The 56,094-nt window shown below is 71.7% G+C and carries 57 protein-coding genes and 1 riboswitch (2 of these 58 cut by a window edge); of the genes, 32 read left to right on the top strand and 25 right to left on the bottom strand.

Annotated features, from left to right (window positions below):
• Together JOD95_RS05480 and JOD95_RS05475 are read left to right on the top strand one after the other, a co-directional pair.
• On the top strand, positions 1-638 hold the 3' portion of the coding sequence (locus JOD95_RS05480; RefSeq protein WP_209683733.1) for an aminotransferase class V-fold PLP-dependent enzyme. Its footprint begins 472 nt before the window's first position; the window shows 638 of its 1,110 coding nt (coding positions 473-1,110); its start codon lies off the left edge, out of view; the stop codon is at positions 636-638.
• A gap of 378 nt (positions 639-1,016) precedes the next feature.
• Positions 1,017-2,378, top strand: a complete 1,362-nt coding sequence (locus JOD95_RS05475; RefSeq protein ID WP_209683731.1) for a PhoH family protein — start codon at positions 1,017-1,019, stop codon at positions 2,376-2,378.
• Between the two features lie 164 nt (positions 2,379-2,542).
• On the opposite strand, the gene JOD95_RS05470 is transcribed toward JOD95_RS05475, so the two are convergent.
• The 5 genes from JOD95_RS05470 to xseA form a co-directional block, all read right to left on the bottom strand.
• Entirely contained in the window at positions 2,543-3,916 is a 1,374-nt protein-coding gene (locus tag JOD95_RS05470) for an aspartate ammonia-lyase (RefSeq protein ID WP_209684433.1), read from the bottom strand.
• Positions 3,917-4,080: 164 nt separating this feature from the next.
• A complete protein-coding gene (locus tag JOD95_RS05465) occupies positions 4,081-4,695 on the bottom strand; it encodes a carbonic anhydrase (protein ID WP_066652668.1) in 615 nt (204 codons plus the stop codon).
• 35 nt (positions 4,696-4,730) lie between these two features.
• On the bottom strand, positions 4,731-5,366 hold the full coding sequence (locus JOD95_RS05460; protein WP_209683729.1) for a DUF4245 domain-containing protein: 636 nt from the start codon (positions 5,364-5,366) through the stop codon (positions 4,731-4,733).
• Complete coding sequence (locus tag JOD95_RS05455) at positions 5,363-5,635, bottom strand: exodeoxyribonuclease VII small subunit (protein ID WP_066652672.1); 273 nt, start codon at positions 5,633-5,635, stop codon at positions 5,363-5,365. Before JOD95_RS05455 ends, JOD95_RS05460 begins: the two co-directional genes overlap by 4 nt.
• A gap of 64 nt (positions 5,636-5,699) precedes the next feature.
• On the bottom strand, positions 5,700-6,941 hold the full coding sequence (gene xseA, locus JOD95_RS05450; protein WP_209683727.1) for an exodeoxyribonuclease VII large subunit: 1,242 nt from the start codon (positions 6,939-6,941) through the stop codon (positions 5,700-5,702).
• Positions 6,942-7,078: 137 nt separating this feature from the next.
• Between xseA and JOD95_RS05445 the strand changes: the two genes are divergently transcribed.
• Together JOD95_RS05445 and JOD95_RS05440 are read left to right on the top strand one after the other, a co-directional pair.
• The gene (locus tag JOD95_RS05445) at positions 7,079-8,143 is read left to right on the top strand and encodes a 4-hydroxy-3-methylbut-2-enyl diphosphate reductase (protein ID WP_081984691.1); all 1,065 of its coding nucleotides are present in this window, start codon (positions 7,079-7,081) and stop codon (positions 8,141-8,143) included.
• Entirely contained in the window at positions 8,140-8,898 is a 759-nt protein-coding gene (locus tag JOD95_RS05440; protein ID WP_209683724.1) for a DUF6264 family protein, read from the top strand. Before JOD95_RS05445 ends, JOD95_RS05440 begins: the two co-directional genes overlap by 4 nt.
• 39 nt (positions 8,899-8,937) lie before the next feature.
• Here JOD95_RS05440 and JOD95_RS05435 read toward each other — a convergent pair whose 3' ends face one another.
• Positions 8,938-9,507, bottom strand: a complete 570-nt coding sequence (locus JOD95_RS05435) for a TetR family transcriptional regulator (RefSeq protein ID WP_209683721.1) — start codon at positions 9,505-9,507, stop codon at positions 8,938-8,940.
• Between the two features lie 85 nt (positions 9,508-9,592).
• Between JOD95_RS05435 and JOD95_RS05430 the strand changes: the two genes are divergently transcribed.
• On the top strand, positions 9,593-10,714 hold the full coding sequence (locus tag JOD95_RS05430; protein WP_209683718.1) for a zinc-binding alcohol dehydrogenase family protein: 1,122 nt from the start codon (positions 9,593-9,595) through the stop codon (positions 10,712-10,714).
• A 46-nt stretch (positions 10,715-10,760) separates the two neighbouring features.
• On the opposite strand, the gene JOD95_RS05425 is transcribed toward JOD95_RS05430, so the two are convergent.
• Positions 10,761-12,020 carry a M18 family aminopeptidase gene (locus JOD95_RS05425; RefSeq protein WP_209683715.1) on the bottom strand — a complete coding sequence of 420 codons (1,260 nt, stop codon included), beginning with the start codon at positions 12,018-12,020 and terminating at the stop codon, positions 10,761-10,763.
• 94 nt (positions 12,021-12,114) lie between these two features.
• Positions 12,115-13,143, bottom strand: a complete 1,029-nt coding sequence (gene fbaA / locus JOD95_RS05420) for a class II fructose-bisphosphate aldolase (RefSeq protein WP_066652690.1) — start codon at positions 13,141-13,143, stop codon at positions 12,115-12,117.
• 120 nt (positions 13,144-13,263) lie between these two features.
• On the opposite strand from fbaA, the gene glpX reads away from it, so the two are divergent.
• The gene (glpX, locus tag JOD95_RS05415; protein ID WP_081984693.1) at positions 13,264-14,253 is read left to right on the top strand and encodes a class II fructose-bisphosphatase; all 990 of its coding nucleotides are present in this window, start codon (positions 13,264-13,266) and stop codon (positions 14,251-14,253) included.
• Between the two features lie 147 nt (positions 14,254-14,400).
• Here the strand turns inward: glpX and rmuC are convergent, their stop codons facing one another.
• Positions 14,401-15,663 (bottom strand): DNA recombination protein RmuC, encoded by a 1,263-nt coding sequence (gene rmuC / locus JOD95_RS05410; protein ID WP_209683712.1) that lies wholly within the window; start codon positions 15,661-15,663, stop codon positions 14,401-14,403.
• 148 nt (positions 15,664-15,811) lie between these two features.
• Between rmuC and iolC the strand changes: the two genes are divergently transcribed.
• From iolC to JOD95_RS05370, 8 genes are all read left to right on the top strand, one after another.
• Entirely contained in the window at positions 15,812-16,825 is a 1,014-nt protein-coding gene (iolC, locus tag JOD95_RS05405; RefSeq protein ID WP_209683709.1) for a 5-dehydro-2-deoxygluconokinase, read from the top strand.
• Positions 16,818-17,807 carry a deoxyribose-phosphate aldolase gene (locus JOD95_RS05400; RefSeq protein WP_307810381.1) on the top strand — a complete coding sequence of 330 codons (990 nt, stop codon included), beginning with the start codon at positions 16,818-16,820 and terminating at the stop codon, positions 17,805-17,807. The genes iolC and JOD95_RS05400 overlap by 8 nt, the downstream gene beginning before the upstream one ends.
• Positions 17,804-19,327: a CoA-acylating methylmalonate-semialdehyde dehydrogenase gene (locus tag JOD95_RS05395; RefSeq protein ID WP_066652707.1), complete on the top strand. Its 1,524-nt coding sequence runs from the start codon at positions 17,804-17,806 to the stop codon at positions 19,325-19,327. Before JOD95_RS05400 ends, JOD95_RS05395 begins: the two co-directional genes overlap by 4 nt.
• An 8-nt stretch (positions 19,328-19,335) precedes the next feature.
• A complete protein-coding gene (gene iolB / locus JOD95_RS05390) occupies positions 19,336-20,244 on the top strand; it encodes a 5-deoxy-glucuronate isomerase (protein ID WP_066652709.1) in 909 nt (302 codons plus the stop codon).
• The gene (gene iolD / locus JOD95_RS05385) at positions 20,241-22,178 is read left to right on the top strand and encodes a 3D-(3,5/4)-trihydroxycyclohexane-1,2-dione acylhydrolase (decyclizing) (RefSeq protein ID WP_245171578.1); all 1,938 of its coding nucleotides are present in this window, start codon (positions 20,241-20,243) and stop codon (positions 22,176-22,178) included. Before iolB ends, iolD begins: the two co-directional genes overlap by 4 nt.
• A gap of 31 nt (positions 22,179-22,209) precedes the next feature.
• Positions 22,210-23,160, top strand: coding sequence for a sugar phosphate isomerase/epimerase (locus tag JOD95_RS05380; protein ID WP_209683706.1), 951 nt, complete (start codon positions 22,210-22,212; stop codon positions 23,158-23,160).
• A gap of 17 nt (positions 23,161-23,177) precedes the next feature.
• The gene (locus JOD95_RS05375; protein ID WP_209683703.1) at positions 23,178-24,218 is read left to right on the top strand and encodes a Gfo/Idh/MocA family protein; all 1,041 of its coding nucleotides are present in this window, start codon (positions 23,178-23,180) and stop codon (positions 24,216-24,218) included.
• Between the two features lie 194 nt (positions 24,219-24,412).
• Positions 24,413-24,820: a tautomerase family protein gene (locus tag JOD95_RS05370; protein WP_066652713.1), complete on the top strand. Its 408-nt coding sequence runs from the start codon at positions 24,413-24,415 to the stop codon at positions 24,818-24,820.
• A gap of 18 nt (positions 24,821-24,838) precedes the next feature.
• Here the strand turns inward: JOD95_RS05370 and JOD95_RS05365 are convergent, their stop codons facing one another.
• On the bottom strand, positions 24,839-25,597 hold the full coding sequence (locus JOD95_RS05365) for a GntR family transcriptional regulator (RefSeq protein WP_209683699.1): 759 nt from the start codon (positions 25,595-25,597) through the stop codon (positions 24,839-24,841).
• A gap of 97 nt (positions 25,598-25,694) precedes the next feature.
• A complete protein-coding gene (locus tag JOD95_RS05360; RefSeq protein WP_209683696.1) occupies positions 25,695-26,330 on the bottom strand; it encodes an exonuclease domain-containing protein in 636 nt (211 codons plus the stop codon).
• Positions 26,331-26,410: 80 nt separating this feature from the next.
• Between JOD95_RS05360 and JOD95_RS05355 the strand changes: the two genes are divergently transcribed.
• The 3 genes from JOD95_RS05355 to ychF all read left to right on the top strand — a co-directional run bounded on the left by JOD95_RS05355 (position 26,411) and on the right by ychF (position 28,313).
• Positions 26,411-26,953: a hypothetical protein gene (locus JOD95_RS05355; protein WP_209683693.1), complete on the top strand. Its 543-nt coding sequence runs from the start codon at positions 26,411-26,413 to the stop codon at positions 26,951-26,953.
• Positions 26,954-26,977: 24 nt separating this feature from the next.
• Positions 26,978-27,178 carry a hypothetical protein gene (locus JOD95_RS05350; protein ID WP_066652723.1) on the top strand — a complete coding sequence of 67 codons (201 nt, stop codon included), beginning with the start codon at positions 26,978-26,980 and terminating at the stop codon, positions 27,176-27,178.
• Between the two features lie 61 nt (positions 27,179-27,239).
• Positions 27,240-28,313 (top strand): redox-regulated ATPase YchF, encoded by a 1,074-nt coding sequence (gene ychF / locus JOD95_RS05345; RefSeq protein ID WP_066652725.1) that lies wholly within the window; start codon positions 27,240-27,242, stop codon positions 28,311-28,313.
• Positions 28,314-28,362: 49 nt separating this feature from the next.
• Here the strand turns inward: ychF and JOD95_RS05340 are convergent, their stop codons facing one another.
• A complete protein-coding gene (locus tag JOD95_RS05340) occupies positions 28,363-28,989 on the bottom strand; it encodes a TetR family transcriptional regulator C-terminal domain-containing protein (RefSeq protein WP_066652727.1) in 627 nt (208 codons plus the stop codon).
• Between the two features lie 147 nt (positions 28,990-29,136).
• Between JOD95_RS05340 and JOD95_RS05335 the strand changes: the two genes are divergently transcribed.
• Entirely contained in the window at positions 29,137-29,502 is a 366-nt protein-coding gene (locus JOD95_RS05335; protein ID WP_144411241.1) for a hypothetical protein, read from the top strand.
• Between the two features lie 99 nt (positions 29,503-29,601).
• Positions 29,602-29,949, top strand: coding sequence for a hypothetical protein (locus tag JOD95_RS05330; RefSeq protein ID WP_066652733.1), 348 nt, complete (start codon positions 29,602-29,604; stop codon positions 29,947-29,949).
• 99 nt (positions 29,950-30,048) lie between these two features.
• On the opposite strand, the gene JOD95_RS05325 is transcribed toward JOD95_RS05330, so the two are convergent.
• Both JOD95_RS05325 and JOD95_RS05320 read right to left on the bottom strand, forming a co-directional pair.
• A complete protein-coding gene (locus JOD95_RS05325; RefSeq protein ID WP_066652736.1) occupies positions 30,049-30,336 on the bottom strand; it encodes a hypothetical protein in 288 nt (95 codons plus the stop codon).
• Positions 30,337-30,648: 312 nt separating this feature from the next.
• Positions 30,649-31,425: an isocitrate lyase/phosphoenolpyruvate mutase family protein gene (locus tag JOD95_RS05320; protein ID WP_066652738.1), complete on the bottom strand. Its 777-nt coding sequence runs from the start codon at positions 31,423-31,425 to the stop codon at positions 30,649-30,651.
• A 112-nt stretch (positions 31,426-31,537) separates the two neighbouring features.
• Between JOD95_RS05320 and JOD95_RS05315 the strand changes: the two genes are divergently transcribed.
• Positions 31,538-32,725 (top strand): MalY/PatB family protein, encoded by a 1,188-nt coding sequence (locus JOD95_RS05315; RefSeq protein WP_245171577.1) that lies wholly within the window; start codon positions 31,538-31,540, stop codon positions 32,723-32,725.
• Positions 32,726-32,850: 125 nt separating this feature from the next.
• On the opposite strand, the gene JOD95_RS05310 is transcribed toward JOD95_RS05315, so the two are convergent.
• Genes JOD95_RS05310 through JOD95_RS05300 form a run of 3 tightly spaced genes read right to left on the bottom strand, consistent with a single transcriptional unit; the run spans position 32,851 to position 33,839 of the window.
• Positions 32,851-33,048, bottom strand: coding sequence for a hypothetical protein (locus JOD95_RS05310; RefSeq protein ID WP_209683687.1), 198 nt, complete (start codon positions 33,046-33,048; stop codon positions 32,851-32,853).
• A 17-nt stretch (positions 33,049-33,065) separates the two neighbouring features.
• On the bottom strand, positions 33,066-33,329 hold the full coding sequence (locus JOD95_RS05305) for a hypothetical protein (protein WP_209683684.1): 264 nt from the start codon (positions 33,327-33,329) through the stop codon (positions 33,066-33,068).
• A 24-nt stretch (positions 33,330-33,353) separates the two neighbouring features.
• Positions 33,354-33,839 (bottom strand): GNAT family N-acetyltransferase, encoded by a 486-nt coding sequence (locus tag JOD95_RS05300; RefSeq protein ID WP_209683681.1) that lies wholly within the window; start codon positions 33,837-33,839, stop codon positions 33,354-33,356.
• A gap of 68 nt (positions 33,840-33,907) precedes the next feature.
• On the opposite strand from JOD95_RS05300, the gene JOD95_RS05295 reads away from it, so the two are divergent.
• Positions 33,908-34,786 carry a LysR substrate-binding domain-containing protein gene (locus JOD95_RS05295; RefSeq protein WP_209683678.1) on the top strand — a complete coding sequence of 293 codons (879 nt, stop codon included), beginning with the start codon at positions 33,908-33,910 and terminating at the stop codon, positions 34,784-34,786.
• A 149-nt stretch (positions 34,787-34,935) separates the two neighbouring features.
• Here JOD95_RS05295 and JOD95_RS05290 read toward each other — a convergent pair whose 3' ends face one another.
• From JOD95_RS05290 to JOD95_RS05275, 4 genes are read right to left on the bottom strand one after another with little or no spacing between them, the layout of a single operon-like run.
• The gene (locus JOD95_RS05290) at positions 34,936-35,190 is read right to left on the bottom strand and encodes a hypothetical protein (RefSeq protein WP_209683676.1); all 255 of its coding nucleotides are present in this window, start codon (positions 35,188-35,190) and stop codon (positions 34,936-34,938) included.
• Positions 35,187-35,669: an FBP domain-containing protein gene (locus JOD95_RS05285; protein WP_209683674.1), complete on the bottom strand. Its 483-nt coding sequence runs from the start codon at positions 35,667-35,669 to the stop codon at positions 35,187-35,189. The genes JOD95_RS05290 and JOD95_RS05285 overlap by 4 nt, the downstream gene beginning before the upstream one ends.
• Positions 35,670-35,717: 48 nt before the next feature.
• Positions 35,718-36,452: a M56 family metallopeptidase gene (locus tag JOD95_RS16235; RefSeq protein WP_209683672.1), complete on the bottom strand. Its 735-nt coding sequence runs from the start codon at positions 36,450-36,452 to the stop codon at positions 35,718-35,720.
• 13 nt (positions 36,453-36,465) lie between these two features.
• Positions 36,466-36,855, bottom strand: coding sequence for a BlaI/MecI/CopY family transcriptional regulator (locus tag JOD95_RS05275; RefSeq protein ID WP_066652757.1), 390 nt, complete (start codon positions 36,853-36,855; stop codon positions 36,466-36,468).
• A 95-nt stretch (positions 36,856-36,950) separates the two neighbouring features.
• Positions 36,951-37,041: riboswitch (glycine riboswitch) on the top strand.
• 170 nt (positions 37,042-37,211) lie between these two features.
• Between JOD95_RS05275 and gcvT the strand changes: the two genes are divergently transcribed.
• The 8 genes from gcvT (at position 37,212) to JOD95_RS05235 (ending at position 48,061) form a co-directional block, all read left to right on the top strand.
• A complete protein-coding gene (gcvT, locus tag JOD95_RS05270; RefSeq protein WP_209683670.1) occupies positions 37,212-38,315 on the top strand; it encodes a glycine cleavage system aminomethyltransferase GcvT in 1,104 nt (367 codons plus the stop codon).
• Between the two features lie 4 nt (positions 38,316-38,319).
• Positions 38,320-38,697: a glycine cleavage system protein GcvH gene (gene gcvH / locus JOD95_RS05265; protein ID WP_066652768.1), complete on the top strand. Its 378-nt coding sequence runs from the start codon at positions 38,320-38,322 to the stop codon at positions 38,695-38,697.
• Positions 38,694-41,609 carry an aminomethyl-transferring glycine dehydrogenase gene (gcvP, locus tag JOD95_RS05260; RefSeq protein WP_209683667.1) on the top strand — a complete coding sequence of 972 codons (2,916 nt, stop codon included), beginning with the start codon at positions 38,694-38,696 and terminating at the stop codon, positions 41,607-41,609. The genes gcvH and gcvP overlap by 4 nt, the downstream gene beginning before the upstream one ends.
• A 402-nt stretch (positions 41,610-42,011) precedes the next feature.
• Positions 42,012-43,640, top strand: coding sequence for an ABC transporter substrate-binding protein (locus JOD95_RS05255; protein ID WP_066652772.1), 1,629 nt, complete (start codon positions 42,012-42,014; stop codon positions 43,638-43,640).
• 246 nt (positions 43,641-43,886) lie between these two features.
• Positions 43,887-44,816 carry an ABC transporter permease gene (locus JOD95_RS05250; RefSeq protein ID WP_066652773.1) on the top strand — a complete coding sequence of 310 codons (930 nt, stop codon included), beginning with the start codon at positions 43,887-43,889 and terminating at the stop codon, positions 44,814-44,816.
• A complete protein-coding gene (locus tag JOD95_RS05245) occupies positions 44,806-45,756 on the top strand; it encodes an ABC transporter permease (RefSeq protein WP_066652788.1) in 951 nt (316 codons plus the stop codon). The genes JOD95_RS05250 and JOD95_RS05245 overlap by 11 nt, the downstream gene beginning before the upstream one ends.
• A complete protein-coding gene (locus JOD95_RS05240) occupies positions 45,753-47,495 on the top strand; it encodes an ABC transporter ATP-binding protein (RefSeq protein ID WP_066652791.1) in 1,743 nt (580 codons plus the stop codon). Before JOD95_RS05245 ends, JOD95_RS05240 begins: the two co-directional genes overlap by 4 nt.
• A gap of 62 nt (positions 47,496-47,557) precedes the next feature.
• A complete protein-coding gene (locus JOD95_RS05235; protein WP_066652794.1) occupies positions 47,558-48,061 on the top strand; it encodes a PH domain-containing protein in 504 nt (167 codons plus the stop codon).
• 174 nt (positions 48,062-48,235) lie between these two features.
• On the opposite strand, the gene JOD95_RS05230 is transcribed toward JOD95_RS05235, so the two are convergent.
• The 3 genes from JOD95_RS05230 to JOD95_RS05220 all read right to left on the bottom strand — a co-directional run bounded on the left by JOD95_RS05230 (position 48,236) and on the right by JOD95_RS05220 (position 51,222).
• A complete protein-coding gene (locus JOD95_RS05230) occupies positions 48,236-48,781 on the bottom strand; it encodes a PH domain-containing protein (RefSeq protein ID WP_158407732.1) in 546 nt (181 codons plus the stop codon).
• Positions 48,782-48,993: 212 nt separating this feature from the next.
• Complete coding sequence (locus tag JOD95_RS05225) at positions 48,994-49,470, bottom strand: peroxiredoxin (RefSeq protein ID WP_209683664.1); 477 nt, start codon at positions 49,468-49,470, stop codon at positions 48,994-48,996.
• Positions 49,471-49,539: 69 nt separating this feature from the next.
• The gene (locus tag JOD95_RS05220) at positions 49,540-51,222 is read right to left on the bottom strand and encodes an ABC transporter family substrate-binding protein (protein ID WP_209683661.1); all 1,683 of its coding nucleotides are present in this window, start codon (positions 51,220-51,222) and stop codon (positions 49,540-49,542) included.
• A gap of 144 nt (positions 51,223-51,366) precedes the next feature.
• Here JOD95_RS05220 and JOD95_RS05215 point away from each other — a divergent pair, with 144 nt between their 5' ends.
• Genes JOD95_RS05215 through JOD95_RS05205 form a run of 3 tightly spaced genes read left to right on the top strand, consistent with a single transcriptional unit; the run spans position 51,367 to position 55,515 of the window.
• Positions 51,367-52,350, top strand: a complete 984-nt coding sequence (locus JOD95_RS05215; RefSeq protein WP_066657847.1) for an ABC transporter permease — start codon at positions 51,367-51,369, stop codon at positions 52,348-52,350.
• A 1-nt stretch (position 52,351) separates the two neighbouring features.
• The gene (locus tag JOD95_RS05210) at positions 52,352-53,380 is read left to right on the top strand and encodes an ABC transporter permease (RefSeq protein ID WP_081984699.1); all 1,029 of its coding nucleotides are present in this window, start codon (positions 52,352-52,354) and stop codon (positions 53,378-53,380) included.
• Positions 53,377-55,515: an ABC transporter ATP-binding protein gene (locus tag JOD95_RS05205; protein WP_209683658.1), complete on the top strand. Its 2,139-nt coding sequence runs from the start codon at positions 53,377-53,379 to the stop codon at positions 55,513-55,515. The genes JOD95_RS05210 and JOD95_RS05205 overlap by 4 nt, the downstream gene beginning before the upstream one ends.
• A 52-nt stretch (positions 55,516-55,567) precedes the next feature.
• Here JOD95_RS05205 and JOD95_RS05200 read toward each other — a convergent pair whose 3' ends face one another.
• Positions 55,568-56,094: the 3' portion of a GNAT family N-acetyltransferase gene (locus tag JOD95_RS05200; protein WP_209683655.1), read on the bottom strand. Its footprint extends 13 nt past the window's final position; the window shows 527 of its 540 coding nt (coding positions 14-540); its start codon lies off the right edge, out of view; its stop codon occupies positions 55,568-55,570.

Below are 56,094 nucleotides of genomic sequence, written 5' to 3'. Positions count from 1 at the left end.
ACCTCGCCGACCTCGCTGCGATCCGGGAGGTCATCGGGGACCGCCTGCTCATCGTCGACGCGATCCAGGGCTTCGGCGTCGTCGACACCCCGTACGAGGTCGCCGACGTCGTCGCCACCGGCGGGCAGAAGTGGCTGCACGCCGGGTGGGGCACGGGCTTCCTCGCGTTCAGCGACCGCGCCCTGAACCGCCTGCGCCCGGCGCTGTCCGGGCCGCACGGCACGACCGGTTGGCCGACCGAGGTCCCCTCGGTGAAGCCGGGTGCCGCGGGGTACCAGATGACGCGCGTCGACCCGGTCGCCCAGGCCCGGATGGCGGTGTCCCTCGAGCGGCTGGTCTCCGTCGGGGTCGGAGCCGTGCAGGAGCGCGTGGCCGACCGGGTCGAGCGGGTGCTCGACATCGCCGACGAGTTCGGCCTGTCGGTCGAGTCCAGCCGTGACCCGCGCGAGCGTGCCGGCATCGTCGTGCTGCGTCCGCCGCAGGGTCGGCTCACGGCGCTGTCCGCGGCGCTGCACAACCACGGGGTCACGGCGACGACGCGGCTCGGGGTCGCGCGGGTGTCGGTGTTCGCGTCCACCACGGACGCGACGCTCGACATGTTCCGCGACGCGTGCCTGTCCTACGCCACGATGCAGTAGCGCGCCCGCCGGCCGGCCGCCGGCCGCCGGCCGGCCGCCGGCCTGGCCGCGGTCCGCGAGACTCGGCCGGGCGGACGTGTTCGCGCCTGCCAGCCCGCGAATCCGTCCGCGTCCGCGAGTCTCGCCGTTGCGCGCCTGCGCCCGAGGCGGCCGGGAGGCCCGTGGCGTGCCCGCCCCGTGCCTCCCGGCCGTCGTGGTGCGCGTTCACGTGACCGTAACCTCCGGGTCCGCGTGTCGCGGTCCGGCTGTCGGGGGCCGGTCGTAGCTTGGCCCCACCGGGCACGGTGCCCGGTCGGAGCGGCCAGGCAACGGTGCTTCGGGACCGCTCTCCGGCCGCGTCGAGGACAGTGACCGGGCCGAGCGCGGCCCGGGGATGGAGTGGTCGTGACCTCTCGCAACGTCGCTCGCGAACCCGCCCAGCGGTCCACCGCGGACTCGTCCACGTCGGTCGCCCAACGCACGTACGTGCTCGACACGTCGGTGCTCCTCAGCGATCCACGGGCGCTGTTCCGCTTCGCCGAGCACGCCGTGGTGCTGCCCGTGGTCGTCGTCAGCGAGCTCGAGTCCAAGCGTGACGACCCGGAGATCGGGTACTTCGCGCGCCAGGCCCTGCGGCTGCTCGACGAACTGCGGGTCGAGCACGAGCGACTCGACTTCCCGGTCGCACTCGACGACGGCGGTTCCTTCCGCGTCGAGCTGAACCACTCCGAGCAGTCCGTGCTCCCGTCCGGGCTCCGGCTCGGGGACAACGACTCGCGGATCCTCGCGGTCGCGTCGAACCTGGCGAACGACGGGCTGGACGTCGTCGTCGTGTCGAAGGACCTGCCGCTCCGCGTGAAGGCGTCGTCGATCGGCATGGCCGCCGAGGAGTACCGCGCCGAGCTCGCCGTCGACTCCGGCTACACGGGCATCACCGACCTGCAGGTCTCCGGCGAGCAGATGAGCGACCTGTACGAGCACGAGGAGATCCGGTCCTCGCGGCTCGACGGCGTCCCGGTGAACACCGGCGTCGTCATCCACTCGGAGCGCGGGTCGGCCCTCGGCCGCGTGCACGAGGCCGGCGCGGTGTCGCTCGTCCGCGGCGACCGCGAGGTCTTCGGGCTGCGCGGGCGCTCCGCCGAGCAGCGGCTCGCGATCGACGCCCTGCTCGACCCGGAGATCGGCATCGTCTCGCTCGGGGGATCGGCCGGCACCGGCAAGTCGGCGCTCGCGCTCTGCGCCGGGCTCGAGGCGGTGCTCGAACGACAGCAGCACAAGAAGATCATGGTGTTCCGGCCGCTCTACGCCGTGGGCGGGCAGGAGCTCGGGTACCTGCCCGGCGACGCCTCCGAGAAGATGAACCCCTGGGCGCAGGCCGTCTTCGACACCCTCGGCGCGCTGGTGTCCGACAACGTCCTCGACGAGGTCGTCGAGCGCGGGATGCTCGAGGTGCTGCCGCTCACGCACATCCGCGGGCGGTCCCTGCACGACGCGTTCGTCATCGTGGACGAGGCGCAGTCGCTCGAGCGGAACGTCCTGCTCACCATGCTGTCGCGCATCGGGCAGAACTCGCGTGTGGTGCTGACGCACGACGTCGCCCAGCGGGACAACCTGCGGGTCGGCCGGCACGACGGTGTCGCGAGCGTGATCGAGCGCCTGAAGGGGCACCCGCTGTTCGCGCACGTGACGCTGACCCGCTCGGAGCGGTCGGCGATCGCGGCGCTCGTGACGGAGCTGCTCGACTCGCCCGACCTCGGGTAGCGCGGCTGGTCGGCGGCCGGCGAGACTCGCCTGGGCGGACACGTTCGCGGTCGCAGGACTGCGAACGTGTCCGCAGGCGCGAGTCTCGGGGGTGACCCGACGACGGACGGGAGGCGCGGTGCCAGCCGGCACCGTGCCTCCCGTCCGTCAGTGGGTCCCGTGGGTCAGTTCGGGTGCGTCATCGACAGCACGTCCAGCGCGCTGTCGAGCTGCTCCTCGGTGACCTCGCCGCGCTCGACGTGCCCCAGGGCGACGACCGCCTCGCGCACGGTGATGCCCTCGGCGACGGCGTACTTGGCGACCTTGGCCGCGGCCTCGTACCCGATGACGCGGTTGAGCGGCGTGACGATCGACGGGGACGACTCGGCGAACGCGCGGGCGCGCTCGAGGTTCGCCTGCAGCCCGTCGATGGTCTTGTCGGCGAGCACCCGCGAGCTGTTCGCGAGCAGGCGGATCGACTCGAGCAGGGCCGTGCCCATCACCGGGATCGCGACGTTGAGCTCGAAGGCACCCGAGGCGCCGGCCCAGGCGACCGTCGCGTCGTTGCCGATGACGCGTGCAGCGACCATCAGGGTGGCCTCGGGGATGACCGGGTTCACCTTGCCGGGCATGATCGACGAGCCGGGCTGCAGGTCCGGGATGTGCAGCTCGCCGAGGCCCGTGTTCGGACCCGAGCCCATCCAGCGCAGGTCGTTGTTGATCTTCGTCAGGCTGACCGCGATGACCTTGAGCGCACCCGACGCCTCGACCAGTGCGTCCCGGGCACCCTGTGCCTCGAAGTGGTCGAGCGCCTCGGTGATCGGCAGGCCGGTGTCCGAGGCCAGACGGGCGATGACCTGCTGCGGGAAGCCCTTCGGCGTGTTGATGCCGGTGCCCACCGCGGTGCCGCCGAGCGGGACCTCGGCGACGCGGGGGAGCGTGGCCTGCACGCGCTCGATGCCGAGCCGGACCTGGCGGGCGTAGCCGCCGAACTCCTGCCCGAGAGTGACCGGGGTGGCGTCCATCAGGTGGGTGCGTCCGGACTTCACGGCGTCGGCCCAGAGCGTCGCCTTGGCCTCGAGCGACTCCGCCAGGTGCTCGAGCGCGGGGACGAGCGTGCGGATGAGGGCCTCGGTCACGGCGACGTGCACGGAGGTCGGGAAGACGTCGTTCGACGACTGGGACGCGTTGACGTGGTCGTTCGGGTGGACGTCCGTGCCGGCGATGCGGGTCGCCAGGGTCGCGAGGACCTCGTTCATGTTCATGTTCGACGAGGTGCCGCTGCCCGTCTGGTAGACGTCCACCGGGAACTGGTCGTGGTGCTCGCCGCCGATGATCGCGTCGGCCGCCCGTGCGATCGCGTCGGCCACGGTCGGGTCGACGATGCCGAGGGACCCGTTGACGACCGCTGCGGCGCGCTTGATCCGGGCGAGGGCGACGATCTGTGCCGGCTCGAGTCCGCTGCCCGAGATCGGGAAGTTCTCGACCGCGCGCTGCGTCTGGGCGCGGTAGAGGGCATCCACCGGGACCCGGACCTCGCCCATCGTGTCGTGCTCGATGCGGAAGCCGTCACCGCCCGTCGCGGTCCGGTCGGTCGCGGTCTGGTCGGGCTCGCTGGTGTGGGTCACGTCGTCGTGGTCCTTCCTGTGGTGCACGGCCGGAGCGGTCGCCCCGGTGTCTTCGGCGGCCCGGTGGTCTCCGGGCGTCGCGTCGTGGCGGCCGGTCAGGCCTGGCCCACGACGGTGTCGATGGTGACCTCGCCCGTGGAGAGGTCGTAGGTCGCCCCGACGACGGCCAACCTACCGTCGGCGACCGCGTCGGAGACGACACCGGACCGCTCGATCACCTGGCGGAGCGTGGCCTCGAGGTGCGCGGCACCGACGGCCTCCTGCGGGAGCTCGGCGTCGGTCGCGCGGACCCGCTCGACGCTCGGCGCGATCGCGTCGACGAGCGACTGCAGGTGCGGCGCGGGCACGGGCTCGCCCGAGCGCGCTGCGGCGACGGCTCCGCACGCGGTGTGGCGGAGGACGACGACGAGCGGGGTGCCGAGGGCGACGACCGCGAACTCGATGGAGCCGAGCACGACGTCGTCGACGATCTGACCGGCGTTGCGGATCGCGAACAGGTCACCGATGCCCGCGTCGAAGACGTGCTCGAAGGGCACGCGTGAGTCGGAGCAGCCGAGCACGGTCGCGAAGGGCGCCTGCGAGCCCGTGAGCTCGCCACGGCGGTCCGGGTCGATCCGGCCGGTGCGGCGCTTGTCGGCGGCGAAGCGGGCGTTGCCCTCGACGAGCAGGCGGAGGGCGTCGGACGGGGTGGAGGCGGCGCGGTCGGGCATGGTCTTCCTCGTGCTTCGGGTTCGGTCGGGCGGGGTCAGTTCGCGAGCTGCTCGGTGACGGCCTTCGCGACGGTCGTGAACGACGAGTCGTCGGCCGTGCCGGACAGGACGATGGTGTCGCGGCCGAAGGTGTGCACGAGCGAGTACGCGTGGTTCCCGGCGTCCTTGCCCTCGTCACGACGGTCGTACACCGTCCACTTCGTGCCGTCGATGGTGCGGTCACCGGTGGCGGGCTCCTGGTCGAGCTGGTTGGCCACCCACGACGCGTTCGCATCGATGCCCTGCTGGAGGCCGACGTACTGGCGGTCCGGGGTGACGAGGCCGACCGTCCAGACCCGCACGCCGTCCGACGTCTTGTCCTGGAAGTCGGCGCGGTTCGAGGTGAAACCGTCGGGCAGGTCCGGTGCCGCGAGCGTCACGCCGGGCACGTCGGCACCGGCGGCGACCTGCTGGTAGTCCACGGACCGGTCGACGGTCTGGTCCGGTCGCACGACCACGGCGACCAGGAAGAGCACGATGCCGAGCGATGCGATGAGCGCCAGCACGAGGTTGAAGGCGGTCTGGTGCTCGCGGCGGGAGCGTCGCGCGGCGTCCTTCCGGGCCCAGGTCTCCTCCGGGGTCTCCGGGCGGCCGAGCTCGGCGACGATCGGGCGTCCGTCGGGGTCGGTCACCGTGCTGCTCCGTCCGGGTCGCCTGCGGTGTCCGCGGTGCCGTCACCGGCAGACGCGGCACGGGCGGCGTCCAGCCGGGCGCGCGCGCCGACGAGCCACTCCTCGCACCGGGCCGCGAGGGCTTCGCCACGCTCCCAGAGCGCGAGCGAACGCTCGAGCGTCGCGGACCCCTGCTCCAGCTCACCGACGACGCGCACGAGTTCGTCGCGCGCCGCCTCGTAGCTCAGCGACTGCACGTCGGACGGCACGGGTTCCTGCTGGGATGACACACCCCGATCCTACCGAGCACCCTCCGTCGGCGGTGCACCGCCGACGGAGCCCGTGGAGACCGGGCTACGCCCCGGAACCGTCCGGCCCCGGTCCCTCCGGCTCGAGTGTCCCCGTCGCCGTGCCCGCGCCGAGGGTGACGTGGACCGGCGTCGCACCATCGAGGTCCTCGGTACCGCGCACGACCCCGCCGTCACTCCGCTGCACGATGGCGTAGCCGCGGCGCAGGGTGTCGCGCGGCGAGAGCGCGCGCAGCCGCCCGGTCAGGTGCCCGACGTCGCTGTGCGAGCGCTCGAGGCGTCGGTCGAGCAGCTCACGGGCACGGGACAGGTCGCGTGCGACCTCCTCGGCCCGGGTGTCGACGAGCCAGGCGGTCGACGCCAGCGCCGGGCGCGACCGGAGGGCGGCGATCCGGTCGGCCTCGACCGACAGGGTGTGCGAGAGCCGCAGCCCGAGCCGGGCCCGGGCCTGGCGGGCGTTCGCGAGTTCCTCGGCCACGTCGGGCACCACGCGCTTCGCGGCGTCCGTGGGGGTGGAGGCGCGCAGGTCGGCGACCTCGTCGAGGATCGGGCGGTCCGCCTCGTGCCCGATGGCGGAGACGATGGGAGTGGTGGCGGCAGCGGCGGTCCGGACGAGTCCCTCGTCGCTGAAGCCGAGCAGGTTCTGGAAGTCGCCGCCACCCCGGGCGACGATGATGACGTCGACGGTCGGGTCGGCGTCGAGCTCGACGATCGCGGCCGTGACCTCGCCCACGGCCCGCTCGCCCTGCACCGCCGTGTGCACCGTGCGGAACTCGACCTGCGGCCAGCGGAGCTGCGCGTTCCGCTTGACGTCCTTCTCGGCGTCGGAGTCCTTGCCGGTGATCAGGCCGATCCGGTGCGGCAGGAACGGCAGACGCTTCTTGCGGGACGGGTCGAACAGGCCCTCCGCCGCCAGGGTGCGCCGGAGCCGTTCGAGCCGCTCGAGCAGGTCACCGAGGCCGACGTGCTTCATCTCGATCACCTGCATGGTGAGCGAGCCGCCCTTGACCCAGTAGTTCGGCTTCACCGCGGCGACGACGCGGGCGCCCTGCCCCAGGTCCGCGGGCACCCGGGAACGCACGCTCGACCAGATCGAGAAGGACACGGTCGCGTCGACCTCGACGTCCTTGAGCTTGCCGTAGACGTTGCCGCCGGCGACGTTCCACTGCGTGATCTCGCCCTCGACCCAGGCGGTGCCGAGTCGGTCGATCCAGTCGCGGAGCTTCGCCCCGAGCAGGGCGACGGGCCACGGGTTGTCGGCCGTCGGCGGGCCCTGTTCGATCGCCATGCCCACCATCGTGCCGCATCCCGGCGACAGCGCCGGCCCGCGGCGCCGCACGCCGGTGCTCCACCACGTCGTCACGGCCCGGCTCGGCCCCGGACGCACCCAGGCCCCGCGCGTGCCCGGCACCTATCATCGGGGACGTGACGATCACCAACGGCCGCACGGTCCCACTCGCCCCGCCGCGGGTGCACGCAGCGCGTGGTCGGCTGCGGGACGAGCCGGTCGCCGGCACGAAGAAGGTCCTGCTCGCCGCGCCCCGCGGGTACTGCGCGGGTGTCGACCGTGCCGTGGTCGCCGTCGAGAAGGCGCTCGAGCAGTACGGCGAGCCGGTCTACGTGCGGAAGCAGATCGTCCACAACGTCCACGTCGTCTCCACGCTCGAGCAGCGCGGCGCGGTGTTCGTCGACGACGTCGCCGAGGTCCCGCGCGGCGCACACGTCGTCTTCAGTGCGCACGGCGTCGCACCCGCCGTCGTGGCCGGTGCCGCAGAACGCGACCTGCACGCGATCGACGCGACCTGCCCCCTCGTCACCAAGGTCCACCGCGAGGCCACCCGCTTCGCGAAGGCGGACCGCACGATCGTCCTGATCGGCCACGCCGGTCACGAGGAGGTCGAGGGCACCATGGGCCACGCGCCCGAGCGCACGATCCTGGTCAACGGACCCGAGGACGTCGCCGCGCTCGAGGTGCCCGACCCCGACAACCTCGTCTGGCTGTCGCAGACCACCCTGAGCGTCGACGAGACGATGGAGACCGTCCGCCTGCTCCGTGAGCGGTTCCCGTCCATCGAGAACCCGCCGTCGGACGACATCTGCTACGCCACGCAGAACCGCCAGGTCGCGGTGAAGAAGGTGGCGCCCGACGCCGACCTCGTCATCGTCGTCGGTTCGGCGAACTCCTCGAACAGCGTGCGCCTCGTCGACGTCGCCCTCGAGTACGGTGCGGCGTCCGCCCACCGGGTCGACTACGCCGAGGAGATCCGCCAGGACTGGCTCGACGGTGTCCGCACGGTGGGTGTGACCAGCGGTGCCTCGGTGCCCGAGGAACTCGTCACCGAGGTGCTCGAGCAGCTCGCGGACGCCGGCTACGGCACCGTGGAAGAGGTCGTGACGGCGCACGAGGACCTCATGTTCTCGCTCCCCAAGGAGCTCCGCACGGACGCCGCGGGCAACCCCACCCGCGCCCTCGGCGGGCGTCGCTCGTGAGCGGCCTCCGCGGCGACTGGTCGTCGGCACCGGCCCGTGAACCGGGGCACGTGGACGAGACCGCCCTCGGCCTGGAGGCCCGTCCCGCCTCCGCCGCACCGGCCTCCGGTCGACGGGACGGCCGGGTCCACGGCACGCCCGCTCCCGAGTACGGCGAGTACGCGCCGGAGGGCTGGGTGAACCCGGTCCTGGTCGAGCAGGAACGGCGCGACCGGCAGCGGCGCGAGGCCGACGACCGTGCCCGCGCGGCGACCCAGGGGCCGACCGACCGTGGCACGGCACGCACGACCCGTCCGACGGACCGCCGCACCCCCGGTGGCACCGGCGCCGGGCCGTCGCGGGGTGCCGCGGCCGGTCAGGAGCGGCCGACGCTCTCGAGCCGCTTCGGGGCGTCGCAGTTCGACTTCGTGGTGACGGTCGCCCTGTTGGCGTTCGGTCTGCTGTCGGTCGTGCAGTCGCTCGCCGTGAGCGACGTCGCCTCCGCCGTGCGCAGGGCGTTCGAACAGCAGGGCCTGGAGCTCTCCGACCCCACGGCGCTGTCGACCGCCGCTGCCGTCGGAGCCATCGGCAACGTGGTCGTGTTCGCCATCGTCGCGTGGTGGTCCCTGCGTCGGCTGGCCGCTCGGAGGTGGACCTTCTGGGTCCCGCTGCTCGGCGGGGCCGTGGCGTCGCTCGTCAGCCTGGTCGCCTTCGCCGTGGTGATGTTCCAGGACCCGGGCTTCGTGCAGGTGCTGATGCAGCAGTCCGGGGCCTGACCCTCGGGCCCTCGCTGTCGTGTGGGGGCCGTGCGCCCGTCAGCGACCGGTGTCGAGCAGTCCGGTGACCCGGTCGACCGTGGCGTCGAGGTGGTCCTGCAGCGGTGTGCCGTCCGCGTCCTCGAGCCACGTCTCGAGCGCGGTCTGCAGGACGAGGACCGTGAGCCCGGCGACGGAGCGGGCGGTCCGGTCGTCCTCGCCGCGGCGACGGAAGCCGTCCCGGACCGCCGCCCGCAGGTCCTCCTGCTTCCGCAGGTCCCGCTCCCGCAGGTCGGGCTCCTCGCTGATGATCCGTCGTGCGGCGAGCACCTGGTCGCGGCGGGGGTCGAACCGCTCGGCCGCGAGCCGACGGAGCCCGTCGAGGACCACGTGCATCGGTGCCTCCTCGGCCGGCGCGGTCTCGATCATCCGGGTCGCGATCGCGGGGATCTCGTCGTCGCCGAAGAAGACCTCGCGCTTGTCGCTGAAGTGGCGGAAGAACGTGCGCCGGGTGACGCCCGCACGCGCGACGATGTCGGGGACCGTCGTCGCCTGGAAGCCGCGTTCCGCGAAGAGCGCCATCGCGGCGGTCCGCAGTCGCTCACGGGTGTCCGGTGCCCATCTCGCCATGGGGACACCCTAGTGATGACACTCGGTGCCGAGGGTGGGTAGAGTGACGACACCAGGTGTCATCGCTCGTGACGAAAGGCCCGCCGTGCCCGACAACTCCGCCGCTCTGCTCCGTGAACCCCGGGGCGCACTCGTCGTCGACCGGGTACCGGTCCCCGTCCCCGCCGAGGACGAGGTGGTCGTGCGCGTCCGCGCCGCTGCCGTCAACCCCGTGGACTGGGTGATCCAGGGCACGGGGCCGGTGACCTACCGCTGGCTCCGGACGCCGGCGGTGCTCGGCTCGGACGTCGCCGGCGAGGTCGTCGCCGTCGGCGCCGGCGTCACCCGCTTCGCGGTCGGCGACCGCGTCGTCGGACTCGCGACCGGGACCGACCGTGGCCGCGACCCGGTGCACGAGGGCGCGTTCCAGGAACACACCGCGCTGCTCGAACGCCTGACCGCCGCGGTGCCGGACGACGTGCCCCTCGAACAGGCCGCGGTCCTGCCGCTCGGGGCCTCGACCGCCGCCTGCGCGCTGTTCCAGCCGAAGCACCTCGGGCTCCCGCTCCCCGGGGCCGCCGACGCGCCGTCGGACCGCTCCGGCGTCGTCGTGGTCTGGGGTGGTTCGACGAGCGTCGGGATGAACGCGGTGCAGCTCGCCCGTGCCGCTGGGTACGCGGTCGTGAGCACCGCGTCGCCCCGGAACGCCGCGACCGTCCGGTCGCTCGGGGCCGAGGTCGTCGTCGACCACGGTTCGCCGACGGCGGTGGACGACCTCGTCGCCGGCGTCGCCGGACGCCCCGTCGTCGGTGCCGTCGCGCTCGGGACGACCTCGACGGCCGCGTGCATCGAGGTGCTCCGCCGGACGGGTGGCACCGCGCTGGCGATGGCGAGCACGCCGGTCTCCCTCGACCGGATCGCCGGCCGTCGGCGACTCTTCCCGGCGATGCTCCCGGTGTTCACCCGCCTCGGACTCGCCACGCTGGCGCTCACGCTGCGTGCCCGTCGTGCGGGGATCCGGGCCGCGTTCGTGTGGGGGAGCAGCCTGCGCGACGACGACCTGGGCCCGGAGCTGTGGGGCCGGGTCCTGCCCGAGGGGCTCGCCGACGGCTCGATCCGACCGATGCCGGAGCCGCTCGTCGTCGGGCACGGGCCGGGCGCGGTGCAGGGCGCGATCGACCGGCAGCGTGCAGGGGTGTCCGCGCGCAAGGTGGTCGTGACGCTCTGACCAGCGGGCCAGCCGGCGCTGTCCGGCCGGCCGGGCCGTGACCCGCCTACCCGGCGAGGAAGGCGGCGACGGCGCCGTGCAGTGCCGCGAGGTCGTCCACGTGCACGAGCTCGCGGACCGAGTGCATCGACAGCAGGCCGACGCCGATGTCGATCGTCGGGATGCCGAGCCGCGTCGCCGCGATCGGGCCGATGGTCGAGCCACCGGGGATGGTGTTCACGTTGACGAAGGGCTGCCAGGAGACGCCGGCGGTGTCGCAGGCGGTCGCCCAGACGGCCTCGCCCTTCGCCTCGGTCATGTAGCGCTGGTTCGCGCTGATCTTCAGGAGCGGGCCCGCTCCCGGACGCGGACGGTTCGTCGGGTCGTGCTTCTCCGGCTGGTTCGGGTGGACGAGGTGTCCGGCGTCGCTCGACAGGAGCCAGGACGCCCGGAACGCCCGGGCGGCCTCGGAGCGGGTGGCACCGAGCCCCTCCTGCACACGGCCGAGCACGTCCTCGAGGAACGGGCCCCCGGCACCGGACGGGGTCGAGGAACCGATCTCCTCGTGGTCGAACGCCGCGAACACCGGGATGTGGTCGCCGTCGGTCGGTGCGTCGACGACCCCGCGGAGCCCGGCGTGCACGCTCGTCAGGTTGTCCATGCGGCCGGACGCGAGGAACTCCCGATCGATGCCGATGCGCGCCGGGGGCTGTGTGTCCGCGAGGAAGAGGTCCCACGAGACCGCGTCCTCCCCGAGCCGGCCGCGCAGCCACCCGAGCACGTCGGTGCCGCCGGTGGTGCCGTCCGTGCCGACGACCGGCAGGGTGTGGCGCTGCCGGTCGATCTCCTTGCCGTCGTTCACCCCGCGGTCGAGGTGGATCGCGAGGTTCGGGATCCGCGCGACCGCGTCGGTCGACACGAGCCGCACCGATCCGTCGGCGTCGACCACACGTCCGGCGATGCGGAGGTCGCGGTCGAACCAGGTCGACAGGAGCACGCCGCCGTAGACCTCGACGTTGAGCTGCTCCCACCCGCCCACGCGCACGGCCGGGTTCGGCTTGATGCGGAAGCCGGGGGAGTCGGTGTGGGCACCGAGGATCCGGAAGGGGGTGGTGGGCGTCGCCGACTCCGGCAGACGCCAGGCGATGACCGCGCCGTCGCGGATGACGACGTAGGCGCCCGCCTCGGTCGGCCAGGCGTCGAGTTCCGACAGCTCGGTGAACCCCGCTGCGACGAGCTGGTCCCGCGCGACCGCGGCCGCGTGGAACGCGGTGGGGGACTCGGTGACGTACTGGGCGAACGAGGAGGCGATGGCGTCGGAGGTCACCCGCCCATCGTGGCACGGGCGGTGGCGGTGACCGGACGCGGAACGGGGCGCGTCCTTGCGGACGCGCCCCGTTCCTCCCGGCTGGTGGTGCCGATCAGCCCTTGCTGTTGCCGGCCGAGCCGAGGACCTTCGCCGCCTCGACGACGCGGGCCGCCATGGCGGTCTCGGCGACCTTGCCCCAGGCACGCGGGTCGTACTGCTTCTTGTTGCCGACCTCGCCGTCGATCTTCAGCACGCCCTCGTAGTTCCGGAACATCGAGTCGGCGATCGAGCGCGTGAACGCGTACTGCGTGTCCGTGTCGATGTTCATCTTGATGACACCGTTGCGCACGGCCTCGTGGATCTCGTCGTCGGTCGAGCCGGAGCCGCCGTGGAAGACGAGGTCGAGCGGGTTCTCACCGGTGCCGTGCTTCTGCGCGACCGATGCCTGGATCTCGCCGAGGAGCTCCGGGCGCAGCTTGACGTTGCCCGGCTTGTAGACGCCGTGCACGTTGCCGAACGTGAGCGCGGCGATCCAGCGACCCCGGTCGCCGAGCCCGAGCGCGTCGACGACCTTCTCGACGTCGTTCGGGGTCGTGTAGAGCGCGTCGTTGGTGCCCTCGTGCTGGACGCCGTCCTCTTCTCCGCCGACGACGCCGATCTCGACCTCGAGGATCGCGTTGATGTTGCGCGTCTTCTCGATCATCGTGCGGGCGATCTCGATGTTCTCGTCGAGCGGCACGGCCGACCCGTCCCACATGTGCGACTGGAAGATCGGGTTGCGGCCCTGGCGGACCTCCTCCTCGCTCGCGGCGATGAGGGGCATGACGAAGCCGTCGAGGGCGTCCTTCGGGCAGTGGTCCGTGTGCAGCGCGACCGTGACGTCGTAGTTCTTCGCGACCTCGTGGGCGAAGCGGGCCATCGCGAGGGCGCCGGCGGCGCGGTTCTTCACGGTGTGCCCGGCGAAGTAGTCGGCGCCACCGGTCGTGACCTGGAGGATGCCGTCCGAGCCGGCCTCCTGCAGGCCCTGGAGGACCGCGTTGATCGTCTGGGAGGAGGACACGTTCACCGCGGGGTAGGCGAACTTGCCGGCCTTCGCTCGTTCGAGCATCTCGGCGTACTGTTCCGGCGTTGCGATGGGCACTGCGATCTCCTTCGACTGGTGGTTCCCCGCCGAGCCTAGTCAGGGCTCCTCAACGGGTTACAGCGTGCACGTCCGTGCACCCGTGCGGCCGCCCCGGAGCCCGGTCGGTAGGCTCTGGTCGTGACTCCCACGACTGAGACCGGCTCCCTGTTCCTCCAGCCCGACCGCAACCTGGCGCTCGAGCTCGTGCGTGCGACGGAGGCCGCCGCGATCCGTGCGCAGCCGTGGGTCGGCCGGGGCGAGAAGAACCTCGCGGACGGCGCAGCCGTCGACGCGATGCGGAAGTTCCTCGGCACGGTGAACTTCGACGGCGTGGTCGTCATCGGCGAGGGCGAGAAGGACGACGCCCCGATGCTCTTCAACGGCGAGCACGTCGGCAACGGCCACGGCCCGGCCTGCGACATCGCGGTCGACCCGATCGACGGCACCTCGCTCACCGCCGCCGGCCGGCAGAACGCCATCTCCGTGATGGCCGTCTCCGACCGCGGCTCGATGTACGACCCGTCGGCGGTGTTCTACATGGACAAGATCGCCGCGGGCCCCGAGGGCCGTGGCGTCCTCGACCTCGAGAAGCCGATCGGCGAGAACATCCGTGCGCTCGCGAAGGCGAAGCACAAGGACATCGAGGACATGCAGATCGCCGTCCTCGACCGTCCGCGCCACGACGAGCTCATCCGCGCGATCCGCGCCACGGGAGCCGGCACGCGCCTGCTGCTCGACGGCGACGTCGCCGGTGGCATCTCGGCGGCACTGCCCGGTTCGAAGATCGACATGTGCGTCGGTGTCGGCGGTACGCCCGAGGGCATCATCACCGCGTGCGCGATCAAGGCGCTCGGCGGCGTGATCCTCGGCAAGCTCCAGCCCAAGGACGACGAGGAGCGCCAGAAGGCACTCGACGCCGGGCACGACCTGGACAAGGTCCTCGACCAGGACGACCTCGTGACGGGCGACAACACGTTCTTCGTCGCGACGGGCGTCACCGACGGTGTCCTCGTGGACGGCGTCCGCCGGTCGCGCGGTGTCATCCACACCGACTCGCTCGTGCTCCGCTCGCGCTCGAACACGATCCGCCGCATCCAGGCCGACCACCGCGCCGAGAAGTGGTTCTGATCCGTTCCGGCCGCTGACGGCCGTCGGGACGCCTGACCGCTCGCACGACGAGAAGCACCCCGAACCACGCGATCACGTGGTTCGGGGTGCTTCTCGTCGTGCCGGAGCACCTCGCGCCGTGGCGCCTCGTGCCGTGGCGCCGCGCGGTCAGTCCTCGTCGAGGGCGCCGACGAGCTCCGGCGCGGTGAGCAGCCGCGGCTCGTCGTCGATCGTCGCCGGGTCGGCGAGCACCTTCGACTCGTCGAGCAGCGACAGCCGCCGGGCGCTCGGCAGCACCTGGCGCTCGAGCGACCCCACGAAGCGGTTGTAGTCGACGACGGACCCCCGGATCGCCCGGCCGAGCTTGTCGACGTGCCCGCCCATGGTGGCCAGGCGGCCGTACAGCTCGCGGGACACCCGGAAGAGCTCGCGTGCCTCGGCGGTGACGACGTCCTGCTGCCACGAGAACGCCACCGTCTTCAGCACCGACCACAGCGTGACGGGTGACGCCAGTGCGATGCGCTTGCGGAAGGCGTGGTCGAGCAGTCCGGGGTCGGCGGCCAGCGCGCTCGAGACCAGCGACTCGGACGGGATGAACGCGATCGTCAACTCGGGCGACGCGTCGTAGCCCGTCCAGTACTCGCGGGCGGCGAGGGCGTCGACGTGCGCCCGGAGCGCCTTGACGTGCTGCGCGATGAGCTGCTCGCGCCGGGCACCCTCGGCACCCGTCGCGCTCGCCGGGATCTCGGCCGCCTGCAGGTAGGCGCTGAACGGCACCTTCGCGTCGACGGCGATCGTCTTGCCGCCGGGCAGGTGCACGACCATGTCGGGTCGGGCGGTCCCCGCGGTCGTCGTGACGGAGGACTGCACGTCGAAGTCCACGCGTTCGAGGAGCCCCGCGGCCTCGACGACGTTCCGGAGCTGCGTCTCGCCCCAGACGCCCCGGGTGCTGTTCGAGGAGAGGGCGCTCGCGAGGGTGTCCGCCGTCGCGCGGAGCCGTTCCTCGGACTCGGCGGCCGATCGCAGCTGGGCGGACAGGGCGCCGTACTGCTCGGTCCGCGACTGCTCGAGCTCGGTGATCTTCGCGCGCATCTGGTCGAGCGTCTGCGCGACGGGGCTCAGCGCCGACAGCACCTTCGACTCGCCCTGGTTCCGCGCCGCGTCGGCGCCGTGCATGCGCTGCACGAGGTGCTCGAGCTCGGCGGCACGGCGTTCGAGGGAGTCGACCTGCCGGCGGTACTGGGCGTCCTGGGCGTCGAGGCGCTCCTCGGCGTCGGCGCGCACCGAGTCGAGCTGCGCACGCAGCACGTCGGCCGTCGCCCGTGCGGCTGCCGCGTCCACCCCGGCGCGCGAGCGGGCGAGCGACCACGCGACGACGGCACCGACGGCCGTACCGAGGACGAGGCCGATGACCAGGGCGAGGATCTGCATGTCGTGACCCTGGCAGGTCCCACCGACACGCGCCTCCGGGCCGGAGAGGCGCCCGACAGCAGCCCGGTTCATGTACTGACATCAGCGCAAAGTCCGTGTACAGTCGTGCTCGTCCGCCGATGAAGCCGCCCGGAAGGTCCCGCGTCGCATGACCGACGAAGCCCCGCACGTCCACGACGTGATCACGATGGGACGCGTCAGTGTCGACGTCTACCCGCAGCAGACCGGACCGCTCGAGGACGTCACCACCTTCTCGAAGTCCGTCGGTGGGAGCGCGACCAACGTCGCCGTCGCCGCCGCCCGGCACGGCGCGGACGCAGCGGTGATCACCCGCACCGGCAACGACCCCTTCGGCCGCTACATCGCCCGCACCCTGCCCGAGTTCGGCGTCGCGAACGACTTCGTCGAGCCGGTCGAGGGCCTCAACACGCCCGTGGCGTTCTGTGAGATCTTCCCGCCGGACGACTTCCCGCTCTACTTCTACCGCGCGCCGAAGGCGCCGGACCTGATGATCACGTCGGAGTCCCTGCCGCTGCACGCGATCGAACGGACGCGGGTGTTCTGGACGACCGTGACGGGACTCAGCGAGGAGCCGAGCCGCAGCGCGCACCACGCGGCCGCCGCGGCACGGAGCGCGGCACTGCGGGCGCCGGGCGCCACCGGGCGACACACCGTGCTCGACCTCGACTACCGAGCGGTGTTCTGGCCCGAGCCGGCGGCCGCGACGCGCGAGGTCGCCGTCGCCCTCGACCACGCCACCGTCGCCGTCGGCAATCGTGAGGAGTGCGAGATCGCCGTGGGGGAGACCGACCCCCTGCGCGCCGCCGACGCCCTGCTCGAGCGCGGCGTCGAGCTCGCGATCGTGAAGCAGGGCCCGAGGGGCGTGCTGGCGAAGACCCGCGACGAGACCGTCGCGTACCGACCGCACGCCGTCGACGTCGTCAACGGCCTCGGGTCCGGCGACGGGTTCGGCGGAGCACTCGTGCACGGGCTGCTGCAGGGCTGGAGCCTCGACCGCACCCTCGCCTTCGCGAACGCGGCCGGGGCGATCGTCGCCACCCGGTTCGAGTGCTCGACCGCGATGCCGACGAGCGACGAGGTCGAGGGCTTCCTGCGCACGAACCCCGCGCCGGCGACCGCGGAGGAGGGCGTCGGTGCCTGAGGTCAGCCCGGCCGACTTCGCCCGGTTGCGCGACCTGCGCGCCGGGTCACCGGAACGCGTCGCGGAGGTCCTGCGGACCCGGATCCGCCGTCCGCTGCTCGCCGAGGACGGCAGGCTCCTCATCGTCGCCGCGGACCACCCCGCGCGCGGTGCGCTCGCGGTCCGCGACGACGCCTCGGCGATGGCCGACCGGTACGACCTGCTCGAACGGCTCGTCGTGGCCCTCGGCCGCCCGGGCGTCGACGGGGTCCTCGGCACGCCGGACGTCCTCGAGGACCTGGCGCTCCTCGGGGCGCTCGACGGCAAGGTCGTCGTCGGCTCGATGAACCGCGGCGGCCTGCGCGGAGCATCGTTCGAGCTCGACGACCGCTACACCGCGTACTCGGCGCAGGCGATCACGGACGCCGGGCTCGACGTCGCGAAGCTGCTCGTCCGGATCGCGCTCGACGATCCCGGCACCGCCTCGACGCTCGAGGCGACGGCGCGGGCGGTGACCGAGGCCGCGGCCCTGCAGCTTCCGATCATGCTCGAGCCGTTCATGTCCTCGTGGCGGGACGGCAGGGTCGTCAACGACCTGAGCGCCGACGCCGTCATCACGTCGATGGCGATCGCCGCCGGCCTGGGCGAGTCGAGCGCCTACAGCTGGCTCAAGGTCCCGGTCGTCGACGACATGGCACGCGTGATGGCTGCGACCACCCTGCCGACGCTGCTGCTCGGCGGCGACCCGTCGGGCAGTCCGGACGAGACGTACGCCGCCTGGGACGACGCGCTCGCCCTGCCGGGCGTCCGCGGGCTCGTCGTCGGTCGCACCCTGCTCTACCCGCAGGACGGCGACGTCGCCGCCGCCGTCGACGTCGCCGCCGCCCTCGTCCACAGCCGGGAGGCACGGGGCGATCGCTCCACACCGGCTCGCCGTCGCGCCGACTCGCCTGCCCCGTCCGCCGCCCTGGACCCGTCCGTCCCGGAAGGAAGCACCGCATGACCACCAGCACCGAGACCAGCGCCGGCAGCACGACGGTCGGGCACTGGATCGACGGCGAGCACGTCGCCTCGGCCTCCGGTCGGACCGCCCCGGTCCACGACCCGGCGCTCGGCGTCGTGACGAAGCGGGTCGCCCTGGCCGACGAGGCCGAGGTCCAGCGGGCGATCGCGAGTGCCAAGGCGGCGTTCCCGGCGTGGTCGGACCTGTCGCTCGCGAAGCGCCAGCAGATCATGTTCGCGTTCCGTGAGGTCCTCAACCGGGACAAGGCCGAGCTCGCCGAGATCATCACGAGCGAGCACGGCAAGGTCATCGACGACGCCCTGGGGGAGATCGCCCGCGGGCAGGAGGTGGTCGAGCTGGCGACGAACATCCCGTCGCTGATGAAGGGCGAGTTCTCGGACCAGGTGTCGACCGGCATCGACGTGTACTCGATCCGTCAACCGCTCGGCGTCGTGGGCATCATCTCGCCCTTCAACTTCCCGGCGATGGTGCCGCTCTGGTTCCTGCCGATCGCGATCGCCGCCGGCAACACCGTCGTGCTCAAGCCCAGCGAGAAGGACCCGTCCGCCGCGATGTGGCTCGCGCGGAAGTTCCGGGAGGCCGGTCTGCCCGACGGCGTGTTCACGGTGCTCAACGGCGACAAGGCAGCGGTCGACGGGCTCCTCACCAGCCCCGACGTCGAGTCGATCTCGTTCGTCGGGTCCACGCCGATCGCCCGGTACGTGTCCGAGACGGGCACGAAGCACGGCAAGCGCGTCCAGGCGCTCGGCGGGGCGAAGAACCACATGCTGGTGCTGCCGGACGCGGACCTCGACCTCGTCGCGGACAACGCGGTCAACGCGGGCTTCGGCTCGGCCGGTGAGCGCTGCATGGCGATCTCGGTGGTGGTGGCGGTCGAGCCGGTCGCCGACGAGCTGATCGCGAAGATCAGCGAGCGCGCGGCGACGCTGCGCGTCGGCGACGGACGTCGGGGCTGCGACATGGGCCCGCTCGTCACCGAGCAGCACCGCGACAGGGTCGCTTCGTACATCGAGGTCGCCGAGCAGGACGGAGCCGAGGTCGTGGTGGACGGCCGCACCGTGCGACCCGACGGCGACGAGAACGGCTTCTGGCTCGGCCCGACGCTGATCGACCGGGTGCCGACGTCGAGTCGCGTCTACACCGAGGAGATCTTCGGTCCGGTGCTCTCGGTCGTTCGGGTGCAGTCCTACGACGAGGGGCTCGAGCTGATCAACTCCGGCGCCTTCGGCAACGGCACCGCGATCTTCACGAACGACGGCGGAGCCGCTCGACGATTCCAGCGCGACGTGCAGGTCGGCATGATCGGCATCAACGTGCCGATCCCGGTGCCGGTGGCCTACTACTCGTTCGGCGGCTGGAAGAACTCGCTGTTCGGCGACCACAAGGCGTACGGCGCCGACGGGGTGGCCTTCTTCACCAGGCAGAAGGCGATCACCTCCCGCTGGCTCGACCCGGCAGTGCACGGCGGTGTCGACCTCGGCTTCCCGTCGAACGGCTGACGCGCAGCATGGCGAACGAACAGCAGCAGCGCGACCGCTGGTTCATCCCGGCGGGCTCCCGCCCCGAGGCGGGCTGGACCGACGTGGTCGACGGCCGCGTCGAGGGGTGGACGCACACCGGTCTGCGGACCGGCGCCCTGCAGGACGGGGGCGAGCTGCGCCTCCCGGCCGACGCGGTCGAGCGCCTCGTCGTCCCGCTCGCCGGCAGCTTCACCGTGGCGTACGACGACACCGAGCAGGCGCTCGAGGGACGCACCGGCGTCTTCGAGGGGCCGACCGACGTCCTCTACCTGGGGTCCGGCACCGCCGCGACGATCACCGGCTCCGGTCGTGTCGCCGTGGCCGAGGCGCCCACGGCGACGGTCCGGCCGAGCACGTACATCGCCCGCGTCGACGTCCCCGTGGAACTCCGCGGCACGGGGCAGTCGAGCCGGCAGGTGCACAACTTCGGGACCCCGGCCGCCCTCGACGCGGTGCGGTTCATCGTCTGCGAGGTGATCACGCCGGCCGGCAACTGGTCGTCGTACCCGCCGCACAAGCACGACACGAACCGCCCGGGCGAGGAGTCGGACCTCGAGGAGATCTACTACTACGAAGCCGCCGTGGCCCGTGGTGTGCAGGCTCCCGAGCAGGCCGACCCCTTCGCCCTGCACCGCACGTACGCCTCGGACGACCGGCCCATCGACGAGTTCCGCCAGGTGCGGACCGGGGACATCGCCCTCGTGCCGTACGGCTGGCACGGACCGGCCGTCGCGGCACCGGGCTACGACATGTACTACCTCAACGTCATGGCCGGACCGGACCCGGAGCGCGTCTGGAACATCACCGACGACCCCGCCCACGGGTGGGTCCGGCAGACGTGGACCTCGGAACCGATCGACCCGCGACTGCCCTACGAGAAGGAGCCCTCCCGATGAGCCAGCACGCCGGCCCGGAGCAGACCCGTCGGATGACCGTCGGTCAGGCGCTCGTCGCGTTCCTGGCGAACCAGTGGACCGTCGACGGCGACCACCGCGAGCGCACGATCCCGGGGATCTTCGGCATCTTCGGGCACGGCAACGTCGCCGGTCTCGGGCAGGCGATCAAGCAGCTCCACGTCGACCAGCCCGGCCTGCTGCCGTACCACCAGGCCCGCAACGAGCAGGCGATGGTGCACCAGGCCGTCGGGTTCGCCCGGATGCACCGCCGCCGGGCGACCTTCGCGTCGACGGCCTCGGTCGGCCCCGGCGCGGCGAACATGCTCACCGGCGCCGCGCTCGCGACGACGAACCGGCTGCCCGCGCTCCTGCTGCCGTCGGACACCTTCGCCACCCGCAGGACCGATCCGGTGCTGCAGCAGATCGAGATGCCCCACGACCCGTCGCTGCAGGTGACGGACGCGTTCCGGCCGCTGTCGCGGTTCTTCGACCGCGTCGAACGGCCCGAGCAGCTGTTCCCGATCGCGCTCGCCGCGATGCGGGTGCTCACCGACCCGGCCGAGACCGGCGCCGTGACGATCGCCCTGCCCGAGGACGTCCAGGCCGAAGCGCTCGACGTGCCGGTGACGTTCCTGCAACCGCGCGAGTGGCACGTCCGGCGTCCGCTGCCGGAACGCGGACCGCTGGCCCGTGCGGTCGAGGCGATCCGGAGCGCCGAGCGTCCCGTGGTCGTGGCCGGTGGTGGCGTGCTCTACTCGGGTGCCGAGGACGAACTCGCGGCCTTCGTCGAGACGACGGGCATCCCCGTCGGCACCTCGCAGGCGGGCGGCGGCTCGCTCGTCTGGGACCACCCGCAGTACCTCGGCGGCATCGGGGCGACGGGGACGGCTGCGGCGAACGCGATCGCCGCACGGGCCGACGTCGTGATCGGCATCGGCACGCGGTACAGCGACTTCACCACGGCGTCCCGGACGGCGTTCCAGGACCCCGACGTGACCTTCGTCAACGTGAACGTCGCCGCGTTCGACGCCCACAAGCACGGCTCGCAGCTGCCGCTGGTCGCGGACGCCCGGGAGGCGCTGGTCGCGCTGACCGAGATGCTCACGGCAGGTTCGTCGGACGCCCCGTCGTACGCCGTCTCCGCCGGGTACGCCGCCGAGGTCGCGTCGCGGAAGCAGGAGTGGGACGCCGTCGTCGACGCCGCGTCCGTGCCGTCCGGACGCGCGGTCCCGGGCCAGTCGGAGATCATCGGCGCGGTCCGGGCGGCGACGGACCCGCGCGACGTCGTGGTCCAGGCGGCCGGCTCGCTGCCCGGCGACCTGCACAAGCTCTGGCGGGTCCGCGACCCGCTCGGGTACCACGTCGAGTACGCCTTCTCGTGCATGGGCTACGAGATCGCCGGCGGCATCGGTGTGCGACGCGGCGCCCCGGACCGCGACGCGATCGTCCTCGTCGGCGACGGTTCGTACCTGATGCTGCACACCGAGCTGGTGACGGCGGTCGCCGAGGGCATCAAGATCGTCGTCGTGCTCGTGCAGAACGACGGCTACGCGTCGATCGGCCGCCTGTCCGAGACCGTCGGTTCCGAGCGCTACGGCACGGAGTACCGCTACCGGGACGACACCGGGTCGTTCGAGAACGACGAGGTGCTGCCCGTCGACCTCGCCGCGAACGCGCGCTCCTACGGCGTCGACGTGATCGAGGTCCGCCCCGGCCCGGACGTGATCGCCGACCTGACCGCGGCCGTGCGGCAGGCCAAGGCGAACGACCACACCACGCTGGTGCACGTGCACGCCGACCCGCTCGCGCCCGCCCCCGAGGGTGACGGCTGGTGGGACGTCCCCGTCGCCGAGACCTCGACCCTGCCGAGCACCCGGCAGGCCCGCGCCGAGTACGAGCAGCAGGTCGCGTCGCAGCGCCCCCTGCTCGGCTGAACGAACCCATCCCACGAAGGACGACGACGTCATGACCGACACCGCCGACACCGCTGCCACCGACGCAGCGGCCGCCCCCGCCGCGATCCGCATCGGTACCGCCCCCGACTCCTGGGGCGTCTGGTTCCCGGACGACCCGGGCCAGGTGCCGTGGCAGCGCTTCCTCGACGAGGCCGCGGCAGCCGGCTACACGTGGATCGAGCTCGGTCCGTACGGGTACCTGCCCACCGATCCGGCGCAGCTGTCCGACGAGCTCGAGTCCCGCGGCCTCCGGCTGTCCGCCGGCACGGTCTTCACCGGGTTCCACAAGGGTGACGACCAGTTCCAGCGGGCGTGGGACCAGGCGGTCGCGGTCGCCGGGCTCGCGTCGGCGCTCGGTGCCCGGCACCTCGTGACGATCCCGGACCTCTGGCGCTCGGACGCGACCGGTGCGGTGCTCGAGTCGCGGACCCTGACCGACGAGCAGTGGGAGCGCCTCGGCAGGGGACACGACCAGCTGGGCAAGGCGCTGCTCGAGGAGTTCGGCGTCCGCCAGCAGTTCCACACGCACGCCGACAGCCACGTCGGCACGTACCGCGAGACCGTGCGCTTCCTCGAGGAGACCGACCCGCGGTACACGAACCTGTGCCTGGACACCGGGCACTTCGCCTACTACGGCGGCGACAACCTCCGCATGATCGCCGAACACCCGGAGCGCATCGGCTACCTCCACCTCAAGCAGGTCGACACCGAGCTGCTGTTCGACGTGCTCAAGAACGACGTGCCCTTCGCGACGGCCGTGGCGCAGGGCATCATGACCGAGCCGCCGCGCGGCACCCCCGAGCTCGCCCCGGTCATCGAGGCCGTCGCCCGGATCGACCCGGACGTCTTCGGCATCGTCGAGCAGGACATGTACGGCTGCTCGGTCGACGCCCCCGGCCCGATCGCCGAGCGCACCGTCCAGCACATCCTCGGCTCGACCGCCTCGGCGCGCGTCCGCTGACCCCCCAGGAGAACCCCGTGAGCACCACCGAGAACCTCCGCGTCGCCGTCGTCGGAGCCGGCGCGATGGGCAGCGACCACGTCCGTCGCATCACGTCCACGATCGCCGGCGCAGACGTCGTCGCCGTCGTCGACCCGGACACCGCCCGGGCCACCGCCACCGCCGAGCGGGCACCGGGGGCGCTCACCGCAGCGTCGTTCGAGGACGCCCTCGACGCGACGCCGATCGATGCCGTGCTCGTCGCGACGCCCGGGTTCCTGCACGAGCCCGTCCTCGTGCCGGCGATCGAGCGCGGTCTCGCCGTCCTGTGCGAGAAACCCCTCACCACGAGCGCGGAGGACTCCCTGCGCATCGTCGAGCTCGAGCAGGCGAGGTCCGACCGCCCACGGATCCAGGTCGGCTTCATGCGTCGCTTCGACAAGGGGTACCAGGAGCTCCGGGCACTCCGCGAGTCCGGCACGAACGGCGCGCTGCTCGCCCTGCACCACGCGCACCGCAACCCGACGACGCCGCCGAACTTCAGCGAGTCGATGCTCATCCACGACTCGGTCATCCACGAGATCGACATCATCCCGTTCCTCACGGGCGAGCCGATCGTCGCGGTCGAGGTGAAGAAGCCCCGCAGGAACTCGCTCGGACCGGTCGACCTGCCGGAGCCGCAGTTCGTGCTGTTCACCACCGCGTCGGGCACCATGGCGATCGTCGAGATCAACGTCAACGCGCAGTTCGGGTACCAGGTGACGACCGACGCCGTGTTCGAGTCCGGCGTCGCGTACATCGGGCGCGAGACGACGATGAACGTCGTGTCGGCCGGTGTCTCGGGCCAGGGCGTCACCCCGTCCTTCGTCGAGCGCTTCGGCGCCGCGTACGACGAGGAGGTCCAGCGCTGGGTGGACGCTGCCCGCACCGGGGGCATCGACGGGCCGAGCGCCTGGGACGGCTACACGGCGTCGGTCGTCGCCGAGGTCGCCGTGCGGGCGCAGCAGACCGGCGCCCTCGAGCACGTGACCTACGCCACCGCGAAGCCCGCGTTCTACGAGACGACGCCTGACGCCTGAGGACGCACCCTGACGAAGGACGCCCGACGGCGGCGCCCGACGGCGGCGCCCGGCGGCGGGCGCCCGGCGACGGAGGTGCCGGCACCGGTGCTGGAGACGGGCCGTGTACCGGACGGGAGGCGCGGTGCATGCTGGCACCGCGCCTCCCGTCCGCGACGGCGCACCGCCACCCCCACGCACCCCCAGGAGGCACCATGCCGCTCGTCCGCATCGATCTCGTCACCGGTCGCACCCCGGAGCAGGTGCGTGCCGTCGCCGACGCGATCCACACCGCCATCGTCGCCGAGTACGGCATCCCCGAGCGCGACCGGTTCCAGGTGATCACCGAGCACCCGGCGCAGCAGATCATCGCGCAGGACGCCGGTCTCGGCTTCGAGCGGACAGAGGGCGTCGTCATGGTCCAGGTCTTCACCCAGGGTGGTCGGAGCGACGAGGCGAAGCAGGGTCTCTACCGCGCCGTGCACGACCGGCTCGCCGAGGTCGGCGTCGCGAGCGAGGACGTCTTCATCGGCTACGTGGAGAACGGGCCGCAGGACTGGTCGTTCGGGTTCGGCCGCGCCCAGTACGTGACCGGCGAGCTCGGCGTCCCCTCCGCCGGCTGAGGCAGCGGGTCCGCCGGCCTACTTGTCGACGAGGGTGACCTCGAACGAGTAGCGGTCCGGGCGGTAGCAGTGCACCCCGTACTCCACCGCCCGGCCCGACGCGTCGTACGCCGTGCGGCTCATCGTCAGGACCGGGTCACCGTCCTCGATCTCGAGCAGCGAGGCCTCGTCGTCGGTGGCCGCCCGTGCCCCGATCCGTTGCTTCGCGACCCGCATCGTGACACCCCGGCCGCGGAGCAGCTGGTACAGCCCGTGCGTCCGCAGGTCCTCGTCGGTGATCGCCGTGAACTCGGGCGGCAGGAAGTTCTCGAGGATCGCCATCGGGACGTCCTCGGCGAAGCGGACGCGGCGGATGTGGACGACCGGCGTGCCCGGGGCGGTGCCGAGGGCCTCGGCGACGACGTCGCTCGCCGGCAGGTCCGTGCGCTCGAGCAGCGTGGTCGCCGGTGCCTGCGAGCCCTGCGCGAGGTCGTCGTACAGGCTCGTCAGCTCCACCTTGCGCGTCACGGGGCCGTGCACGACCTGCGTGCCGATCCCTCGACGACGGACGAGCAGCCCCTTGTCGACCAGGTCCTGGATGGCTCGGCGGATCGTCGGGCGCGAGAGCCCGAGTCGCTCGCCGAGGGCGATCTCGTTCTCGAGCCGTGCGCCGGGCGGCATCGCGCCGGAGCGGATCGCCTCCTCGAGCCGCGATGCGACCTGGAAGTACAGCGGCACCGGCCCGGAGCGGTCCAGGTCCGTGGAGAAGTCGGACGGCAGCTGGCCCTCGTTGGTCATCGCGGTCCTCCGGGTGGGGAGGGCACCGGCGACGGCACCCCACGGCTATGTCGTGACAATAGCACCGGACTCCGCGCGGCCCGGCCCCCCGGGATCGTCAGTCGGCGAAGATCATCGGACGGTTCGACAGCCGCGGCTGGGCTGCCGCACGGGGCTGCTCCGTCCGCGGTCGCACCGGCGCGATGTGCACCCGGGTGGCCGCACCGAGCGCCTCGACCGTGTCGCACCCGTGCTGCCCCGCGGCGTGCACGACGATCGCGGCGCAGGCCTCGGCGTCGGCAGCGGCGTCGTGGTGCTGGAAGCCCTCGTACCCGGCCGCGCGGGCCGCCATCGGGAGTCGGTAGGAGTCGAGCGTGTAGGTCTTGCGCGCCACCTGGAGCGAGCACAGCGAGTGGTGCTCCGCCAGTTCCGTGCCGGTCGCCGAGCAGCCGCCGGCGATCACACCCATGTCGAACCGGGCGTTGTGCGCGACCAGGACGTCCCCCTCGGCGAACGCCACGATGTCCCGGTACTGCTCGGCCCACCCCTTCGCCCCGACCACGTCCGTCGCGACGATGCCGTGGATGCGGGTGTTCCACTCGAGGAACGCGTCGTGGCCCAGCGGTGGCTGGATGAACCAGGAGGCCCGCTCGACCACGCGGCCGCCGCGGACCTTGACGAGTCCGACGGAGCAGGCGCTCGCGGGGGAGCTGTTCGCGGTCTCGAAGTCGATCGCGGTGAAGTTCAACGGCACGCCCTCGATGGTCGCACGGGGTTCCGACATCACCCGCGCGCGGCCTCGGCGTTGCGGCCCGGCGCGGTAGCGTCCGAGGCGTGACCGCCACCGCCACCACGACCCCGCTCGTCCTCGTCCTGCCCGGTGCCGGGTACGGGCAGCAGGCGCCCCTGCTCTGGTGGACGCGCGCGATCGCCGCGCAGCACGGCGTCGAGGTCGTCGCGCCGGCGTGGACGGTCGACGCCGCAGCGAAGGACGACCCGGTGGCCTTCGTCGAGCGCCAGGTGGCGGGCGCACTCGACGGCCGCCGCCCGGACCTCGTCGTCGCGAAGTCGTTCGGGTGCTCCGCCCTGCCCTGGGCGGTCCGCCACGGCGTCGACGGGGTCTGGCTCACGCCGGTCCTCACCGATCCGGCCGTCGTCGCCGCGCTCGCCGGGGCGGGCACCGGTTCGCTCGCCGTCGGCGGCTCCGCCGACCCCATGTGGCTGCCCTCCGCGGTCGGGACGACACGCGCCGGACTGCACACGGTGGACGGTGCGGACCACGCGCTCGAGGTGCGCGGTGACTGGCGCGGTTCCCAGCGCCTCCAGGCCGAGGTGCTCGCCCTGGTCGACGAGCGCCTCAGAGCGCTGGTGTCCTGACCCGCCGCGACGTACAGTCGGCGCATGGGGGAGCCGAGGGACCTGGACGAGCTGTTGGCGGGCGCACACCGCGTGGACGCGCGGCCGCACACCGTGCGGCGTGGGATCGGTCTCGGGACCACCCTGCTCGTGACCGCGGTGCTGGTCGCCGGCATCGTGCTCGGGATCGCGCACGGCCTGCTGCTCACGTTCGTGAGCTTCCTGTCCGGCATCTGGCCGTCCTGACGGCACCGGCCTGGAGGACCGGGTCGGCTCCGGCGGGCCGCCGCCGGTAGGCTGTGCTCCCGTGGCTCTCACCATCGGAATCGTCGGTCTCCCGAACGTCGGCAAGTCGACCCTGTTCAACGCCCTGACCAAGAACCAGGTCCTCGCCGCGAACTACCCGTTCGCGACGATCGAGCCGAACGTCGGCGTGGTGAACCTGCCCGACCCGCGGCTCGACCAGCTCGCGACGCTCTTCAGCTCCGAGAAGACCGTGCCCGCGCCCGTGTCGTTCGTCGACATCGCCGGCATCGTGAAGGGTGCGAGCGAGGGCGAGGGCCTCGGCAACAAGTTCCTCGCGAACATCCGCGAGGCCGACGCCATCGCGCAGGTCGTCCGTGGCTTCACCGACGACGACGTCGTGCACGTGGCGAACAAGGTCTCGCCGAAGGACGACCTCGAGGTCATCAACACCGAGCTCATCCTCGCGGACCTCGAGACCATCGAGAAGGCGCTGCCCCGGTACGAGAAGACCGTGAAGCTCAAGCAGGCCGAGCCGATCGTGCTCGAGACCGCGAACGAGGCGAGGGCGGCGCTCGAGCAGGGCACGCTGCTCTCCGCGACCTCGATCGACCTCGCGCCGATCGCCGAGCTCGGCCTCCTGTCGGCCAAGCCGTTCATCTTCGTCTTCAACGTCGACGAGGCGATCCTGACCGACGAGTCCCGCAAGGCCGAGCTGGCCGCGCTCGTGGCACCGGCGCAAGCCGTGTTCCTCGACGCCCAGGTCGAGTCGGAGCTCATCGAGCTCGACCCCGAGGACGCCGCCGAACTGCTCGAGTCGACCGGGCAGACCGAGTCCGGCCTCGACCAGCTCGCCCGCATCGGGTTCGACACCCTCGGGCTGCAGACCTACCTGACCGCCGGGCCGAAGGAAGCCCGGGCGTGGACGATCGGCAAGGGGTGGAAGGCTCCCCAGGCTGCCGGCGTGATCCACACCGACTTCGAGAAGGGCTTCATCAAGGCCGAGGTCATCTCGTTCGAGGACCTCATGGCGGCGGGCTCGATCGCGGAGGCCCGTGCGCACGGCAAGGCCCGCATCGAGGGCAAGGACTACGTCATGCAGGACGGCGACGTGGTGGAGTTCCGCTTCAACAACTGACCGGTACGCGGCGGCCGACGGCTGTCGGCCGCCGCGCTCGGAAGTCCGGTCAGGCCGTCTCGAGGTCCCACACCGGCGGCACGTACTCGCGCGACCAGCCCTCGCGGAGTCGGGTGACCGCGCGGTCGAACGACTCGAGCAGGTCCATCTCCGGCCGCACCATCGACTGCAGCTGCAGCCCCTCGTACGTCGCGAGGAGCTGCTCGGCGCCACGAGCCGGCTCCATGGTGCGCGGCTCCCGGCCGAGCTCGACGTCCCGCTGCAGGGCCGCCAGCACGAACCCGTGGAAGCGACGCCAGCGCAGGTGGAGCATCGGTGCGAGCGGGTGGTGCGGCGTCGCGGCGATGTTGAGCGTCGAGGTCAGGAAGCGCATGAGCGACGGGTCGGCGACGTTCGCGCGGACGATGGCGCGGAGGAACACGATCGTGCCGCTGCGCTCGGCGATCGGCAGCAGCGCGGTGGTCCGCTGGTCGTTCCACTGGTCGATGGTGGCGAGCAGGAGTCCGTCCCAGGTCGGGAACACCTCGGTGACGACGTCGAGCGGCTGCGACGCCTCGGTGGCCACGTGCTCGTACGACACCTCGTGCAGGGCGTTCGCACGGAGCACACGGATCATCGCGTCGACGATCTCGACCCGGAGCAGCGCTGACGTGTCGAGGGGGTGGAACGATCGCATGGGTCCAGTCCACCGGGTGCGTGCTGCCCTGACCAGTCCCCAGAACTGGGAAGAGCCGATCTCCGCAGCCGCGCAGTCCCGGCGTGGCGGAGGAGCAGCGCGTCCCCCGAGGCCCGTCCGAGCTGAGTGCCCACCGAGGATGCAGCGTTGACTGGACCGATGAAGTACGTGGTCTACGGAGAGAACCGAGTGATGACCGGCGACGCGATCGCCGAGGCGGTGCTCGCCTACGCCGCTGCGCTCGGCGAGAACGGCACGACGGACATCGTCGAGATCCCGACCGCGGACGCCGAGGGCTACGGCACCACGGCGGAGGTCCTGCTCGGCCCGGCTTCCCAGATCATGGTCGAGGCGGCGCCGGACGACGAGCTGGAGCCCGAGGACGAGGACCTGGTCAACGAGCTCGGGCGCCGCATCGCGGTGGTGGGCGGCGGACGGTTCACGGACGCCGCGTCGTCGCACTCCGACGAGCCGGAGGCCAAGCGCCTCCGGACGGACCCGCCTGAGGTCTGACCGCCGCACGCCCCGAGGAGTGGACTGGCCACGGAACGCACACTCCAGACCTCCTCGCACACGCGGTACCTACCGTCGAGGGAGAGATGAGGAGGAGACGTGAAGTACATCAACTACGACGCGAGCCAGATCCTCACCGGGGACCTGATCGCGGACGCGGTCGCCGACTACGCGGCCGTCCTCGGAGCGAACTCGCGCACCGACACGATCACGGTGCCGAGCGTCGGTGACGACGGCTCGGTGTCGACGTCGATCCTGCTCGTCGGCCCGGCGAGCGAGCTCTGCGTGACGGTCGCCCCGGACGACGAGCTCGAGCCCGAGGACCCGGCGTTCATCCGTCGCCTGCGCGACGCGGCACGGCGTGCGGGTCCGGCGCTCCCGGTGAACGCGGACGGTGGCACGCGCTTCCGCGGAGCCGAGGGGCCGTCGTCGTACGGGCCGGCCTGACACCCCGAAGGCACAGACGACGAACGCCGCCGGCGCTGAGCCGGCGGCGTTCGTCGTGTGTGGACCGGGAACCGTGTGAGCGGTTCCGGCGGGTCCGACCTAGGCGGCCAGGGCGAGCTCGCCCTTGCCGACGCGGCGCGCGAGCAGGATGGTCCGGCTCGACTCGCCCCGCCAGGAGCGGCCGGGTACGGTCCAGCCGGCCTCGCCGTCGATGTCCACGCGTGCGTCACGCGTGACGAACAGGCGCAGGTCGTCGGCCGCGATGCGGACGAGGTACTCGCGCTGCGAGCGGTCGTCGCGGACCGGGAACTCGGCGATGCGGTCGGGGGAGACGGTGGGGGCCGCGAGTGCGGTCCCGGAGATGGTGATGCGGTCGTTGCTGGTCATGGTGGTGCGGTACTTCCTGGTCGTTCGGCACCCGGCCGTGCTCTGGTCGGCGGACTCCGTGGTCCGGCACGACGCATCGGCTGCGGGTGCGCACGTCGTGTCTCGACGTGCTGCTCGTCCGTTCGGATCGAGCGGTGGTCTCGGTGGAATGCGACCCGGCGGGTCGGTACGAGACGTGCTGGTGTGCGCGAGTCAGATGGGTTCGCTGCAGTGCACCAATGAGACACTATACGTCGCTTCGTCCGGAACGTCCAGCAAGACGGACGGGAGGCGCGGTGCGAGCGTGCACCGCGCCTCCCGTCCGGTGGGCCGTCAGTTCAGAGCGGGGGTGTCCTCCGGCACGACGCCGTCGCCGTACAGGTCGGTCGCCAGGTCGCGGAGCGCGCGCAGCGCGACGCGCTGCGTCAGCGGACCGTAGGAGATGCGGGCGACGCCGAGGGCCTCGTACTCGGCAGCCGGCAGGGCGCCCGGCAGTCCGATCACCGAGAGCTTGCCGCGACCGAGCCCGTCGACGAGTCGTTCGACCACGTCGCGCTGGATCGCACCCGGCACGAAGACGAGTGCGGCGCCGTTGTCGAGGAACGCCTTCCCGCGGGCGATGGCGTCCTCGATGCTCTCGTCGATCGGGCGGTCGCCACCCCGGGCGATCGCGTCGGTGCGGGCATTGAGCTGGAAGGCGACGCCCTCGGCCTCGGCTGCGGCGGTGATCGCGGCGACGCGGGCGACGGCCTCGTCGAAGGGACGGAGGCGGTCCTCGACGTTCGCGCCGACGATCCCGGCGGCGATCGCGCGACGGATCGTCTCGGCCGGGTCCGCGTACCCGTCGTCGAGGTCCGCCGTGACGGGCAGGTCCGTCGCGGCGGCGACGGTCGCGGCGCCCGCGAGGGCCACGTCGAGCGGCATCCCGCCGTCGTCGTAGCCGTGGCTCGCGGCGATGGAGTGCCCGGCGGTCGCGATCGCCTTCGTCTCCGGCAGGTCGCTCACGACCTTCGCGCTGATCGCGTCCCACACGTTCACGACGCGCAGGATCTCGGGGGCTTCGTGCAGCTGCTTGAGGGTGGTCGCCTTGTCGGCGGTGCTCGTGCTCATGGTGCCGAACCTACGTGGGCGGGCCTCGGCACGCACGGGAGGTGACCGCTGGACGACGCGGGATGACGGCCGGACTCGCACCGGGCCTCCCGGTCGATGCATGCTGGGACGCATGGCTGACGACGAACAGGACCCGGTCGGCACGCTCCGCGGGGTCCGCACGAGCATCAAGTGGACGCGCTACGCGCCCGACGTGCTGCCCCTGTTCGTCGCCGAGATGGACCACGACGTGGCGCCGGCGATCCGGCAGGCACTGGTCGAGCGGGTGCAGCAGTCCGACCTCGGGTACCTGGACGGCCCCGGGCCGCTCGCGCCGGCGTTCGCGCAGTTCGCGCGCGACCGGTGGGGGTGGGCGGTCGACCCGGAGCGTGTGCACCTGGCGACGGACGTCAGCGTCGGGATCGTCGAGTCGCTCCGGCTCGCGCTCCCCGAGGGCGGACGCGTCGCGATCACCCCGCCGGTGTACCCGCCGTTCTTCGAGCTCGTCGAGGAAGCACGATGTCGGGTCGAGGAGGTCCCGCTGACCGAGCAGTGGGGCGTCTACCGGCTCGACCTCGCCGGGCTCGAGCGCGCCTTCGCCGACGGCGTCCGGGTGTTCCTGCTCTGCAACCCGCACAACCCGATGGGGCTCGTGCACGACCGGGCCGACCTCGAGGCGCTCGCCGAGCTGGCGGCGCGGTACGACGTGCTCGTCGTCAGCGACGAGATCCACGCGCCGCTCACGCACCCGGGGGTCCACTTCACCCCGTTCGCGATGGTCGCCGAGCAGCACGGCGCCCGCAGCGTCTGCGTGACGAGCGCGAGCAAGGGCTGGAACCTCGCCGGCGTGAAGTGCTCCGTCATGGTCGCGGGGGACGACCGGACCGCGGCGCTCCTCGACACGCTGTGGGAGGAGGTCGCCTGCCGCACGAGCATCCTCGGGCTGCACGCGAACCTCGCCGCGTTCACCCTGGCGACGGACTGGCTCGACGACGTCGTGGCCCGCATCGTCGCGAACGAGCGGCTGCTCGGGGCCCTGCTCGCCGAGCACCTGCCCGGGGTGGTCTACACGCGGCCGCGGGCCGGCTACCTGGCATGGCTCGACTTCCGGGGGATCGGCCTCGGGGACGACCCGGCGGTGCCGCTCCGTGAGCACGCGTACGTGGCGCTGAACTCCGGGCTCGGCTTCGGCGCCCAGGGGCGGGGGTTCGCGCGGCTCAACCTGGCGTGCTCGCCGGAGACCCTGCGCGAGGCCGTGCACCGCATCGCGGCGGCCTACCCGTCGAGCGCGCAGGAGGGGCTGGTCTGGCACGTCGCCTGAGCGGTCGGTCGCGCTCGGACGAGTCTCGCGCCCAGCGACCCGTCCCGGGCCCGGGCGCGCGAGGGACGTCGCGCAGCTCGAGCCTCACCGCGGGAGGACGCTCGCGGAGGAGCGCCGCGACGGCGTCAGTCGGACAGCTCGTCGACGTACTGGTTGCGGCCGACGACGCGGATGCGCAGGTCGTCGTCGCGGTCCATCGCGAGGAACTCCCGTGCGACCGGACCGACGGAGGACCAGCGGAGCACCTCGGTGATCGGGGTCCCCTCGATGAACACCTGCCACACGCCGCGCTCACGGACGGCCTGCACCTCGTACGTCGCCATGCGGCGAGCGTACCGGCTCACGGCAGGCGCTTCTCGTACCACCGCATGGTCGGGACGGTCCCGTCCGGCTTCGCCCAGTCCGCGGGAGACCGGTGGGTCAACCGCCAGCCGCGGCGCTCGTAGAGCCGCCACGCGGTCCACGCCGAGCGGTGCCCGGGCGGGGTCAGCCACGCGACCGGATCGTCGGGCCAGTGCGCCGGGTAGCCGTCCTCGTCGTGTGTGCGCTGGAGCACCCGGACCAGGTGCTCCAGGTCGTCGTCGCGGCGCGGTCGGATGTGCACGATCGCGACGCTACCGGGTCGGGGTCAGACCAGGTCGAGCACCATGTGGACGTCCGCGCGGGCGTACGGGCTCGGCGCGATCTCGTCGTGTCCGAGGTGCCGGAAGCCGAACGCCTCGTACAGGTGCACCGCGCTCGCCAGGGCACTGTTGCTCTCGAGCGCGACCCGCTGCGCGCCGAGGGACCGGGCGCGGTCGAGTGCTGCGGCGATGAGCTTCCGCCCGGTGCCGTGCCCCTGGTGCACCGGCGAGACCGCCATCTTGACGAGTTCGAACACGCGCTCGCCCACGGGCATGATCCCGATGCAGCCGATGACCTCGTGGTCGAGCCGCGCGACGAACACCGCACCGCCGGGTTCGATGATGCGGCCGATCGGATCGCCGAGGATAGCGCGGTCCTCGTCCTCGAGCGTGAAGTACTGCTCGATCCACGCCTCGTTGAGGGTGCGGAACGCCGTGGCGTCGGCGGCGGTCTCGAACTCGGCGATGGTCAGCGTGGGCGTCTCGGGCACGGTCCCATCCTCGACCAGGGATCCGATCGCGTCCAATACTCGTTCCCGCGCATCGATAAGCTGCGTGCATGGATGTCGACCTGCGGCAGCTCCGGGCGTTCCTCGCCGTCGCCGACGAGCTGCACTTCGGGCGGGCTGCCGAACGGCTGCGCATCGCCCAGCCCGCGCTCTCGCAGCAGATCCGACGGACCGAGCGTGACCTCGGGGTGGACCTGTTCGTCCGCACCTCGCGCAGCGTCGCGCTCACCGCCGCCGGTCGGGTGCTGCAGGGCCGTGCGCGCTCGCTGCTCGACCAGGCAGCGCGCGACCTGGACGAGGTCGTGCGGGTCGGACGCGGTGAGGCCGGACGGCTGGACGTCGGGTTCGTCGTCTCGGCGTTGCCCCTCGGTCCGATCGAGCGCGTGCAGGCCTTCCGGCAGCGGTACCCGCTCGTCCGCGTCGAACTCACCGAGGGCTACTCGTCGACGCTGCTCGCCCGCACCGTCCGCGGCGAGCTCGACCTGGCGGTCCTGCGCGACCCCGACCCGGACCCCGCCGTGCGGTTCCTGCCGTTCCGCTCCGAGCCCTTCGTCGCGGCGGTCCCGCACGGGCACCGGCTCGCGGAGCGGGCGTCGATCCGCGGCACCGAACTGGTCGACGATCCGTTCGTCTTCTTCCCGGCGATCGCCGGTGCGGTCGCGACCGAACGCAACCTCGCGCCCGTGGTCGTCGACGGACGGCGACCCGAGGTCGTGCAGGAGGCCACGACGTGGGCGACCGTGCTCCACCTGGTCGGAGCGGGGCTCGGTGTGACGATCGCCCCGGAGAGCGCGACCCTCGCGGCACCCGACACCGTCGTCCTGCTCCCGCTGCAGGACGACCCGCACCGCAGCGAGCTGGTCTGGGCGGTCCGCGTCGACGACGAGCGCGAGATCCTCCGCAACTTCATCGCGGCCACCGAGCCCTGAGCTGTGCCCCGCCGCCGGGCCGGGGGTGCAATGCAGCGTCGAACCAGGTCCCCGACGTCGAAGCAGGCGGCGTGGCTGGTTCGACGTCGGGTACGTGGTTCGGTCCCCGCCCGCCGCCCGCCGCCCGCCGCGACCACGGGAGCGGTCGCTCACCCGAGCGGCAGCACCGGTGCGCGCTGGTCGCCGAGTTCGTCCTCGTGCCACGGCCGCGCACCGCGGAGCGTCAGTCCGAGCTGCACCAGGACGAACGCCACGTGCGGCTCGACGTCCGGGTCCCACGGCCCCTCGACCCCGAGGCCGAGCGCGCCGAGCTCGTCGTCCGCCTCGTCGCGGATGCTGAGGCGCCAGCGCCCGTCGCCCTGTTCCTCGACGACGGCCCACCGCGCGGTGGCGAACCGGCTCACGCGGTCTTCGCCACGTCCTCGGTGAAGTTCCGCACGCGCCCGAGCAGGGCCTCGCCGCGCATCGCGATCGTCGCGGGCGGGTTGAGGTGCGGCGGGGCCGTCCGGATGAGCATCGAGCAGCCGAGGTCCTCGCAGATGTAGGACCCGATGGTGTTGCCGTTCCGGCCGGACTCACCGGCGCGGGCGGCGGAGAACAGGCGGACCTGCGTCGCCGGCTGCGGGGAGTGGCAGAACGAGCACATCGCGGCGATGCCCGGGCGGAGCGAACCGCCGGCGGAGCGGACGACGATGCCGACCGGGCGATCGTCGATCCACGACACGATGTAGCCGCGTCGGGCGGCCTGCGGGTCGCGCCAGCCGAGGAACTCGCGCTCGTCCCACAGCATCTCGTGCAACCCCGGGATGGGGAGCTGCTCGAGCTCGTCCGGGGTGGCGTTCACGAACGACGAACGGATGTCTGGTTCGGTCAGTGGCTTCACGGTGCCTGCCACCCTATGCCTCGCCCCCGACAGGCGTGACCGGTGGGCTCAGCGCAGCCGGGAGGCACGGACCGCCCCGAGCGCGCTCGTCCCGTCCGCCACGAGCACCGCCCGGCGCAGGGCGTCGCGTCCGACGCGTCGGGCCGCCGCGTCGTCGGCGGCGAACTCGACGAGGACGCGCGTCGAGCGCGCCATGGCGCGCGCCCCGGGAACCCACGGGACCGCACGCTCGATGGACTCGGCGACCGCGACGGCCACGGCGTGGCGCTGCGTCAGGTGGGCCCGCTCGTGGGCGACCACGGCCTCCAGTTCGTCGGTCCGCAGCAGGTCGGCGAGCCCGGTGCTCACGAGCACGCCGCCGGACCGACCGGGGACCGCGCAGGCGAGCGCGTGGTCCGCCTCGACCAGGGCGACGGTGGTGCCGTCGATCTGTCGGTGCGGAGCGGTGCCCGACCGCATGGCCTGCCGCACGGCCTCGTGCTCGGCACCGGGACGGACCCGGACCGCGACGACGAACGCCGCCACGCCGAGGAGTGCGACGCCGAGGTTCAGGCCGTGCGTCGGGGACTCGGTGAGCCGGAAGGGGTCGAGTGGTCGGTCGGCCGCGACGACGAGGGCGACCCCGACGACGAAGCCGACCACGCCGAGCAGGACCGCGACGGACCACGAGACCAGCGCCGTGCGTGGGTGGTCGATCGTCCAGGCGGACCGGGTCAGGACGCGCGGGGCGACCACCACGACGACGAGGGCGAGGGCGATGAGGGCGACTCCGACGACGACCACTGCTCGGTTCCGGTCAGGAGCGGGCTCGGGCGTCGAGGGCGCGGCGCAGGACGTCGAGGTCGTCCGAGGCGAGCGATCCGGTGAACTGGAGCAGCGCGGCCTCACGGTCCGACGCGGCGGCCAGCGCGTTCGACATCAGCGATGCCGTCTGCTGCTCACGGCTGTGCACGGCGCGGAAGGTCAGCGGGGCCTCGGCGTGCTCCTGCCGCTCGACCTGGCCCTTGCGTCCCAGGCGGTCGAGCACGGTCAGCACCGTGGTGAGCGCCGGACGCGGCTCCGGGAAGGCGTCCAGCACCTGCCGTGCCGTGCACCCGTCCACGACGCCGCGGTCGGCCGCAGCGCGCAGGGTCTCGAGGACCGCCTGCTCGAGCTGCCCACGGGGGCGCGATCGCTGTCCTGCCATCCCCGCATTCTACGAGACGTCGAAGGGGCGACCACGACACATGCCGGAAACGCGGGGTCGGTATGCTCGGGCCTGCACAACTCAACACCGGCCGCACACCCGCCGCGGGAGAGCCGAGCGCACGCGCACGGCACCGAAGGAGCAACCTCCCCGTCAATCTCTCAGGTCCCACACCGCAGCGGACAGGCCACTCTGAAAAGCAGACACGCGTCCCCGCCGGGCCCGCGCGGCGTCTCGCCCACGGTGAAAGCCGCCGGACCTCACGGGCCGCGGTGAAACTCTCAGGCCCATGACAGAGGGGGAGTTCCCACCCGACGACGGCCGTCGGGTCCTGCCGATGCCAGGAGAACTCCGTCATGCGTTCCTCCCCACTCGAGTCCGCGCACGAGGCTGCGGGCGCCACCTTCACCGACTTCGCCGGGTACCGGATGCCCGTGCGGTACTCGTCCGACCTCGCCGAGCACCACGCCGTGCGTCAGGCCGCGGGCGTCTTCGACCTGTCGCACATGGCAGAGGTCGGCGTCGTCGGCCCCGACGCCGTGCCGTTCCTCGACCACGCGCTCGCCGGGTCCTTCGGCGCGATGCCGGTCGGTCGCGCGAAGTACTCGCTGCTCCTCGCCGAGGACGGCGGGATCCTCGACGACCTCGTGGTCTACCGCACCGGCGAGGACGTCTTCCTCGTCGTGGCGAACGCCGCGAACCGCTCCGTCGCGGTCGACGCGCTCGTCGCGCGCTCGAGCGGCCACGACGTCGAGGTCACCGACGACTCGGACACCACCGCCCTCGTGGCGATCCAGGGTCCGGCCGCCGCAGGGACGCTCGACGCCCTGGTCGTGGCGGACCGCCTGCAGCCGGAGACCCCGCTCGACGAACTCCGGTACTACCGCGTGCTGCACGCGCTGTTCGACGGCGCCGAGGTCCTCGTCGCCCGGACCGGCTACACCGGCGAGGACGGCTTCGAGATCTACAGCGACACCGACGTCGCGTCGTCGATCTGGGACGCCCTGCTCGAGACCGGCGCCGACCGCGGTGTCGTGCCCGCCGGGCTCGCCGCGCGGGACACCCTGCGGCTCGAGGCCGGCATGCCGCTCTACGGGCACGAACTGTCGACCGAGGTGCGACCCGCTCAGGCCGGTCTCGGTCGTGTCGTCGCGACCTCGGGCTCGTTCGTGGGCGACGCTGGCGTGGTGCCCGCCCCCGGCGCCCGTGTGCTCGTCGGCCTCGTGACCGAGGGACGCCGTGCGCCGCGCGCCGGGTACGACGTCGTGCACGACGGGCAGGTCGTCGGCACCGTCACGTCCGGGGCGCTCTCGCCGACGTTGGGACACCCCGTCGCCATGGCCTTCGTCGATCCGACCGTGGCCGGCGAGGGACAGCTCCTGCACATCGACGTGCGCGGGACCGCGATCCCCAGCACCGTCACCCCCTTCCCCTTCTACCGCCGCACTCCGAGAGGCTGATCCCGTGACCGACCAGACCGCACTGCAGTACACCGCCGACCACGAGTGGATCCTCGTCGAGGGCGACACCGTGACCGTCGGCATCACCGACCACGCCGCCGAGCAGCTCGGGGACGTCGTCTACGTCGAGCTCCCCGCCGTCGGTACCACCACGACCGCCGGCGAGCAGATGGGCGAGATCGAGTCGACCAAGAGCGTCGGCGAGCTCTTCGCCCCGATCGAGGGCGAGGTCGTCGCGATCAACGACGCCGTGGTCGACGCCCCCGACACCGTCAACCAGGACCCGTTCGGCGCCGGCTGGCTCGTGAAGCTCAAGGTCGAGGGCACCTCCTTCCCCGAGGACCTGATGGACCACGACGCGTACCGGGCGTCCCTCGCATGACCGGCGCGCAGCAGAACCTCCAGACGTCCTTCGCCGACCGGCACATCGGCACGACGAGCGCCGACCAGCAGGTCATGCTCGACGTGGTCGGGCAGCCGTCCCTCGACGCCCTCGTCCGCGCGGCGATCCCGGAGTCGATCCACGCCGCGCCCACCACCGACACGGTCGTCCCCGCGGCCGTCGGTGAGACCGAGGCGCTCGCCGAGCTCCGCGCGAAGGCCGGGCGGAACACCGTCCGTCGCGCCATGATCGGCCTCGGCTACCACGGCACCCACACGCCCGCGGTGATCCAGCGGAACGTGCTCGAGAACCCGAGCTGGTACACGGCGTACACGCCCTACCAGCCGGAGATCTCGCAGGGCCGGCTCGAGGCGCTCATCAACTTCCAGACGATGGTGTCCGACCTGACCGGCATGGCCACCGCCGGCGCGTCGATGCTCGACGAGGGCACGGCCGTGGTCGAGGGCATGCTCCTGGCCCGTCGTGCGTCGAAGGTGAAGGGCGACGCGTTCCTGGTGGACGCCGACCTGCTGCCGCAGACCCGCGCGCTGCTCGACCACCGTGCCGACGCGGTCGGGATCGCCCTGCGCGAGTTCGACGCGGCGACCGGGCCCAGCGACGACGACCTGGACGGCGCCTTCGGCGTGATCGTGCAGTACCCCGGTGCCTCCGGGCGCGTGGTCGACCCCTCGACGACCATCGAGCGCGTGCACGCCGGTGGCGGCATCGCCGTGGTCGCGGCCGACCTGCTCGCGATGACGCTCCTGGCGAGCCCGGGCGACCTGGGTGCCGACGTCGCCGTGGGCACGAGCCAGCGCTTCGGCGTCCCGCTCGGCTTCGGCGGCCCGCACGCCGGGTACCTCGCGGTCCGTGCCGGTCTGGAGCGGCAGCTGCCCGGCCGGCTCGTCGGCGTCTCCTTCGACGCCGACGGACAGATGGCCTACCGGCTGAGCCTGCAGACGCGTGAGCAGCACATCCGTCGCGAGAAGGCCACGAGCAACATCTGCACCGCGCAGGTCCTGCTCGCCGTGATGGCCTCGATGTACGCGGTCTACCACGGCCCCGAGGGGCTGCGCTTCATCGCGGACCGCGTGGCCCGGACGACCTCGGCGCTCGCCGACGTCGCCCGTGCGGCGGGGCTCGAGGTCGTGCACGAGCACTGGTTCGACACCCTGACCCTGCGGGCTCGCGGGCGCGCGGCAGCGATCGTCGACGCCGCGCGCGACGCCGACCGCCTGCTCCACCTGATCGACGCCGACACCCTCCAGCTGTCGGTGGACGAGACGACCACACCCGAGGACGTGACGGCGCTCGCCGACGTGTTCGGGGCGGTGGACGTGACCGTCCCGTCGACCGAGGGCGCCGTGCGCGACGCGGCCACGGGCCTCCCGTCCGACCTGCTGCGCAGCAGCGAGTACCTGACGCACCCCGTGTTCAGCGCGCACCGCAGTGAGACCCGCATGATGCGGTACCTCAAGCACCTGGCCGACAAGGACTACGCGCTCGACCGCGGCATGATCCCGCTCGGCAGCTGCACCATGAAGCTCAACGCGGCGACCGAGATGGCGGCGGTCACCTGGCCCGAGTTCGCGAACGTGCACCCGTTCGCCCCGCGCGAGGACGTCGAGGGGTACCTCGACATGATCGGCGACCTGGAGACCTGGCTGGCCGAGGTCACCGGGTACGACACGGTCTCGTTGCAGCCGAACGCCGGCAGCCAGGGCGAGCTCGCGGGGCTGCTCGCGATCCGGGGCTACCACCGGTCCCGCGGTGACGTCGACCGCACGGTGTGCCTCATCCCGTCGAGCGCCCACGGCACGAACGCCGCGTCCGCCGTCCTCGCCGGCATGAAGGTCGTCGTCGTGGCCTGCGACGAGGACGGCAACGTCGACCTCGCCGACCTCCGTGCCAAGACCGCGCAGCACGCCGACACCCTCGCCGCGCTGATGATCACCTACCCCTCGACGCACGGCGTGTACGAGCACGACGTCCGCGACGTCTGCGACGCCGTGCACGAGGCCGGTGGCCAGGTGTACGTCGACGGTGCGAACCTCAACGCACTGCTCGGGCACGCCCGGTTCGGCGACTTCGGCGGCGACGTCTCGCACCTCAACCTGCACAAGACGTTCTGCATCCCGCACGGCGGCGGCGGCCCCGGCGTCGGCCCGGTCGCGGCGAAGGCGCACCTCGCGCCCTTCCTGCCGGCGCACGCCTTCGCCCAGGACCCGGACCGGCGACCCGGATCGACCTCGGACGGGCGACTCGCCCACGCCGGTGGGCCGGTCTCCGCAGCGCCCTACGGCAGCCCGAGCATCCTGCCGATCACCTGGACCTACGTCCGGATGATGGGACTCGAGGGCCTCACCCGGGCGACCGAGGCCGCGGTCCTCGGTGCGAACTACATCGCCGCGCGGCTCCGTGACGCGTTCCCCGTGCTCTACACGGGGGAGTCGGGGCTCGTCGCCCACGAGTGCATCCTCGACCTGCGCCCCCTGCGCGAGTCGTCCGGCATCACGGTCGACGACGTCGCGAAGCGCCTGGTGGACTACGGTTTCCACGCCCCGACGATGTCGTTCCCGGTCGCCGGGACGCTCATGGTCGAACCGACCGAGAGCGAGGACCTCGCCGAGCTCGACCGCTTCGTCGACGCGATGCTGGCCATCCGTGCCGAAGCGGCAGCCGTCGAGCGGGGGGAGTGGCCGGCGGACGACAACCCGCTCGTGCACGCCCCGCACACCGCGGCGTCCGCGATCTCGGGGGAGTGGACGCACCCGTACACGCGGGAGCAGGCCGTCTACCCCGTCCCCGGGATCAGTGCGCGGAAGTACTGGCCACCGGTCCGCCGGATCGACCAGGCGTACGGCGACCGGAACCTGGTCTGCGCGTGCCCGCCGATCGAGGCGTTCGCCTGATCGGGCCCGCCGCCCGTGTCACACGGCGACGGTCCCACCCCTGAGCGCGTAGCGTGTGCCCTGTCCGGAGATCCGGGCAGGGCACACGTGCGCCAGGGGGTGTGCGCCGACGGTTCCGGACAGCGGGATGTCGGAGCGCTCCACCTCCGTCCGAGGGCTGCTCGGCTAGCCCATCGCTGTGCGCTCGTGCAACAACTTCGTTGCAGAAGCAACAAACCCGCTCGCGCCTCGTCAGGGCGACCGAATCTTGCATCCTCCCGCAACGATCCTGCAACTTGGTTTCCGGTTTGTAACCGATGGCCGCAGGGTTTGGTCGGCGGTCCGAGCACTGCCTACAGTGCAAGGACAAACGCGCCCGGCAGCACCTCTGTGCCTGGCGCGTCCCATGCACCAGGAGGAACCTTGATCAAGAAGCGCGCTGGGCTCTCTGCCCTCGCCGTGCTCGGGGCCACAGCAATCGCCCTGACCGGCTGCTCCAGCAACGGAAGCGGCAACGGCGGTGACTCGGGCTCGACGAACGCGTCCGGGATCGTCACCACGAACGGCTCCGAGCCCCAGAACCCGCTCATCCCCTCGAACTCCACCGAGACCGGTGGCGGCAAGATCATCACGTCGATCTTCGAGGGCCTCGTCTCGTACGACGCCGACGGCAAGCCGGTGAACGAGGTCGCGAAGAGCATCGACACCGATGACTCCAAGACCTACGACATCACGCTCAACACGGGCTACACCTTCACCAACGGCGAGAAGGTCACGGCCGAGTCGTTCACGAAGGCGTGGAACTGGGCTGCCCAGAAGTCGAACGCGCAGGGCGCGAGCTACTTCTTCGAGAACATCGAGGGCTACGACGCCGACAAGGACTCGGAGCTCACCGGGCTCAAGGTCAAGAGCGACGACGAGTTCACCGTCACGCTGAAGTCGGCGCAGTCGGACTTCCCGCTGTCGCTCGGCTACTCGGCCTTCATGCCGCTCCCCTCGGCGTTCTACGACGACACCAAGGCGTTCGGTGAGAACCCGATCGGCAACGGCCCGTACAAGCTCGACGGCAAGGGTGCGTGGACGCACAACCAGTCGATCAAGCTCGTCACCAACGAGGACTACGCCGGCAAGCGCAAGCCGAAGAACGGTGGTCTGACGATCACGTTCTACACCTCGCAGGACACCGCCTACGCGGACGTGCAGGGTGGCAACCTCGACGTGCTCGACGCCATCCCGGACGCTGCCTTCGCGACGTACAAGTCGGACTTCCCCGACTCGAACGCGAACCAGGCCGCGGCGATCTTCCAGGGCTTCTACCTGCCCTACTACCTCGACCACTGGAAGGGCGAGGAGGGCAAGCTCCGTCGCGAGGCCCTGTCGATGGCGGTCAACCGCAAGCAGATCACCGACAAGATCTTCGACGGCACCCGCACCCCGGCCAAGGACTTCACCTCCCCGGTCATCGCCGGCTGGAACGGTGACCTCAAGGGCTCCGACGTCCTCGACTACAACCCGTCCGAGGCCAAGAAGCTCTGGGCGCAGGCCAACGAGATGTCGCCGTACGACGAGACGCTCACCATCGCCTACAACGCCGACGGCGGACACGAGGCATGGGTGACCGCGGTCACCAACTCGATCTCGAACACGCTCGACATCAAGGCCGAGGGCAAGGCGATCCCGACGTTCCAGGAGGCGCTCGACGCCCAGACGCAGGACAAGCTCACGGGCGGTAGCCGCACCGGTTGGCAGGCCGACTACCCGTCGCTGTACAACTTCCTCGGCCCGACCATGGGTGAGGGCTCGTCCAGCAACTACGCGCGCTACGACTCGGCCGAGTACAACGAGCTGCTCGCCAAGGGCCGTTCCGCCTCGACCGTCGAAGAGGGCAACAAGTACTTCGACCAGGCCCAGGAGCTCCTGTTCCAGGACCTGCCGGAGATCCCGCTGTGGTACTCCAACGTGACCGGCGTCTGGTCGGCCGACAACGTGAAGAACGTCAAGTTCGGTTGGGACTCCGTGCCGCTGTACTACGACATCGAGGTCACCAAGTAACACCGGTGTCACCGCGGTCGAGCACCGCGGAGACACATCGCGAGCAGGTATCCTGCTCCGCGGCCACCGGACGGGGGTCCGGAGACCACACGGTCTCCGGGCCCCCGTACCTCGGCGGCAACACAACCCCCACCACCGCGGGCGCCGCCGCCCGCACCGGACACCCGTGCCGACCCGCGAGCCGTCCACCCCTCACGACATGAACCTGAACGACACGCGCGCCGCTGCGCAGGGCCGAGCGATCTGATGCTCTGGTACCTCGGCAAGCGCCTCCTGCAACTCATCCCCGTCTTCTTCGGGGCCACGTTCCTCATCTACTTCATGGTCTTCTCGCTGCCCGGCGACCCGATCGCCGCGCTGTTCGGCGACCGTCAGCCGTCGCCGCAGGTGATCGAGCAGCTCCGGCAGCAGTACAACCTGGACAAGCCGTTCCTCGTCCAGTACTTCCTGTGGATCGGTGGCGTCTTCCGCGGCGACCTCGGACTGACCTACTCGGGCCTGCCGGTGTCGCAGCAGCTCGCGTCGGCGTTCCCGATCACCGCGCGTCTGGCGCTCCTGTCCCTGCTCTTCGAGGCCGTCGCGGGCATCGTCGTCGGTGTCATCGCGGGTCTCAAGAAGGGCAAGTGGTTCGACACCTCCGCGCTCGTCGTCTCGCTGCTGCTCATCTCGGTGCCGACCTTCGTCGTCGGCTTCCTGCTGCAGTACGTCTTCGGCATCCAGCTCGGTCTGTTCCGCGTGACCGTGTCGGGTCAGGCACCGTGGTCGGAGCTCGTGCTCCCGGCCGTCGTGCTCGCGACCGTGTCGTTCGCGTACATCGTGCGGCTCACGCGCGCCAGCGTCGCCGAGAACATGAACGCCGACTTCGTCCGGACCGCCACCGCGAAGGGCCTGCCCCGTCGTCGCGTGGTCGGGGTGCACATCTTCCGCAACTCGCTCATCCCCGTGGTGACCTACCTCGGTGTCGACATCGGCAACCTGATGGTCGGCGCGGTCGTGACCGAGGGCATCTTCAACATCAACGGTGTCGGCGGCACGGTGTTCCGCGCCGTCAAGCTCGGCGAGGGCCCCACGGTCGTGTCGTTCGTCGCCGTGATGGTCATCATCTTCATGCTCGCCAACCTCCTGGTCGACCTGCTCTACGCCGTCCTGGACCCGAGGATCCGCTATGCCAAGTAACGCCGAACCCCGCTCCGCGACGCACTACGTGGCGCCGATCGAGGAGACGCCGCTCCAGGCCGTCGACCAGGTCGACGAGACGGAGAAGACGCGCTCGACCTGGACCGACGCGTGGGACTCCATGCGTGTCCGCCCGACCTTCTGGATCTCCTCGGTCCTGATCCTGCTCGTGCTGGTCGTCGCGGTCTTCCCCGGCCTGTTCACGCACGTGGACCCGCGCGCCGCGAACCTCGACTTCAGTGACGAGGGCGCCCGCCCGGGTCACCCGCTCGGGTACAACCGCCAGGGCTACGACGTGTACGCCCGTGTCATCTGGGGCGCACGCAGCTCGGTCATCGTCGGCCTGGTGGCCACGATCCTGGTGTCGCTCGTCGGCATCATCATCGGTGCCCTCGCCGGCTTCTACGGCGGCTGGCTCGACACGATCGTCTCCCGCATCGGCGACATCTTCTTCTCGATCCCGACCATCCTCGGCGCGATCGTGATCATGTCGGTCATCCCGGCCCGCAACGCGATCACGGTGGCTCTCGTGCTCGCCGCGTTCGCGTGGCCGCAGATCGCCCGCATCATGCGCGGTGCGGTGCTCAGTGCGAAGCAGTCCGACTACGTCACCGCCTCGGCGGCGCTCGGCGTCAGCCGCTTCACCACGCTCGTCCGCCACGTGATCCCGAACGCGATCGCCCCGGTCATCGTCATCGCCACGGTGTCGCTCGGGTCGTTCATCGTCGCCGAGGCCACCCTGTCGTTCCTCGGCATCGGGCTGCCCCCGTCGGCGCTCAGCTGGGGCCTCGACATCGGGACCGCGCAGACGTCGATCCGCACCAACCCGTCGACGATCTTCTGGCCGTCCGCCGCCCTGTCCATCACCGTGCTCGCGTTCCTGCTCCTCGGCGACGTGGTCCGCGACGCGCTCGACCCGAAGGCGAGGGCCCGTCGATGACCGAGACGCTCACCGATCCCACCACCCGTCGTCCGGCCGGTTCCGGCGCCCCGCTGCTCGAGGTCTCCGGCCTGCAGGTCGGGTTCCGCACGCAGAGCGGTCTCGTGCAGGCCGTGCGCGGCGTCGACTTCACCCTCGAGCAGGGCGAGCGTCTGGCGATCGTCGGCGAGTCCGGTTCGGGCAAGTCGACCAGCGCCCAGGCGATCATCAAGCTGCTCGCCGGCACCGGCGAGGTCACCGGCGGATCGATCAAGTTCAACGGGCGTGAGCTCGTCGGGCTGTCCGACAAGGAGATGGCCGGCATCCGCGGGAAGGAGATCGGCTACGTCCCGCAGGACCCGATGTCGAACCTCAACCCGCTGTGGTCGATCGGCTTCCAGGTGGAAGAGGCCATCAAGGCCAACGGCATGGCCACCGGCAAGCACGCGATCCGCGCCCGCGCGGTCGAGGTGCTGCAGGAGGCCGGCCTCGGCGACGCCGCCACCCGGCTCAAGCAGTTCCCGCACGAGTTCTCCGGCGGCATGCGCCAGCGGGTGCTCATCGGCATCGGTCTGTCCAGCCGCCCGCAGCTGCTCATCGCCGACGAGCCGACCTCGGCGCTCGACGTCACCGTCCAGCGGATCATCCTCGATCACCTCGAGACGCTGACCCGTGACTTCGGCACCTCGGTCCTGTTCATCACGCACGACCTCGGCCTCGCCGCCGAGCGTGCCGAGAAGCTCGTCGTGATGTACAAGGGCCAGGTCGTCGAGTCGGGTCCGTCCAAGGAGATCCTGGCCAACCCGCAGCACCCGTACACGCAGCGCCTCGTCGCCGCGGCGCCCTCGCTCGCGAGCCGTCGCATCCAGTCGAAGGTGCAGCACGCGCGGGTCGACATCGCCGACGCGGGCAGCGAGGACGACGAGCTGATCGCCCGCGCCCAGGAGCGCGAGCACCGTCCGGCGCAGGACCTCATCGTGGTGAAGAACCTGCAGAAGGTCTACAAGCTCCGCGGGAAGAACCTGCAGTCCCGCGAGCTCAAGGCCGTCGACGACGTCTCGTTCGCGATCCCGAAGGGCACCACCACGGCGCTCGTCGGCGAGTCGGGCTCGGGCAAGTCGACCGTCGCGAAGCTCGTGCTGCAGCTCGAGTCGATCAGCGGTGGTTCGGTCACGTTCGACGGCATCGACATCGGCGCCCTCAAGGGCAAGGACCTGTTCGACTTCCGTCGCCGGGTGCAGCCGGTCTTCCAGGACCCGTACGGCTCGCTGGACCCGATGTACAACGTCGGGAACACGATCGCCGAGCCCCTTGCCACGCACAAGGTGGGCGACAAGGCGAGCCGCCGAGCCCGCGTGCTCGAGCTGCTCGACCAGGTCGCGCTGCCGAAGTCGATGGTGAACCGCTACCCGAACGAGCTCTCCGGCGGGCAGCGGCAGCGCATCGCGGTCGCGCGTGCGCTGGCGCTCAAGCCCGAGGTCATCGTGCTCGACGAGGCGGTCTCGGCACTCGACGTGCTCGTCCAGGGACAGATCCTCGACCTGCTCACCGAGCTGCAGACCGAGCTCGACCTGACGTACCTCTTCATCACGCACGACCTCGCCGTCGTCCGCCTCGTCGCGGACAACGTCTGCGTCATGCGGAAGGGGCAGATCGTCGAGAAGGCGACGACCGACGAGGTCTTCGCGAACCCGAAGGAGCAGTACACGAAGGACCTGCTCGCCGCGATCCCGGGTGCCGGGTTCGAGTTCGGGCGCTGATCCCGCTGCACCACCCCGAGGCCGGACGTCCCGTCGTCCTCCGCGCAGGTCGCGGAGGGGCGGTGGCGTCCGGCCTCGTCGTCGTCCTGGGGGTGTTCCTGCTCGCCGACGCCGCGGTACGGGGGAGTTGGGACGTCGTCTGGGTCGCGGTCGGCCCGGTCGCCGCGATCGTGTGGGCGCTCTGGCTGCTCACCGTCCGGCCGTCGGTGCGGCTCGACGACGACGCGCTCACGGTCGTGAACCCGATGCGCACCACCCGCGTCCCGTGGGCTGCCGTCACCGACGTCCGGCTGCGCTGGCAGATCGTGGTGCAGACCGCCGACGGGCGCTCCGTCACCTGCCGCGGCGGGCCGTCGATCCGCGGGTCGCGTCCGGTCCGTCGTGGGCAGCTGTCCGTGCCGCAGGAGCCGGAGGAGCTGCGGACGATCCGCCAGCGCTGGCGCGCACGCCGCGCGGCCGGGGCACCCGACAGCGACGTCCGCCGCGGGTGGGACCGTCCCGCCGTCGTGACCGGGGCGGCGGTCGCGGTCCTGCTGCTGGTCTCCGCGGGCGCGCTGGCGGTCTGACGCACCACGGGGCGGTCGGGAGGCCCTGCGCGGTCCCGCCACGCGCCTCCCGTCCGCCGACGGGATGGCCGGGAGGCTCTGCGCGGTCCCGCCACGCGCCTCCCGTCCGCCGACGGGATGATCCGGAGGCTCGACGCGGTCCCGCCACGCGCCACCGGGCCGTTGCGTGCTCGTCTAGAGCTGTGCGCCTGCCATCGACGCGGCGACACCGAGCACGATCATCGCCGTGACCGTCCACCCGTGCACGCGGTGGACGATGGTCGCGGCCTCGACGGTCGCCGGCGGCGGTCCGTCCTGCACGACCGGCGCCGGCACGTGCGCGCGGAGGACGTCCGCGACCTCCCGGACGTCGGCGGCCGTCGTCGCGCCGTCGCCCGGCCGACGGATCCCGAGCGCGGCGGTCGGCCGCGTCGCGAGCCAGGTGCGGCGGACGCCCTCGGTCGTGACCACCTCGATGCCGTACTTCGTGCGGACCTCCTGCACGCGGCGCCAGGGGTAGGTGCTCGTGCGGCGGACGTCGACGATCGTCAGCGTCTCCTCCGTGAGCTCGAACCGCGGGCGCCAGAGCACGGCCCACGCGATGAACGCGGTGAAGATGCTCGGGACGGGGACGAGCAACGGGTTGCCGCCGGTCAGGAGCGCGAGCGGCACCAGCACGACCGCGACGACCCACAGGACGACGGCGAACAGGCGCATCCGGGGCGCGACGACGGTGCTCATCCAGGCCATCGTAGGGGAGTGGGCGGGGTCGAGAGCGCCTCCCCGGGGACGTCCGGGAGCGGGTGTGACACACCTGCGCGTACCGCCGGACGACCCGGTTCCCCGGAGAGGCGGGTCCGTTGCGGACCTCGTCCGTCCATGGTCGGCACCGCCACGCCCGGGTGTCAACACCCGGTGCCCGATCTTCAGGAACGCTGGTCCGTCCCGCGCGGTCAGACGAGTCGTTCGACCTGCTCGCGGATGGTGTCGGCCTTCGGGAAGCGCAGGCCGACGAGCCCGACGTGGCGCCAGCGGACGATGCCGTCGGCATCGATGACGAAGACCGAGCGGCGGAGGCCGATGCCCGGCGCACGGACGCCGTAGGCCCGCGCGACGTCGCCGCCGGTGTCGCTCAGCAGCGGGAAGGTGAGGGACGCACCGCGGGCGAAGTCCTCGTGCGAGTCCAGTGCCTGCGGGCTGACACCCCAGACGACGGCCCCGAGGTCGGTGAACTCGTCGAGCTCCTCCTGGTAGCTGCAGAGCTGGGCCGTGCACACGGGCGTGGCGTCGCCGGGGTAGAAGGCGAGGACGAGGGGGCGTCCGATGACCGCCGACAGGGCGTACTCGTCGTCCGTCCGTGCGCCGTTCCGGATGACCAGGCCGGGCAGGGAGAAGTCGGGCGCGGTCTCGCCCGGCTCGGGGATGCTCATGCCCTCACAGTAGGACAGGGAACGGGCCCGGTCGCGTTCTGCGACCGGGCCCGTCCTGGTGTCGTGCTGCTACTTCGTGAACCCGACCTTGGTCCAGTCGATGTTCTGCGCGCCCGCGAACGCGCCGTAGTTGGCGAGCTTCGGGTTCTGCGCGACGAGGGCCGGCTTCGCGGTGATCGGCATCGAGTGGCCGATCGCCCAGACCTGCTTGTCGACCTGGTTCCAGATCTCGTTCGCCTTGTCGGTGTCCGGCTCGGCGATGGCCTTCGCGACGAGTTCGTCGATCTTGTCGTCGCCGATGCGGCCGTAGTTCTGGCCGGTGTCGCCGGTGGTGTAGATCGAGGCGCCGCCCGAGTGGAAGCCGGTGCCGCCCCAGACGAAGATCGTCATGTCGTAGTTGCCCGGCGTGACGTACTGCTCGAAGAAGTCGTCCACCGCGACGGACTTGAGCTTCAGCTCGATGCCGACGTCCTTGAGCTGCTGCTGCATGACCTCGGAGAGCTTCTGCGATGCGGTCGCACCCGACGGGATCGTGATGGACAGCGAGAGCGTCTTGCCGTCCTTCTTGCGGTACTGACCGTCGGTCTTCCAGCCGTCGTCGTCCAGGATCTTCTTCGCCTTCTCGACGTCGAAGGTGCCGTTCGGGTCGGTGTTCGCCTCGTAGCCGTCGTCGGTCGACAGGAAGATGTGGTTGTCGAGCGTGCCGAGCTCGTACGGCAGCGTGCCGCCGATGACCTGCGCCAGCGCCTCACGGTTCACCGCGTGCTGGATCGCGAGTCGGAGCTGCTTGTCCTTGAGGATGCCCTTGGACGAGAAGTCGACGTGCGTGTACTGCGCCGAGGTCGAGGCGTAGACCTTCGAGTCCTTGGCGTCCTTGACGCGGTCGAACCGCTCGGACGTCGTCGTCAGGACCGAGTCGATCTCCTTGTTGAGGTAGGCGTCGACGTCCGCGTTGCCGTCGAGCGACCGGAAGATGACCTGGTCGAGCTTCGGCTTGTCACCCCACCAGTTCTCGTCGGGGACGATCGTCACGGTGCCGGCGGTCTCGTCGAGCTTCGACACCTTGTACGGTCCGGACGACAGCGGCACCTTGCCCTTGTACGCCTCGTTGAACTGCTCCGGGGTGCCGGTCTGGCTCGCCGGGTAGAGCGGGCTGAAGAGCGACTTCCAGTCGGAGAACGGCTTGTCGAAGACGACCTTGACGTCCTGGTCGGACGCGCCCTTCGACACCGACGCGATGTCCTCGTACCCGGTGGTCGACCCGACCAGGTAGTCCGGGTTCGACCCGTTCAGGGCCTTCCACTCGTTCTCGAAGTCCTTCCACGTGATGGGGGACCCGTCGTTCCACTTCGCCTTCGGGTTGATCTCGTACTCGATCGTGAGCGGGTCGTCGCTCGTCGCCTCGGCCTTCGACACGTAGTCAGTGTCGAGCTGCGGTGCGCCCTTGCCGTCGATCACGTAGATGAACGGCATCGTCGCCTGTTCGATCGTGGAGGCGTCGACCAGGGCGCCGTCGACCTGGTTGTAGTTCCACTGCGTGATCCACTGCGAGATCGGCAGACGGAGCGTGCCGCCGTCCTGCAGGTCCGAGACCGGCTGCTCGTTGATCTGGGCCGAGGTGGGCAGGGTCTTCTTGCCCGAGTCGTCCGAGCCGCCGCCGGATCCTCCGTTGGATCCGCTCGAGCAGCCGGTCGCGACGAGAGCGAAGCCGGCGAGTGCCGCCGTCAACGCCAGGACTTTCCTGTGCTTCATGGTGTTCCCCTCGTGAAGTTGTGGATCACCATACGGCCCCCGCGCGGGGGCAGTCGACCCGTTCTGTTGCAAACACCAATCCGTTACGCGGGATGTGTCGGGATGTGATCTCCCGGAAACAAATCGGGTCGTATGGTGTTCCGCATGACCCGCTTCCTGGCGCGTCGACTCGTGTACTACGTCGTGCTCGTGTTCCTCGCCACCTCGCTGACGTACTTCCTGGCCTCGGCGACGTTCAGCCCCCGATCCGTCTACGCAGAACGCAACCCGGCACCACCTGCGGCCACCATCGACAAGAAGCTCGACGACATCGGCGTCAACGACAAGACGCCGATCGTCGTGCGCTACGGGCACTGGCTCGGCGACGCCGTCCAGGGCGATCTCGGCCGGACGATCCAGGACCGCAGCGTCAACGACGCCTTCTGGCCGCGCCTGGGGGTGAGCCTGCGGCTGCTGGTGGTCGGGTCCCTGCTCGGCATCCTCCTCGGGGTGCTGCTCGGTGTCTGGAACGCCATCCGGCAGTACCGGATCTCGGACCGGGTGAGTGCGATCGTCTCGATCGTGCTCATCTCGACACCGGTGTTCCTGACGGCCGTGTTCCTGAAGATCGGAGCGACGAAGCTCAACCAGGACACCGGGACCCAGCTCATCAACTTCACCGGCGAGGCCACCCCGGGGCTGAGCGGCAGCGCGTGGGACCTGTTCCTCGACCGGGGCGTGCACCTGCTCCTGCCGACGATCTCCATCGCGCTCGGCCTCATCGCGATCTACAGCCGGTACCAGCGGGCGACGATGCTCGACGTGCTCGGCTCGGACTTCCTGCGGACCGCGCGGGCGAAGGGGCTGACGAAGCGCCAGGCGACCTTCAAGCACGGGCTCCGGACCGCGCTGATCCCGATGACGACGCTCTTCGCCTACGGGTTCCTCGGCATCCTCACCGGTGCGACCTTCACCGAGAAGATCTTCGGCTGGAACGGCCTCGGCGCGTGGTTCATCGACTCGGTGCAGAACAACGACGTGAACGCGGTGACCGCGTACACGCTGTTCGCCTCGGTCGTGGTCCTCATCGCGGGCTTCCTCGCCGACGTCCTCACCGCCGCCCTCGATCCGCGTGTGCGGAGGAGCTGAGATGACCGACACCCGCATCGAACCCGTCGACGGCACGACCGTCGGCCGGTCCGACACGCCGCTGCCCGGCAGCCCGAAGCCGGGCGGGAAGCAGCGCAACCGCTTCGTGCAGACCGCAGTCCGCGTGTTCATGAACCGTGGGGCCGGGATCGGCCTCGTGGTGATCGTGCTGCTCTTCGCCTTCGCGTTCATCGGGCCGTTCGTGAGCCCCTACGGCTACTCCCAGATCGACTACACCGCGTTCTCGCAGCCCCCGGGCGGCGCGCACTGGTTCGGCACGAACGGCATCGGGCAGGACGTCTTCGCGCAGACCGCTCGCGCAATGCAGAAGAGCCTGCTCATCGGTCTGCTGGTCGCGCTGTTCTCGACCGCACTCGCAGCGCTGACGGGTGCCGCTGCCGGCTACTTCGGCGGCTGGGTCGACCGGATCGTGATGTTCTTCGTCGACATGCTGCTCGTGCTGCCGTCGTTCCTCATCATCGCGATCATCAGCCCGCGCATCCAGGACTCCGGCTGGATCGTGCTCGTGGTCCTCATCGCGGCCTTCGGCTGGATGGTCACCGCCCGGGTCGTCCGCTCGATGACGCTCTCGGTGAAGGAGCGCGAGTTCGTGCGCGCCGCCCGGTACATGGGCATCGGCCCGTTCCGGATCATCCTCCGGCACATCCTGCCGAACGTGGCCTCGTTCCTCATCATCGACGGCACCATCCAGGTCGGGGCCGCGGTGCTCGCGGAGACGAGCCTGAGCTACTTCGGCTTCGGCGTCCAGCCACCGGACGTCTCGCTCGGCACGCTCATCGCGCAGAACCAGGACGCCGCGCTCACCAGCCCGTGGCTGTTCTTCTTCGCGGCCGGTGCGCTCGTGGTCTTCGCGATCGCGGCGAACCTGCTCGGCGACGGGCTGCGCGACGCGCTCGACCCGACGTCGGCGACGGGCAAGAAGCAGAAGCGGACCGGTCGGAAGCGCGACCAGAACCAGGCCGCGGTCGACGCTGCGACCATCACCACGCAGGCAGGGGCCGGCGCATGAGCACCACCACCACGACGACCACCACGACCGACCCGCTGCTCCGTGTCCGCGACCTCGACGTCCGGTTCCCGACCCCGCGCGGCGTCGTGCACGCCGTTCGGGGGGTCGACCTCGAGCTCCGGCGGGGCGAGGTCCTCGGCATCGTCGGCGAGTCCGGTTCGGGCAAGTCCGTCACGAGCATGGCGATCCTCGGACTGCTGCCGGAGACCACGAAGGTCACGGGGTCGATCGCGCTCGAGGGGCAGGAGCTCCTCGGCCGCAGCGACAAGCAGCTGAGCAAGCTGCGCGGAGCCAAGGTCGCCATGGTCTTCCAGGACCCGCTGTCCGCCTTCACGCCCGTGTACACGATCGGTGAGCAGATCGCCGAGACCGTCCGCGTGCACCGGGGTGCCTCGAAGCAGGACGCACGCGCCCGGGCGATCGAGCTGCTCGAGCTCGTCGGCATCCCGCAGGCCGCGCAGCGCGTGGACGCCTTCCCGCACGAGTTCTCCGGTGGCATGCGGCAGCGCGCGATGATCGCGATGGCCATGGCGAACGACCCGGACGTGATCCTGGCCGACGAACCGACCACGGCACTGGACGTGACGATCCAGGCCCAGATCATCGACGTGCTCCGCACCGCGCAGCGCGAGACCGGTGCCGCCCTGGTGTTCGTCAGCCACGACCTCGGGGTGATCGCCGGCATCGCCGACCGCATCGCCGTGATGTACGCCGGCCGGATCGTCGAGACGGCGAGCGCGGACGAGCTGTTCGCCCGGCCACGCATGCCCTACACGATCGGCCTCATCGGCGCGCTGCCGCGGCTCGACGAGTCGAGCGGCGAGCCGCTCGTGCCGATCCCCGGGTCGCCCCCGTCGCTCATCGGGCTGCCGGACGCCTGCCCGTTCGCCGACCGGTGCCCGCTCGCCGCGGCCGTCTGCCGTGGGTCGGAACCGCCGCTCGCCGCGGTCGACGTGGCGGCCGGTGTCCCCGGAGAAGGGCCGGTCGACACCTCGGTGCCGCACGCGGTCGCCTGCCACCGGTACGAGGAGGTCGCCGAGGCCCACGCCGACGCCGGCGCGATCTTCCGGCTGCCCGAGATCCCGGACACCGGCGTCGCGGTCACCACACCCGCCGCCCGCGAGCAGCGTCCCGCCGTCGTCCAGGTCGAGGGGCTGACGAAGACGTTCCCGCTCGTCAAGGGGTCGGTGTTCAAGCGCAAGGTCGGCGAGGTCTACGCGGTGGACGGCGTCGACCTCGACATCCGCACGGGCGAGACGCTCGGGCTGGTCGGGGAGTCGGGGTCCGGCAAGTCGACGACCCTGCACCAGCTGATGGACCTCGAGCGGCCCGAGCACGGCACGGTCGAGCTCTTCGGACAGCCGGTCACGGCGTCGAAGCAGCTGCGGCAGCGCATCTCGATGGTGTTCCAGGACCCCGCAGCGAGCCTCGACCCGCGCATGTCCGTGTACGACGTCGTCGCCGAACCGCTCCGGGCCATCGGCGCCTCGTCGGACCGCATCGCCGAGCGGGTGCCGGAGCTCCTCGGGCTCGTGGGGCTCCGTGCCGCCGAGGCCGACCGCTACCCGCACGAGTTCTCCGGCGGGCAGCGGCAGCGCATCTCGATCGCTCGGGCGCTCGCGACCGAGCCGGAGCTCATCGTGCTCGACGAGCCGGTCTCCGCGCTCGACGTGTCGATCCAGGCCGGGGTGCTCAACCTGCTCGCCGACCTCAAGGCACGACTCGGGTTGTCGTACCTGTTCGTGTCGCACGACCTGTCGGTGATCCGGCACGTCGCGGACCGGGTGAGCGTGATGTACCTGGGCCGCACCGTCGAGGAGGGCGCGGTCGACGAGGTCTTCGAGCGCCCGATGCACCCGTACACGGCTGCGCTCATGTCGGCGGTCCCGGTGCCGGATCCCGTCGTGGAGCGCGCACGGCGGACGATCCTGCTGCCGGGGGACCCGCCCAGCCCGACCGAGCGCCCGACCGGCTGCCGGTTCCGCTCGCGCTGCCCGCTCTACGCGATGCTGCCCGAGGCGCAGCAGGCGCGGTGCCGCGACGAGGTGCCCGAGAAGGCGCCGCGCGCCGGCGCGGAGCGCGACCACCGTGCGGCGTGCCACTACCCGGAGCAGGTGCCGCAGCTGGTCGCGTGACCAGCCGACGGACGGAAGGCGCGGTGCCGGTCGGTACCGCGCCTCCCGTCCGTCACCGGCCCACGTCCCGGTCGGTGCGCGACCACACGGTGAGGTCGACCACCGACCCGTCACCGAGGAACCCGGCGCGCCGCAGCGTCCCCTCGGGGACGAAACCGGCTCGGCGCGCGAGGGCGAGGGACGCAGCGTTGCCCGGTGCGATCCGCAGCTCCACGCGACGGAAGTCCGCCGACGTGACGAGGTGGTCCGCCAGGGTGCGGACGGCTGCCGCGGTCCCACCGGTGCGGCGCCGATCGGGCACCGACCAGTAGCTGAGTTCGCAGCTCCGGGCCCGGCGGTCGACACGTCTGACCTCGATCGACCCGGCCAGACCACCCGCCCACTCGATGGCGAGACGGAGGCCGGCGCCGGATGCGCGGAGCGCCGCGGCCTCGTCGGCCCAGGCTCCGTACGCCTCGGGCGGCAGGCCCCGCGGGACCGGGAGCCAGCGGCAGATCTCGTCGTCGCGGTAGGCCGCCGCGATGGCGACGCCGTCGGCGGCCGTCAGGTCGCGCAGTCCACCGGGCAGTCGACCCCACC

Source organism: Curtobacterium sp. 1310, from assembly GCF_017834105.1.
In the GTDB taxonomy this organism is placed as follows: Bacteria; Actinomycetota; Actinomycetes; order Actinomycetales; family Microbacteriaceae; genus Curtobacterium.
The sequence above is the reverse complement of the archived record's forward strand: the minus strand, read 5'-3'. Positions and strand labels throughout refer to the sequence as shown.

What these genes read in the sequence shown, in the direction of transcription:
- JOD95_RS05465 (WP_066652668.1), bottom strand. Translation starts at nt 4,695, where the DNA reads ATGCCCGACCGCGCCGCCTCCACCCCGTCCGACGCCCTCCGCCTGCTC.
- xseA (WP_209683727.1), bottom strand. Translation starts at nt 6,941, where the DNA reads ATGGCGATCGAACAGGGCCCGCCGACGGCCGACAACCCGTGGCCCGTC.
- JOD95_RS05435 (WP_209683721.1), bottom strand. Translation starts at nt 9,507, where the DNA reads ATGGCGAGATGGGCACCGGACACCCGTGAGCGACTGCGGACCGCCGCG.
- rmuC (WP_209683712.1), bottom strand. Translation starts at nt 15,663, where the DNA reads ATGCAGATCCTCGCCCTGGTCATCGGCCTCGTCCTCGGTACGGCCGTC.
- iolC (WP_209683709.1), top strand. Translation starts at nt 15,812, where the DNA reads ATGACCGACGAAGCCCCGCACGTCCACGACGTGATCACGATGGGACGC.
- JOD95_RS05395 (WP_066652707.1), top strand. Translation starts at nt 17,804, where the DNA reads ATGACCACCAGCACCGAGACCAGCGCCGGCAGCACGACGGTCGGGCAC.
- iolB (WP_066652709.1), top strand. Translation starts at nt 19,336, where the DNA reads ATGGCGAACGAACAGCAGCAGCGCGACCGCTGGTTCATCCCGGCGGGC.
- iolD (WP_245171578.1), top strand. Translation starts at nt 20,241, where the DNA reads ATGAGCCAGCACGCCGGCCCGGAGCAGACCCGTCGGATGACCGTCGGT.
- JOD95_RS05380 (WP_209683706.1), top strand. Translation starts at nt 22,210, where the DNA reads ATGACCGACACCGCCGACACCGCTGCCACCGACGCAGCGGCCGCCCCC.
- JOD95_RS05370 (WP_066652713.1), top strand. Translation starts at nt 24,413, where the DNA reads ATGCCGCTCGTCCGCATCGATCTCGTCACCGGTCGCACCCCGGAGCAG.
- JOD95_RS05365 (WP_209683699.1), bottom strand. Translation starts at nt 25,597, where the DNA reads ATGACCAACGAGGGCCAGCTGCCGTCCGACTTCTCCACGGACCTGGAC.
- JOD95_RS05350 (WP_066652723.1), top strand. Translation starts at nt 26,978, where the DNA reads ATGGGGGAGCCGAGGGACCTGGACGAGCTGTTGGCGGGCGCACACCGC.
- JOD95_RS05340 (WP_066652727.1), bottom strand. Translation starts at nt 28,989, where the DNA reads ATGCGATCGTTCCACCCCCTCGACACGTCAGCGCTGCTCCGGGTCGAG.
- JOD95_RS05325 (WP_066652736.1), bottom strand. Translation starts at nt 30,336, where the DNA reads ATGACCAGCAACGACCGCATCACCATCTCCGGGACCGCACTCGCGGCC.
- JOD95_RS05320 (WP_066652738.1), bottom strand. Translation starts at nt 31,425, where the DNA reads ATGAGCACGAGCACCGCCGACAAGGCGACCACCCTCAAGCAGCTGCAC.
- JOD95_RS05315 (WP_245171577.1), top strand. Translation starts at nt 31,538, where the DNA reads ATGGCTGACGACGAACAGGACCCGGTCGGCACGCTCCGCGGGGTCCGC.
- JOD95_RS05310 (WP_209683687.1), bottom strand. Translation starts at nt 33,048, where the DNA reads ATGGCGACGTACGAGGTGCAGGCCGTCCGTGAGCGCGGCGTGTGGCAG.
- JOD95_RS05295 (WP_209683678.1), top strand. Translation starts at nt 33,908, where the DNA reads ATGGATGTCGACCTGCGGCAGCTCCGGGCGTTCCTCGCCGTCGCCGAC.
- JOD95_RS05275 (WP_066652757.1), bottom strand. Translation starts at nt 36,855, where the DNA reads ATGGCAGGACAGCGATCGCGCCCCCGTGGGCAGCTCGAGCAGGCGGTC.
- gcvT (WP_209683670.1), top strand. Translation starts at nt 37,212, where the DNA reads ATGCGTTCCTCCCCACTCGAGTCCGCGCACGAGGCTGCGGGCGCCACC.
- gcvP (WP_209683667.1), top strand. Translation starts at nt 38,694, where the DNA reads ATGACCGGCGCGCAGCAGAACCTCCAGACGTCCTTCGCCGACCGGCAC.
- JOD95_RS05250 (WP_066652773.1), top strand. Translation starts at nt 43,887, where the DNA reads ATGCTCTGGTACCTCGGCAAGCGCCTCCTGCAACTCATCCCCGTCTTC.
- JOD95_RS05245 (WP_066652788.1), top strand. Translation starts at nt 44,806, where the DNA reads ATGCCAAGTAACGCCGAACCCCGCTCCGCGACGCACTACGTGGCGCCG.
- JOD95_RS05240 (WP_066652791.1), top strand. Translation starts at nt 45,753, where the DNA reads ATGACCGAGACGCTCACCGATCCCACCACCCGTCGTCCGGCCGGTTCC.
- JOD95_RS05230 (WP_158407732.1), bottom strand. Translation starts at nt 48,781, where the DNA reads ATGAGCACCGTCGTCGCGCCCCGGATGCGCCTGTTCGCCGTCGTCCTG.
- JOD95_RS05225 (WP_209683664.1), bottom strand. Translation starts at nt 49,470, where the DNA reads ATGAGCATCCCCGAGCCGGGCGAGACCGCGCCCGACTTCTCCCTGCCC.
- JOD95_RS05220 (WP_209683661.1), bottom strand. Translation starts at nt 51,222, where the DNA reads ATGAAGCACAGGAAAGTCCTGGCGTTGACGGCGGCACTCGCCGGCTTC.
- JOD95_RS05215 (WP_066657847.1), top strand. Translation starts at nt 51,367, where the DNA reads ATGACCCGCTTCCTGGCGCGTCGACTCGTGTACTACGTCGTGCTCGTG.
- JOD95_RS05210 (WP_081984699.1), top strand. Translation starts at nt 52,352, where the DNA reads ATGACCGACACCCGCATCGAACCCGTCGACGGCACGACCGTCGGCCGG.
- JOD95_RS05205 (WP_209683658.1), top strand. Translation starts at nt 53,377, where the DNA reads ATGAGCACCACCACCACGACGACCACCACGACCGACCCGCTGCTCCGT.